The sequence below is a fragment of the Candidatus Kapaibacterium thiocyanatum genome (genome assembly GCA_001899175.1).
In the GTDB taxonomy this organism is placed as follows: domain Bacteria; phylum Bacteroidota; class Ignavibacteria; order Kapaibacteriales; family Kapaibacteriaceae; genus Kapaibacterium; species Kapaibacterium thiocyanatum.
The window spans coordinates 230685-288355 of the sequence record MKVH01000013.1 but is presented as its reverse complement, the minus strand read 5'-3'; the positions used below and the strand labels follow the sequence as shown (position 1 = coordinate 288355).

General features: G+C 59.7%; 50 protein-coding genes (2 of these 50 cut by a window edge). 30 read left to right on the top strand and 20 right to left on the bottom strand.

The window, feature by feature from the left end:
- Both BGO89_03100 and BGO89_03095 read left to right on the top strand, forming a co-directional pair.
- Nucleotides 1-527 carry the 3' portion of a hypothetical protein gene (locus tag BGO89_03100; protein ID OJX59417.1) on the top strand. It extends 109 nt beyond the left edge of the window, so only the last 527 of its 636 coding nucleotides appear in the window; the start codon falls outside the window, past its left edge; the stop codon is at nucleotides 525-527.
- Between the two features lie 194 nt (nucleotides 528-721).
- A complete protein-coding gene (locus tag BGO89_03095) occupies nucleotides 722-2134 on the top strand; it encodes a hypothetical protein (protein OJX59416.1) in 1413 nt (470 codons plus the stop codon).
- Here BGO89_03095 and BGO89_03090 read toward each other — a convergent pair.
- Nucleotides 2121-2540 carry a hypothetical protein gene (locus tag BGO89_03090; protein OJX59415.1) on the bottom strand — a complete coding sequence of 140 codons (420 nt, stop codon included), beginning with the start codon at nucleotides 2538-2540 and terminating at the stop codon, nucleotides 2121-2123. The genes BGO89_03095 and BGO89_03090 overlap by 14 nt on opposite strands.
- A gap of 106 nt (nucleotides 2541-2646) precedes the next feature.
- On the opposite strand from BGO89_03090, the gene BGO89_03085 reads away from it, so the two are divergent.
- Genes BGO89_03085 through BGO89_03065 form a run of 5 tightly spaced genes read left to right on the top strand, consistent with a single transcriptional unit; the run spans nucleotide 2647 to nucleotide 11440 of the window.
- The gene (locus BGO89_03085; GenBank protein ID OJX59414.1) at nucleotides 2647-4032 is read left to right on the top strand and encodes a tRNA (N(6)-L-threonylcarbamoyladenosine(37)-C(2))-methylthiotransferase MtaB; all 1386 of its coding nucleotides are present in this window, start codon (nucleotides 2647-2649) and stop codon (nucleotides 4030-4032) included.
- Entirely contained in the window at nucleotides 4029-4889 is an 861-nt protein-coding gene (locus BGO89_03080) for a hypothetical protein (protein OJX59413.1), read from the top strand. The genes BGO89_03085 and BGO89_03080 overlap by 4 nt, the downstream gene beginning before the upstream one ends.
- 26 nt (nucleotides 4890-4915) lie before the next feature.
- Nucleotides 4916-9103, top strand: a complete 4188-nt coding sequence (locus tag BGO89_03075; protein OJX59412.1) for a hypothetical protein — start codon at nucleotides 4916-4918, stop codon at nucleotides 9101-9103.
- A gap of 53 nt (nucleotides 9104-9156) precedes the next feature.
- Nucleotides 9157-11028, top strand: a complete 1872-nt coding sequence (locus tag BGO89_03070) for a hypothetical protein (GenBank protein ID OJX59411.1) — start codon at nucleotides 9157-9159, stop codon at nucleotides 11026-11028.
- A gap of 4 nt (nucleotides 11029-11032) precedes the next feature.
- On the top strand, nucleotides 11033-11440 hold the full coding sequence (locus tag BGO89_03065; GenBank protein ID OJX59410.1) for a hypothetical protein: 408 nt from the start codon (nucleotides 11033-11035) through the stop codon (nucleotides 11438-11440).
- 330 nt (nucleotides 11441-11770) lie between these two features.
- On the opposite strand, the gene BGO89_03060 is transcribed toward BGO89_03065, so the two are convergent.
- Entirely contained in the window at nucleotides 11771-12586 is an 816-nt protein-coding gene (locus BGO89_03060; protein OJX59409.1) for a hypothetical protein, read from the bottom strand.
- A 12-nt stretch (nucleotides 12587-12598) separates the two neighbouring features.
- Nucleotides 12599-13372 (bottom strand): tRNA pseudouridine(38-40) synthase TruA, encoded by a 774-nt coding sequence (locus BGO89_03055; GenBank protein ID OJX59434.1) that lies wholly within the window; start codon nucleotides 13370-13372, stop codon nucleotides 12599-12601.
- A gap of 259 nt (nucleotides 13373-13631) precedes the next feature.
- On the opposite strand from BGO89_03055, the gene BGO89_03050 reads away from it, so the two are divergent.
- A complete protein-coding gene (locus BGO89_03050) occupies nucleotides 13632-15056 on the top strand; it encodes a hypothetical protein (GenBank protein OJX59408.1) in 1425 nt (474 codons plus the stop codon).
- A gap of 25 nt (nucleotides 15057-15081) precedes the next feature.
- Here the strand turns inward: BGO89_03050 and BGO89_03045 are convergent, their stop codons facing one another.
- The 7 genes from BGO89_03045 to BGO89_03015 all read right to left on the bottom strand — a co-directional run bounded on the left by BGO89_03045 (nucleotide 15082) and on the right by BGO89_03015 (nucleotide 21736).
- Nucleotides 15082-15660 (bottom strand): hypothetical protein, encoded by a 579-nt coding sequence (locus BGO89_03045; GenBank protein OJX59407.1) that lies wholly within the window; start codon nucleotides 15658-15660, stop codon nucleotides 15082-15084.
- Nucleotides 15661-15825: 165 nt separating this feature from the next.
- Nucleotides 15826-17283 carry a hypothetical protein gene (locus BGO89_03040; GenBank protein OJX59406.1) on the bottom strand — a complete coding sequence of 486 codons (1458 nt, stop codon included), beginning with the start codon at nucleotides 17281-17283 and terminating at the stop codon, nucleotides 15826-15828.
- A 14-nt stretch (nucleotides 17284-17297) separates the two neighbouring features.
- Nucleotides 17298-18245: a hypothetical protein gene (locus tag BGO89_03035; GenBank protein OJX59405.1), complete on the bottom strand. Its 948-nt coding sequence runs from the start codon at nucleotides 18243-18245 to the stop codon at nucleotides 17298-17300.
- A 58-nt stretch (nucleotides 18246-18303) separates the two neighbouring features.
- A complete protein-coding gene (locus BGO89_03030) occupies nucleotides 18304-19773 on the bottom strand; it encodes an aldehyde dehydrogenase (protein ID OJX59404.1) in 1470 nt (489 codons plus the stop codon).
- Between the two features lie 121 nt (nucleotides 19774-19894).
- Nucleotides 19895-20422: a hypothetical protein gene (locus tag BGO89_03025; protein ID OJX59403.1), complete on the bottom strand. Its 528-nt coding sequence runs from the start codon at nucleotides 20420-20422 to the stop codon at nucleotides 19895-19897.
- 78 nt (nucleotides 20423-20500) lie between these two features.
- A complete protein-coding gene (locus BGO89_03020; GenBank protein ID OJX59402.1) occupies nucleotides 20501-21049 on the bottom strand; it encodes a peptide deformylase in 549 nt (182 codons plus the stop codon).
- Nucleotides 21050-21052: 3 nt separating this feature from the next.
- Nucleotides 21053-21736, bottom strand: coding sequence for a hypothetical protein (locus tag BGO89_03015; protein ID OJX59401.1), 684 nt, complete (start codon nucleotides 21734-21736; stop codon nucleotides 21053-21055).
- 78 nt (nucleotides 21737-21814) lie between these two features.
- On the opposite strand from BGO89_03015, the gene BGO89_03010 reads away from it, so the two are divergent.
- The 6 genes from BGO89_03010 to BGO89_02985 are packed head-to-tail and all read left to right on the top strand — an operon-like array spanning nucleotide 21815 to nucleotide 29379.
- Nucleotides 21815-22276, top strand: a complete 462-nt coding sequence (locus BGO89_03010) for a glutamyl-tRNA amidotransferase (GenBank protein ID OJX59400.1) — start codon at nucleotides 21815-21817, stop codon at nucleotides 22274-22276.
- A complete protein-coding gene (locus BGO89_03005; protein OJX59399.1) occupies nucleotides 22273-24636 on the top strand; it encodes a hypothetical protein in 2364 nt (787 codons plus the stop codon). Before BGO89_03010 ends, BGO89_03005 begins: the two co-directional genes overlap by 4 nt.
- Nucleotides 24637-24693: 57 nt before the next feature.
- Nucleotides 24694-26142 (top strand): biotin carboxylase, encoded by a 1449-nt coding sequence (locus BGO89_03000; protein OJX59398.1) that lies wholly within the window; start codon nucleotides 24694-24696, stop codon nucleotides 26140-26142.
- 9 nt (nucleotides 26143-26151) lie between these two features.
- A complete protein-coding gene (locus BGO89_02995; protein OJX59397.1) occupies nucleotides 26152-28389 on the top strand; it encodes a phosphoribosylformylglycinamidine synthase II in 2238 nt (745 codons plus the stop codon).
- Nucleotides 28386-28925: a hypothetical protein gene (locus BGO89_02990; protein ID OJX59396.1), complete on the top strand. Its 540-nt coding sequence runs from the start codon at nucleotides 28386-28388 to the stop codon at nucleotides 28923-28925. Before BGO89_02995 ends, BGO89_02990 begins: the two co-directional genes overlap by 4 nt.
- Before the next feature lie 16 nt (nucleotides 28926-28941).
- A complete protein-coding gene (locus BGO89_02985; GenBank protein OJX59433.1) occupies nucleotides 28942-29379 on the top strand; it encodes a hypothetical protein in 438 nt (145 codons plus the stop codon).
- On the opposite strand, the gene BGO89_02980 is transcribed toward BGO89_02985, so the two are convergent.
- From BGO89_02980 to BGO89_02970, 3 genes are read right to left on the bottom strand one after another with little or no spacing between them, the layout of a single operon-like run.
- Nucleotides 29342-30544: a hypothetical protein gene (locus BGO89_02980; protein ID OJX59395.1), complete on the bottom strand. Its 1203-nt coding sequence runs from the start codon at nucleotides 30542-30544 to the stop codon at nucleotides 29342-29344. The genes BGO89_02985 and BGO89_02980 overlap by 38 nt on opposite strands.
- A complete protein-coding gene (locus BGO89_02975) occupies nucleotides 30544-31389 on the bottom strand; it encodes a 3-hydroxybutyryl-CoA dehydrogenase (GenBank protein ID OJX59394.1) in 846 nt (281 codons plus the stop codon). The genes BGO89_02980 and BGO89_02975 overlap by 1 nt, the downstream gene beginning before the upstream one ends.
- Nucleotides 31386-32585 carry a glycine C-acetyltransferase gene (locus tag BGO89_02970; protein ID OJX59393.1) on the bottom strand — a complete coding sequence of 400 codons (1200 nt, stop codon included), beginning with the start codon at nucleotides 32583-32585 and terminating at the stop codon, nucleotides 31386-31388. Before BGO89_02970 ends, BGO89_02975 begins: the two co-directional genes overlap by 4 nt.
- Before the next feature lie 82 nt (nucleotides 32586-32667).
- Here BGO89_02970 and BGO89_02965 point away from each other — a divergent pair, with 82 nt between their 5' ends.
- Together BGO89_02965 and BGO89_02960 are read left to right on the top strand one after the other, a co-directional pair.
- The gene (locus BGO89_02965; GenBank protein ID OJX59392.1) at nucleotides 32668-33612 is read left to right on the top strand and encodes a hypothetical protein; all 945 of its coding nucleotides are present in this window, start codon (nucleotides 32668-32670) and stop codon (nucleotides 33610-33612) included.
- Between the two features lie 65 nt (nucleotides 33613-33677).
- Complete coding sequence (locus BGO89_02960; protein ID OJX59391.1) at nucleotides 33678-36671, top strand: hypothetical protein; 2994 nt, start codon at nucleotides 33678-33680, stop codon at nucleotides 36669-36671.
- Here the strand turns inward: BGO89_02960 and BGO89_02955 are convergent, their stop codons facing one another.
- Nucleotides 36672-37778 carry a tRNA 2-thiouridine(34) synthase MnmA gene (locus BGO89_02955; protein OJX59390.1) on the bottom strand — a complete coding sequence of 369 codons (1107 nt, stop codon included), beginning with the start codon at nucleotides 37776-37778 and terminating at the stop codon, nucleotides 36672-36674.
- A gap of 180 nt (nucleotides 37779-37958) precedes the next feature.
- On the opposite strand from BGO89_02955, the gene BGO89_02950 reads away from it, so the two are divergent.
- Both BGO89_02950 and BGO89_02945 read left to right on the top strand, forming a co-directional pair.
- Nucleotides 37959-38279: a thiol reductase thioredoxin gene (locus BGO89_02950; GenBank protein ID OJX59389.1), complete on the top strand. Its 321-nt coding sequence runs from the start codon at nucleotides 37959-37961 to the stop codon at nucleotides 38277-38279.
- Nucleotides 38276-38521 (top strand): hypothetical protein, encoded by a 246-nt coding sequence (locus tag BGO89_02945; protein OJX59388.1) that lies wholly within the window; start codon nucleotides 38276-38278, stop codon nucleotides 38519-38521. The genes BGO89_02950 and BGO89_02945 overlap by 4 nt, the downstream gene beginning before the upstream one ends.
- 95 nt (nucleotides 38522-38616) lie before the next feature.
- Here BGO89_02945 and BGO89_02940 read toward each other — a convergent pair whose 3' ends face one another.
- Complete coding sequence (locus tag BGO89_02940) at nucleotides 38617-39279, bottom strand: alkyl hydroperoxide reductase (protein OJX59387.1); 663 nt, start codon at nucleotides 39277-39279, stop codon at nucleotides 38617-38619.
- 110 nt (nucleotides 39280-39389) lie between these two features.
- On the opposite strand from BGO89_02940, the gene BGO89_02935 reads away from it, so the two are divergent.
- The 12 genes from BGO89_02935 (at nucleotide 39390) to BGO89_02880 (ending at nucleotide 51542) form a co-directional block, all read left to right on the top strand.
- Nucleotides 39390-40532 (top strand): tRNA guanosine(34) transglycosylase Tgt, encoded by a 1143-nt coding sequence (locus BGO89_02935; GenBank protein ID OJX59386.1) that lies wholly within the window; start codon nucleotides 39390-39392, stop codon nucleotides 40530-40532.
- Nucleotides 40533-40558: 26 nt separating this feature from the next.
- Entirely contained in the window at nucleotides 40559-40882 is a 324-nt protein-coding gene (locus BGO89_02930; GenBank protein ID OJX59385.1) for a preprotein translocase subunit YajC, read from the top strand.
- Between the two features lie 27 nt (nucleotides 40883-40909).
- Complete coding sequence (locus tag BGO89_02925; protein OJX59384.1) at nucleotides 40910-42106, top strand: bifunctional 3,4-dihydroxy-2-butanone 4-phosphate synthase/GTP cyclohydrolase II; 1197 nt, start codon at nucleotides 40910-40912, stop codon at nucleotides 42104-42106.
- A 109-nt stretch (nucleotides 42107-42215) separates the two neighbouring features.
- Nucleotides 42216-42689, top strand: coding sequence for a transcription elongation factor GreA (locus tag BGO89_02920; GenBank protein ID OJX59383.1), 474 nt, complete (start codon nucleotides 42216-42218; stop codon nucleotides 42687-42689).
- Nucleotides 42690-42710: 21 nt separating this feature from the next.
- Nucleotides 42711-45050, top strand: coding sequence for a hypothetical protein (locus BGO89_02915; protein ID OJX59382.1), 2340 nt, complete (start codon nucleotides 42711-42713; stop codon nucleotides 45048-45050).
- 21 nt (nucleotides 45051-45071) lie between these two features.
- Nucleotides 45072-45923: an acetyl-CoA carboxylase subunit beta gene (locus BGO89_02910; protein ID OJX59381.1), complete on the top strand. Its 852-nt coding sequence runs from the start codon at nucleotides 45072-45074 to the stop codon at nucleotides 45921-45923.
- Nucleotides 45916-46833, top strand: a complete 918-nt coding sequence (locus tag BGO89_02905; GenBank protein ID OJX59380.1) for an arginase — start codon at nucleotides 45916-45918, stop codon at nucleotides 46831-46833. The genes BGO89_02910 and BGO89_02905 overlap by 8 nt, the downstream gene beginning before the upstream one ends.
- The gene (locus BGO89_02900; protein OJX59379.1) at nucleotides 46796-47611 is read left to right on the top strand and encodes a hypothetical protein; all 816 of its coding nucleotides are present in this window, start codon (nucleotides 46796-46798) and stop codon (nucleotides 47609-47611) included. The genes BGO89_02905 and BGO89_02900 overlap by 38 nt, the downstream gene beginning before the upstream one ends.
- Before the next feature lie 79 nt (nucleotides 47612-47690).
- Entirely contained in the window at nucleotides 47691-47993 is a 303-nt protein-coding gene (locus BGO89_02895; protein ID OJX59378.1) for a ribosomal subunit interface protein, read from the top strand.
- Nucleotides 47994-48020: 27 nt separating this feature from the next.
- A complete protein-coding gene (locus tag BGO89_02890) occupies nucleotides 48021-49037 on the top strand; it encodes an HPr(Ser) kinase/phosphatase (protein OJX59377.1) in 1017 nt (338 codons plus the stop codon).
- Nucleotides 49038-49086: 49 nt separating this feature from the next.
- The gene (locus BGO89_02885) at nucleotides 49087-50898 is read left to right on the top strand and encodes a hypothetical protein (protein ID OJX59376.1); all 1812 of its coding nucleotides are present in this window, start codon (nucleotides 49087-49089) and stop codon (nucleotides 50896-50898) included.
- Nucleotides 50895-51542 carry a hypothetical protein gene (locus BGO89_02880; GenBank protein OJX59432.1) on the top strand — a complete coding sequence of 216 codons (648 nt, stop codon included), beginning with the start codon at nucleotides 50895-50897 and terminating at the stop codon, nucleotides 51540-51542. The genes BGO89_02885 and BGO89_02880 overlap by 4 nt, the downstream gene beginning before the upstream one ends.
- Nucleotides 51543-51553: 11 nt before the next feature.
- On the opposite strand, the gene BGO89_02875 is transcribed toward BGO89_02880, so the two are convergent.
- The 5 genes from BGO89_02875 to BGO89_02855 form a co-directional block, all read right to left on the bottom strand.
- Entirely contained in the window at nucleotides 51554-53344 is a 1791-nt protein-coding gene (locus BGO89_02875) for a hypothetical protein (GenBank protein OJX59375.1), read from the bottom strand.
- 165 nt (nucleotides 53345-53509) lie between these two features.
- Nucleotides 53510-55303 (bottom strand): hypothetical protein, encoded by a 1794-nt coding sequence (locus BGO89_02870; protein ID OJX59374.1) that lies wholly within the window; start codon nucleotides 55301-55303, stop codon nucleotides 53510-53512.
- A gap of 42 nt (nucleotides 55304-55345) precedes the next feature.
- Nucleotides 55346-56056: a hypothetical protein gene (locus BGO89_02865; GenBank protein OJX59373.1), complete on the bottom strand. Its 711-nt coding sequence runs from the start codon at nucleotides 56054-56056 to the stop codon at nucleotides 55346-55348.
- Nucleotides 56053-56922, bottom strand: a complete 870-nt coding sequence (locus BGO89_02860; protein OJX59372.1) for a hypothetical protein — start codon at nucleotides 56920-56922, stop codon at nucleotides 56053-56055. The genes BGO89_02865 and BGO89_02860 overlap by 4 nt, the downstream gene beginning before the upstream one ends.
- A protein-coding gene (locus tag BGO89_02855; protein ID OJX59371.1) for a CTP synthase crosses the window boundary here: on the bottom strand, nucleotides 56919-57671 show its end. It continues 861 nt past the right edge of the window; only the last 753 of its 1614 coding nucleotides appear in the window; the start codon falls outside the window, past its right edge; its stop codon occupies nucleotides 56919-56921. The genes BGO89_02860 and BGO89_02855 overlap by 4 nt, the downstream gene beginning before the upstream one ends.

Genomic DNA, 57671 nt, shown 5'->3' with positions numbered 1-57671 from the left:
GATACTTCTACGAAGCCTGTTTCTGCGTCTGCACTCCGCAGTCGAAGGCCGCGTCGGCCAACGTCGTCGTTATGCGCCTCGAAGAGGCGCGGTTCCTGGAGCGCGGCGGCGACCCTTCACCACTGCTCCGGTCCGCAGAACACTATATACGTTTCCATACGACGAAGTCCGGACGCCTGCTGCGGCTGAGAGAAGAATGGGGGAGCCTGCTGGACCTGATCCGTTCCACACCGGACAGCAGTGTGCTCAGGGACACGCTCGTCGAACGCATCGACGGTTACGGTCTGAAGGAAGCCTCGCACTTTCTCCGCAACATCGGCCGACGCGACCTCGCCATCATCGATCGTCATCTGCTCAGGAACCTTGTCGACTGTGGTCTGTATATGGAGATTCCCAACGTCTCGACCAGGAAGCGATATCTCGGGGTGGAAGGGGAATTCCGCCGCTTTTCCGACCGCATCGGTATCCCGATGGACGAGCTCGACCTCCTGTTCTGGTCGGCTATCACGGGTGAAATCCTGAAATAGATTTTTTTTTCGCGAATGTGACATTTCCTCAAGTCATTGTGAATGAATGACTTATGCTGTATTTCCGGTCTATGTGAAGGACTCTTTACGTACATATACGTAAGTAGTTCTTGACTAAGCGAAATTACGTACGTATGTTTGCGGGTGTTAGACGTACGTATTTCCGCTTACAACTTGGTATACAGGAGTCCGATATGGGCCCGCGCAAGACCTTCTCGATGCTGACGACCTGCCTCATGCTCTGTGGTGCCGCACTTAGCGCCCACGCTGCAGGTTCCGGTTCCGGTTCGATGCATGCACTGTTCTCTGGTGGCCAGGCTCTCGAGCCCGTTCGCGCTATGCTGAACAACGGTCAGGCGAAGTTCCAGATCGTCGACAAGCGTATCCTTCCCGAAAAGACGGAAGTCGAAGTGGTTCTCACGGACGCACAAGGCCGTACGATCGGTGGATATGCACCGCCCTACATCTCGTCGGGCATCGATGCACGCCTCCTGTGGAAGGACTTCGTCGCCAGCGGTCTCGCACTGCCGTCGTCGCCCGACCAGCTGACGATCCGCGAAGAGCGCAAGGCGATGAACGAATCGTTCGCCGTCGCCTTCGTCCTCGATCATAGCCCCTCCATGACGGTTCCCCGCGCACTGCGCATGCAGCGTGCCATCCAGCAGGCGCTGACGACGTTCAACGAGAACGACTACGCGTCGGTCGTGAAGTTCACGGGACGCGTCACGACGGAAGTACCCGTCACGAAGAGCCGTGAGGAGTATCTCGGCAAGTTCAAGACGAACGGTCTGAACCTTCGCAGCGACGGCACGGCGATCTACGATGCAACGCGTGAAGGTATCGCCCAGATCTCGAGCATCCCCAACAGCAAGCGTGTCGTCATCGTCTTCACGGACGGCGAAGACAATTCGTCGAGTGCCGGTCTGGATGACGTGGTGAAGGACGCACTGGCTGCCAACGCACAGGTATTCAGCGTCACGTATGGCGTGAACAACGACGAACCCCTCGTCAAGCTCGCCAACGCCACGGGTGGCCGCGTACATCGTCTCCATGATGTCGGTGACTTCGATCGCGTCTTCCTCGGTATCTACAACTCGCTCCGCCACACGTACGTCGTTTCCGTCGATACGAAGGCAGAACGCCGCCAGGAAGAAATCCAGACAGCCGTCACGTCGTTCGCAAGCGCCGGTATGAGCACCGTCCGTGCAAGCGAAGTCATGGCCCTCATGCCCAAGGAACATGTGCAGATCGCACCCCAGAGTGCCGCCGATCAGGCTCTCGTCGTGAATGTGGACCTCAATTTCGCTGATGCTAACAACGTTAGCCCTGCAGACGTACCGCTGCTCGACTCCGTGGCCACGGTGCTGATCCAACGTAACGACCTGTCGCTGGAAATTCTCGGTTCGGCAGATGCAGTCAACAGCACAGAGGATAATGCCACTGCACACCGTCGTGCCCAGGCCATCCGCGATGTACTTGTACGCCGCGGCGTACACCCCAGCCGTGTACAGGGCTTCGGCAACACGAAGACGCAACCTGCCAATACGGCACCTGCGCAAGTCGGCAGCGGTCAGCGCAAGACGACCTTCGTCTTCACGAAGATGTAAGACGCCGATACGCTTCATCGACCTTCTTCCGAAGCGCTTCCGATCTCATGACGATTTGAACCTGAGTACCCTCCGCAAGGAGGGTATTCTCGTTTATGGCGGTGATCGCGCATACGATGCGATTGCCTTCCACGTTCACGACGCGTGCTTCGACGTCGACGACGGCACCGACGGGAGCCATGGCCCGATGTTCGAGTGCAAGGGCGCCTCCAACGGCATTCTCTCCTTCGTCGAAGTACGGTTCTATTGCACGGCGTGCAGCGACTTCTGCATGATAGGCGAGCCAGAACGTCGAGTATACAGGATGGATCTCCCTGCCATCGAGACGTGCCGTCATTTCTTCCGTCACCGTCACGATCACATGCGCGGTCGACGAGCGTACATCGTCTTTCATGATGACTTCCATAACCTTGTTGAGCGAACTGCATGACGATCTGCGTGCGACCGTATATTTTCATCGACGGACAGAAGATACACGGTTTTCGAAGTGATCCTATCCGTAGTTTTGCAGTATGTCGATCTCAGCACAACAGCATCAACTACGGGCAAGCATCCACACTCTTGGATGCAAGCTGAACTATGCTGAATCGGCCGATCTGAAGGAACGTTTCGAACGTCTGGGCTATGCCATCGTCCCGTTCGGAGAAGCCACGGACGTCATCGTCGTCAATACGTGCACGGTAACGGAACAGGCCGATACGGAGTGCAGGAAGATCATCAGAAGGGGATTGCGCACGTCACCCGATGCCGTGGTCGCCGTCACCGGATGCTATGCGCAGTTGCAGCCCGAAGAGATCGCATCGATCGACGGCGTGAAGGGAATCTTCGGTGCGGCGGAAAAGACGTCGATACCCGACCGGATCGACGAACTGCGCACTACCGTTTCTCCGCGTATCTACGTTTCGGAACTGACGGATGACCTCGCCTTCGTTCCTGCACGATCGAGCGACAGCGATTCGCGTACGCGTGCCTTCGTCAAACTCCAGGACGGCTGCGACTATTCGTGTACCTTCTGTACGATCCCTCTCGCTCGTGGCCATAGCCGCAGCATGGACTACGACAAGGTCATGCACGAGATGGCCGATCTCGAACGGACCGGATATTCCGAAGTGGTCCTTACCGGCATCAACCTCGGTGAGTACCGCTCGGTGACGGGGGAGCGGTTGATCGACGTGATGAAGGCCGTCGATGCACGATCTCCATCCTTCCGCATACGCATCTCGTCCATCGAACCGAATACCGTCCGCCAGGAACACATCGATCTCGTCGCATCGTCGTCGGTCTTCTGCCATCACTTCCACCTTCCTCTCCAGCATGGTTCGGCCGACCTGCTGCGCGCCATGCGCCGGCGGTACAATCCGGACATGTATCGCGATGTGGTGAACAGGATCGTCGCGTCGATGCCGCACGCCGCCATCGGCGTCGACGTCATCGTGGGATTCCCCGGTGAGACGGATGCCCTGTTCGAGGAATCCTGCGACTTCATCGCAAGCCTGCCGTTCACGTATCTCCACGTCTTCACCTACAGTGAGCGCGAACATACGCCTGCGGCATCGCTGCCCGACCCCGTACCGATGCGTCTGCGTCGTGCACGGACGGCGAGATTGCGGGCGCTCTCGGATCGACGTCGCGACGAATTCCAGCGACGGTTCGAGCATACGGTACAGTACGTCGTCCCCGAAGCGTTCGATCATACGACGTCGACATGGAGCGGGTGGACGTCCAACTACGTCCGTGTGCGGTTCGAGGGACCGTCGACCCTGCTCAAGCGTCGGTATCGCGTCCTGCTCGGCATCGCATCGGAGGGCGTCGTCGATGCCTCCCTGCTCGAAGCGGTCGAGCTGCGTACGATGCCCGTCATGATCGACATTCCCGTTCATCAGGAAGCAGTGCAATGAAGGTCTTCATCGTCGTCGACATGGAGGGAGCAACGGGCGTTGTCCATCCGGATCAACTGATGCCGGAAGGACGTGGCTACGCTGCGGCGCAACGCTGGCTCACTGGTGACGTCAATGCGGTGATCCGTGGAATCCTCCGTGCCGAGCCGTCGTCGGATATCATCGTCGGTGATGGTCACGGCATCATGCGGAACGTCCTGCTGGACGAACTGCATCATTCGGCACAACTGGTGATGGGACCGGCGAGGTCGGCGAACAAGCCTCTCTGTCAGTGTGAGGGCATTGACGGAACCTTCGATCTCGGCATGATGGTAGGCTTCCATACCAGGGCGGGTACGGAGGGCGGGCTGCTGGCCCACACCTTCGTAGGCAGTACGATATGCAACATGTTTCTGAACGGACGTGTCGTCGGCGAAGCCGAAGTGGATGCGGCCATTCTCGGTTCCTTCGGCGTCGGCGTCGGCCTCATCGTCGGCAACAGCGATCTGGAGAAGGAGATCGGTGAGTGGCACGCTCGGTGTCCGTTCGTTTCCACCAAGCGGACGCTTGGTCCCACGGCGGCGATCTGTCGTCCGCCATCCTATACAGCTCCACTGATCGAGGATGCCGCTGCCAGGGCAGTGCTGCAGCATCGTCGTGAACCTTTTCTGCCGTACACAGTCAACGGACCAGTAGTGCTTGCCGTAGAGTTGTATCGTCGGGAAATGGCCGACAAGGCGGCTTCCTCCATCGCGGGCATAGCGAGGGAGGGAGAGCGGACGATATCCGCTACGGGCGATACCGCAGCAAAGGCGTTCGGCACGATCTGGCAGGCTATTACGAGGGCACAGGACGAAGCACCGGTCTGGTTGTCTTGACCGTGCCCGCTCATGGACAATGAGCTATGTTGAAACAGATTCTGCTTGATTCCTCCGACGTCGGGATGACCTTACTCGACGGCCGGAACAGGATCAAGGTCTGGAACGCAGCCGCATTGAACCAGCTCCTGCTCATGAACAGGACGATGCTGGTCGAGGATGCTCCATTCGAACACCATATTCCCGTTGAACATCGGCCGATCGTCGTCGATGCCATCCAGCGTGCCCATGAGGGCACCTCGACCGACGTGGTGCTGATGCACGACGATGGCCATGGTAACACCGCATATCATCGCGTCGAATGTCGATCCGTCACGGATCCGGGTTCATCGGAACGCTATGTCGTCGTCACGTCCAGGGATACGACGGATGCCTTTATCCATACCGAGCACCTGCGCGCGAGTCAGCGGCAGTATTGCAGGCTGATCGAACAGAGCTCGGATGGTATGATGGTGATCGACGGCATGGGCGTCGTCGCGAGCGTCAGCCCGTCCAGCGAACGCCATCTGGGCTTCCGGGAAGCGGACCTCGTCGGTCCCTTCCGCTACGACCGCATCCATGCCGACGACCGCGAACGGATGATGTCGGCCTTCGACAGCGTCATGAAGGAAGAGTCGGGAGTGGAGCATCTGACACTCCGGTTCGTTCATCGCAACGGACGAATCGTATGGCTCGATGCCGTACTCCACAACATGCTGGACGTGCCCGACGTCCAGGCAGTCATCCTGACCTATCGTGATGCCACGCAGCGCAAGGAATACGAAGAACATCTGGCGACGAACGAACGTCGCCTGCGCTCGCTCGTGCAGACCGGCGACGATCTCATCAGCATCCTGGACGACGTCGGTGGTTATCTCTACGTCGGCCCCACGCACGCACACGTCCTTGGACTGGACCCGGGTGCGTTGACGGGGAAGAATCTCTTCGCCTTCATCCATCCCGACGACCATGGTCGCGTCATGCATGGACTCCGTAGCGTGACGCCGGATCGACGCGTCGAACTGACACCGTACCGGTACATGGCTGCCGACGGCGAATGGCACTGGGTGGAGACGATCCTGACGGACCAGAGAAGCGAACCGACGATCCGCGGTATCGTCGCCAATTCCCGCGACGTATCCGTCAAGCTCGCACAGCAGCGGATGCTCGAGTCGGCATTGGCCGAACGGCGGAAGATCATGGAACTGTCGCAGGACATCATCTGCACCTTCGATGCCGCATGGCGATGCACGACGATGAATGCGGCCTGTCGTCGGATACTGGGAAAGGAACCGGACGAAGCGATCGGTATGGACTATCTCGCCATCGTCCATCCCGACGATATCGGGAACACCGTCGCGGCATTGTCTTCCATCATGGCCGGCGAGGTCATGATGACGTTCGACAACAGATGCATCCATGCGAACGGATCCACGGTGCCGCTTTCGTGGAACGTCTACTGGTCGGGCGAGGACAATACGCTGTTCTGCGTCGCACGGGACATGACGGAGAAACTCGGCATCGAAACCGAAGACGAAATCCAGAAACTGATCACGTTGTCGATATCGTCGTCGACGTCCCTCGAACATGGTATCGTACGCATCCTCGAACGTCTCATCGCCTTCAGCAACTGGGATACGGCCGAGCTGTTCATCGACGACTATGCCAGGAAGAATCTTCAGTACCATGCCTGCTATCATCCCGACGATCCTGCGCTGGCACGGTTCTGTCGTCTCGGAATGGAAGGACGCATCCCGAAGGGCGTCGGTATTCCCGGACGTACGTACGCCGATGGCCGGACGCAATGGATCGCCGACGTACCGTCGGCCGTGCATGAAACGCGGCGTCCGGCCGCCCTCGAATCGGATCTGAAGACGGGCGTCAGTATTCCCATCTATCATCACGGAACGGTCGTTGCGGTACTCGTGCTGTTCTCGCGCTACGTCATCGAACGCAACGATCGCATGGTGGCACTGCTGACGCGGTTGTGCAGTCATCTCGGTTCCGAGCTCGAACGCAAGAGGTCGTCGGAACTGCTCGACAAGTTCTTCGACCTGAGTCCCGATACGTTCGGCATCCTGAGCGAGGATGGAACGATTCTCCGTACGAACCGCCCCGAGCTGTTCACGGGACCTGCCTATGGGAAGATCGGTGACCTGCCGTTCTTCGACGTCCTCCATGCCGAGGATCGCCCTGCAGAGGGTACGGCATTCTGGACGATGGTGATGAAAACGGGGACGTGCTCCTTCGAAGCACGGTTGTCGTTCCAGGTCGGCGGAAGGGAACGCTGGCATTCATGGACGCTCCGCTACGACGAGGACGAACGGGTATTCTTCGCCGTAGCCAAGGACGTCACGGAATGGCGCCATGCCGCCCGCACCATCCGCGAGTCCGCGCAGCAGCTCCTGAACATCCTCGAGAGCATCGGTGACGGCTTCATCGCCGTCGATAGGTCGTGGAAGATCACGTACTGGAATCACGAAGCGGAACGACTGCTGCTCCGCAGGCGCGAGGACATGGTCGGCTGCAGCATTCTGGAACGGTTGTCGGGCCCGGATATGCGCATGTTCCAGCGTCAGCTCTCAAAGGCCCTGGAGACGGGGCGGACCGTGCGTTTCGAAGAGTATCATCATGAGCTCGATCGATGGTTCGAGATCGCCATCTATCCGTCGGAGAACGAACTGTCGGTCTACTTCCGCGACATCACGGACAGGCATCGCAAGGAAGACGAATTGCGGGCGTCGAACAGACGCTTCCAGGTCGTGACCATGGCCACGAACGATGCCATATGGGACTGGGATCTCGTGGGGGATTCCGTCCTCATGGGATTCGGATTCGAATCGCTCTTCGGCTACGATTCGGAACAGAAGGTATCGAGCGTTACGAAATGGTCGGATCGTATCCACGAAGAGGATCGCGATCGTGTGCTCGACGGCCTGCGCTTCGTACTTGATTCCGGGCGCGACGTGAAGTGGGAAGACGAATACAGGTACCGTCGAAAGGACGGAACCTTCGCCGTCGTCTCGGACTGCGGCTATGTGCTGCGTGACGGCGCCGGTCATGCCTTCCGTATGATCGGTGCGATGCAGGACATCACGGACAGGAAGCGCATCGAAAAGGAACTGCGCACGAGCAACGAGCGCTACGAACTGGTGTCGGCCGCGACGAACGATGCCATATGGGACTGGGATTTCGCGACCGACCTTCTCTACTGGAGCAAGGGATTCACGACGATCTTCGGATACGATACCCTGAACGACGTTCCGACGATCGACCAGTGGTATGCCCGGATCCATCCCGATGACGTCGGCAGGGTCCATCATGCCATCGAACGCATCATCGGCGACGTACACGCAACGACCTGGGAAGACGAGTACCGTTATCGTGCCGCCGACGGCAGATACCTCGACGTCTACGACCGTGGCTACGTCATTCGGGGTGCCGACGGCATACCCGTACGCATGATCGGTGCGATGCAGGACGTATCGGAACGCAAGGACTACGAACGTCGCCTCCTCGAACTCAACCAGTCGCTGGCCATACGCGCCCAGGAACTCGCGGATTCCAATGCCGAGCTCGAGCACTTCGCCTACCTGGCCTCGCACGATCTGATCGAGCCGCTGCGGATGGTCCGCAGCTTCATCCATCTCCTGGATACGACCTACGGACAGGATTTCGACGAGACGGCCAGGCAGTACGTGGGCTTCGCCATCGACGGGGCCGACCGCATGCAGCAACTGATCAAGGACCTGCTCGAGTTCTCGCGGATCGGTACGCATACCGAGCCTCTGTCGGATGTCGACGTCGGCGAACTCCTCGCCGATCTCCGGACACTCTACGGTCTCACCATCGGCGAGCTGCAGGCCACCGTTTCCATCGGCGCGATGCCCGTCATCCAGGGATATCCTATGCAGATACGGCAGGTATGGCAGAACCTCCTCGGGAATGCGCTCAAGTATCATGGTCCCGACCCGCTCATGGTGACGATCGAAGCGATGGAGACGCCGACGGCATGGGAGTTTTCCATCGCCGACAACGGCATCGGCATCGAACCGCGATTCTTCGAGCGGATCTTCGTGATCTTCCAGCGTCTGCACAGCAGGGACGACTATTCGGGAACGGGTATAGGCCTGGCCATCTGCAAGAAGATCGTCGAACGACACGGAGGTCGCATATGGGTCGATTCGCGACCGGGAGTCGGCAGTACGTTCTTCTTCACGATCGCGAAACAGTGACGGAGGACGGGGTGACGAGAGCGATTACAATCGGTGAGAACAGATAGGAAATCATGGCCGACCAGTTACACATACTGATCGTCGAAGACAATCCCGGTGACGACCTCTACACGCGGGAACTGATCGGAAGGAGTCGTCTTCGCGAATCGATGGTACGTAGCGTACGCACCCTGGGCGATGCATTCACCGTGTTGCGGAGCATGCCATGGGACGTCGTCCTGCTCGACCTCACACTGCCCGATGCCCATGGCACTGCGGCCGTGGTTTCGCTGACGGCGACCTTCCCGTCCATTCCCTGCGTCGTACTGAGCGGACAGCAGGATGACGCCCTGGCTCTCGAAGCCGTTCGGCTCGGAGCCCAGGACTATCTCTACAAGGGCGAGTTCGACGGAACGCATCTCGAGAAGTCCGTACAGTACAGCATCGAGCGTGGCAGACAACGCCTGCTGGTAGAGGACTCCGAACAACGCTACCGTGCACTGTTCGAGAGCAATCCGCTTCCGATGTGGGCCTACGACGTACATACGGGCCACTTCCTCATGGTCAATGCCGCGGCAATCGACGGCTACGGATATTCGCTGGACTGGTTCCTCTCCTCCGCCATCTTCGACCTCCATCTTCCTGAGGATGTCGCCGAAGTGCGGATGTACCACGTCCGCAACGCCGGCACGGGAGGCCGGCACAGAAGCAGCGAATGGCGTCATCGTACGAGGGACAGGGGAATCATCGACGTCAAGATCATCTCGCACGACATCAGACTGTTCGGCAAGGACGCGAGGCTCGTCGTGGCGATAGATATCACGGAAAGCAGGGATATCGAACGCCATTCACGATTACTGGAATCCGTCGTGACGAATTCCAAGGACGCCATCATGATCACCGAGGCCGAGCCCGTCGACGAGCCGGGTCCGAGGATCATCTATGTCAACAAGGCTTTTACGGAAGTCACGGGATACGATCGCAACGAGGTCGTCGGGCGTTCGCCGAGACTGTTGCAGGGACCGAAGACGGACAGAGCGGAACTCGACCGTATCCGTCACTCCATCGAGCGGCACGAAGCCGTCGATGCGGAAATCGTCAACTACCGGAAAGACGGGAGCGAGTTCTGGGTCAACCTCGTCATCTTCCCGATCATGGACGTCAAGGGCCAGAACACCCACCTGATATCGATACAGCGGGACACGACCGTCCGGCGCAGAAGCGAGTCGGAGCTGCGCTCGCTCGTCGACGAACTGATGACGGCCAATACCGATCTCCGGCAGTTCTCCTTCATCGCTTCCCACAACATGAGGGGGCCGGTGGCCAACCTGCTCGGCCTCATCGATCTCTTCGACGTGGAAGGGAAGGATCCGCGTACGAACAGCGAAATCCTCGCCCGCGTCTCCGAGTCGGCGACCGGACTCGACAGGACGATCCAGGAGCTGGTGCGCATGCTCATGGTCAAGAACACCCGCGACATGAACGTCGAAGTGTTCGATTTCAACCTTGCCCTGACCGACGTCACGTCGGCCATCGAGAACCTCATTCTGGAGAGGAAGGTGATGGTCGTCAGCCGTAATGTTGATTTACAACCCGGACTGCGTTATGTTCGGAGTCATGTGGTCAGTATCCTGCAGCATCTGATCACGAATTCGATCCAGTATGCGCATCCGGACCGGAATCCGATCGTCACAATCAGCGCGAACCGTATGCAGGGCAATGTGTTCATAGATGTTGCCGACAATGGACTGGGTATAGACCTGGAGCGTCACGGTGACCGACTGTTCGGGATGTATCAACGGTTCCACAGTGGATCGGAAGGACGCGGCCTGGGTCTGTATATCGTCAAGTCTCAGATAGAGGCGATGGGGGGATCGATTTCCGTTACGAGTGTCGTCGGCAGGGGGACGACGTTCCATATTCGACTGAAAGAACATCAGGAGTAGTGCGATGAATTATCAATCGGTACTTATCGTCGATGACGATTCCACAACGGTCTTCCTGCTGAAGCTGCTGATGGAGCGTACCAACTTTTCGGGGACGGTGCTGGCAGCACCGGACGGCAAGCAGGCTCTCGATCTGGTGTCACAGATCACGTGTACGGGCCGGACGATGCCGGATCTCATCTTCCTCGATCTGAACATGCCGGTGATGAACGGCTGGGAATTCCTCGAAGCGTTCGATCCGTTGAGCAGTGAACTGGCGGCCGCTCCGAAGGTCGTCATCCTGTCTTCGACCATCGATCCTATCGACATATCACGCGCAGGGAATTATCCCTTCGTGCTTCGCTTCATTTCGAAGCCCCTTACACGTACCCACCTGGCGGAACTCGCAGCGGATGCATGCGGTCGGGCATAGCGTTACAGGTGTCGTCGCCGGATTCATATCGGCGTTATCGATAGTGGTCGTCGAAGACGATACGGCCGGATTCCTGGTCGAAGTATGGGACAGGTAGATTGGGCAAGGGCGATACGCTCACCATCGCTATGAATGGAGAAGAAGCCGTCGACGTTCTCCACCGGAGAATCGCCGGAGAGGAGCGTGCCTTGCCGGACAGCTCGGGGAGATATGTGCACTGGCGTCTGAAGGAAGACGACGATGTCGCGTCCCGTATTCGGTCCATGAACGGCGAACCCCTTCACGACGATTGCCATGAAGGGGTTGCGGGAAGTGTCGCGATGCGTGCCGTTACAGCTTGCGCTTGAAGTCCGTATAGCCGCGGGTATTCAGTTGGGCCTCCGTCGGCGGAGGGACGTTGTTCTTCCTGATGCGCTCGTTCGTGGCATCGATACGATCCTGCGGCAGCGGGTGCGTGGAGAGCAGTCGCTCCAGTCCCGAGCCACCACGTCCCTTGACCTTGTCGAAGAAGTAGTTGATGGCTCCGGGGTACCACTGCGTGCTGCGCATGTAGCGGAAGGAATAGTCATCGGCTTCCATCTCGTCGTCGCGGCTGTTCTTGAGCAGACCGAGGCCGGCGAACATGTTGGCGGCGAGCGCGACGTTCTGGTTCGTGTTCTTTCCGAGGACGATGTTCATCACCGTCTGCAGACCGAGTTGCGTCGTCATCCGGTTCGTCGAATGGCGTCGTTCCGCATGCGCGATCTCGTGGCCGATGACGCCTGCGAGGGATGCTTCGTTATCGAGCATCTTGATGAGCCCGGTGTAGACGTAGATATATCCACCCGGCGTACAGAAGGCGTTGATGGTCTTGTCGTCGTTGATGATCTCCGCACGATAGGCGAAGGCGCCCCGATACTTGATGTCAGGTGCCTGGATCAGACGGTTCACGAGCCCCTGAACGTAGTCGCGTGCCGAGGGATTGTTGAGGATGGGATATTCCTGCGGACTGGCGCGGATCTCCTGATCGAACTGGGCTCCAAGTTTCTGGTCCTCGGATACGGGGAAGACGTTGACGGCCCCGCAGTACGTCAGGGTGATTGCAGCAACGATGGTGCCGATGACGTTGCGTCCGCGGCGTATCGTTTGTCGTAGCGATAGCATCATCTCTCCGATGGTTTAGTAGCTGATATGGTGATCGAACAGGCCGTCGGCATACTTCAGACGGTTCAGCACGAGTCCCCTGGGCGGTGCCAGCGGGCAGCTCCGCGATCGGTCCATGTTCCGCAAGGCATCTGCGACGTCGTCCATCGTCCGTTTTCCCCGTGCCACGTCGAACATGGCGCCGACGATGCTGCGAACCATTCCGTAGACGAACCTGTCGGCACGAAGTCGTACGACGAGCCGATCGGCATGTGGTTCCACACGGCAGAGTGAGACGTCGCAAAGATACGAGACGGTATCGGGGTTGTGCTTCGAGAAGGTCGTGAAATCATGACGACCTTCGAACGCGGTGGCGGCGGCGGTGAACATCCTGCGGTCGTACGGCAGTTCGGGATACCAGGCGAACCGACGCATGAAGACGCTTTCCTCGAGTGCGACGGTATAGACGTATTCACGCCATAACGGCTGGTATCGGGCATGGAAGTCGGCCGGTACCTCCGTCACGTCCCTGATGCGGATGTCCTTCGGCAGGCGGGTATTGAGCGCAGGGCGGATCTTCTCCGTCGGGATGGCATGCCCACCGATGACGAAGGTATGGGCCACCTGGCCGCGGGCATGGACGCCCGCATCGGTCCTGCCGGATCCGATCAAGGCGCACCGTGTACCGAAGGCCTGTTCGAGGGCATGTTCGATGGTTTCCTGGACCGTCACGGCATTGGGCTGCGTCTGCCAGCCGGCATAGTCCGTACCGTCGTATTCGATCAACAGTCCGAGGGGACGTTCGGTCATGTCCGTTGTCCGGTCATATCGGGATGCGGCGGGAGATTCCGCGGATGATGGCTTCACGGCGCAAAAATAGGTCTGCCCGGTGTCTTGACGACGATGCCGTATCATGTTCGTATGGCCTGCCACCGGATCGATGTCCCCCGTCGCGCGGTTCCGATACGGGGGTGATCGGGCCCTGTTCCGCATGACGGTAACTACTCTGGAATCGTATATTACACGCCTCCAGTATCTATCGTCATTTCTTTTCACGCGAGAGGGTATCATGGGATCCATACGTCGTATCGTGATGTGTATCGGCTTGGCCATATATATAGCCATGCCCGGTACCGCACAGGAATGGATAATCACGGGGGCATTGAAGACGGGGCGGCACTGGCACCGGACGGAAGTATTGCCGGACGGACGTTTCCTCATCATCGGCGGTATTTCCGGCTCGTCGAAATATGTGGATGGCGCCGGCCTCGACGGAATGTCCATCGCATCGTGCGAGATCTTCGATCCGGTCGCGAACACGACGATCGATGCCGCGACGATGCTGTTCCCGCGTTCGGAGTTCCCATCCGTCGTCACACCCGACGGTAAGATTCTCGTCTTCGGTGGTCTCATCGGTGAGTCGGAACGTGGACCGTGCACGAATACCATCGAGGAATACGACCCCGTCACGGACAGATGGACCATCGTAGGTGCGATGACGACGGAACGCCGTCGCCATGCCGCCATCATGATCGACGACCGCAGAGTGCTCATCGTCGGTGGTGCGCGCGAGTCCCGCGTCACGTATCCGACGACGGAGATCTACGACATCGTGGACCATACGACGATACAGGTGGCCGATCTTCCCCAGCCGCTCAAGGAAGGTAATCTGGCGATGGTCGGCGGCATGCCCGTATACGTAGGTGGCCGCGAAGGCGGTCCCAACAGTCCGCGTCAGCGCTTCCTGTATTCGTTCGACGTCACGACGAACATGTGGGTATCGGGTGACGAACGCCTGTCGATGCCGGCCATCACGTCGGCCGTATCGACGACGCCGGACGACATGGTCGTCTGTGGTGGCAACGTACAGGAACTACCAGCCGTCTTCTCGGACGGCGTCTACGCGATCAGGAACGGAGTCTCGAAGAAGATCGTCACTATGGGTGTCGGTCGCACGTTGCATGCGATGATCGCGATGGGAGAAGCCACGGTGATGGTATCGGGCGGTGTAGACAGCGCCCTCAGGGCCTTGTCGTCGACGCTGCTGATCGACGTTCCGGGTGAACGCGTCGTCGTGAATCCGCAGCACAGGATCGCGCGGGCATATCATTCGCTTCTGCGTGCCGAACATCCGCAGTACGGTACCACGTTCTATGCGATCTCCGGTATGCAGGGAGACCAGTCCCTCACGAATACCATCGAGCGTCTGTCCATTCGATCGGAAGCGGCGCTCCTCGCCACATCCGTCCATCTGCATGGCGACGCGAGCGCTACGATTGCCGTTTCGCCCAATCCCGTCGTCGACGTCGCGATGGTGTCTGCCGTTCCGGGTGCACGTCTCGACATCATCGACATGACAGGACGCACGGTGTTCTCGACGACGGCTTCGTCGGGTCGTGAAGCCATCGACATGCACGCGTGTCCTCCAGGTGTCTATGCCGTACGGATGACGTCGGGCGGTGTCGGCAAGACGGTCACTGTCGCGAAACGCTGACGTTCCGTGAACGATCGTCGAACGATCATTCGTCGGGAATACCGTACTGCTCCCATCCCCTGAAGTCGAAGTGCCACCATTCGGTCGGCAGCACGTCGAATCCGGCTTCGCTCATCACGCGTTGCAGGTAGCGACGTCGTGCGAGGATGTCGTCGGGAAGGTCGCTGCAGGTCGCGTGGGCCCGTTCGGTGAAGTCGTCGTAGGGCGTGCCGAAATCGAGTTCGTTCCCGGCGGCGTCGCAGAGTGTGACGTCGACGGCACAGCCTCTGTTATGACGTGAGCCCTTGGCCGGATCGGCCACATAACGTTCGTCGGGCACGATGGCCCATAGCGCACGCTGTACGGAGACAGGACGATAGGCATCGAAGATCTTGATGCGGTATCCGTCGCGGGCGACGCGTCGCTGCGCATCGGCCAGGGCCAGTGCGACGTCCCTGCGCAGACGCAGGGAATCGTTCGGATAGAGGACGCGCTTCGTGAAGTTATTGGCCGTCGCATAGCGGACATCGTGAATGATATCGGGCGCGTAGGCACGAACGGATACGAAGGACGTATCCTGCCAGGTTGCGAACGTCAGCATGGAGATGAGGAAGAGGGAAGTCATTGGTGGAATCCGGTCGACGCCGAAGGGCGGAATGCAAGATAGCGAAGGCCGTGGTTCATGGGACTCGACATCGTCCGATAACGAAGAACGCCGATCCGGATGGATCGGCGTTCCCGTATCGGCATCGTCGTACGTCGTGTGGAATCTCTCCGCAATGCTTCGGGCTTACTGGACGCGCATCTCGACGCGACGGTTCTTCGCGCGTGCGTCGTCCGTGCTGCCCGGTACGAGCGGCTTGCGCTTGCCGAAGCCCTTGGCCGCCACGCGACCCTTGTCCACACCGCCCGTGATGACGTAGTCACGAACGGATTCGGCGCGGCGCTGGGAGAGCTTGTCGTTGTAGTCATCGGCGCCCTGATCGTCGGTATGACCTTCGAAGACGACCTTGATCTCCGGGTGATCGCGCAGCAGCTCGATGACGCGCTCGAGTTCGGGAATGGACTCGCTCTTGAGTTCCGTCTTGTCGTAGTCGAAGAAGACGAGGAGCTGATCACCACCACCTGCGAGAGGCGAGAGTGCGATATCCTTCTGGATGGTCTGCTCGCCGCTTCCCGGCGGCACCTCGAATCGTTCGCTGTGGAAGAGATATCCCTTCTTGCGCGCCGTGATCGAATAGACCTTGCCCGGGGTCAGCGTCACGAAGTACTGTCCGGTACGATCGTCCGACCTCATCGACGAAATGGCCTTACCCGTGGAAAGGTCCGTGATCGTGATGTCGGCACCGAGCGGGTCCTTCGTGGTGGCGTCGCTGACGATACCTTCGACCAGCGTAACCGGCTCGGAGGGGAAGGGGTTGGGGACGGCCATGAAGTTGTCGTAGTCGCCGTTCGACGTCGTGCGGCTGAAGAATGCCTGGTTTGAATTCGGCAGCGCCGTATAGAACATCTCGTCGGCCGCCGTATTGATGGGGCTCTGCATGACCTTGATCGACGATACGTTGTCGCCGCTCACGGTTCCGACGTAGACGTCGAAGCCACCCTGGCCGCCGCTGCGGTTCGACGAGAAGTACATCGTCTTTCCGTCGGGGCCGATGACGGGCGACATTTCATCGTTCGCCGTGTTGATTCCCTTGACCGGACGCGCAGCACTCCACGTGGTACCATCGAAGGTCGACATGTAGATGTCCGTGCCTCCCTGACCACCCGTACGGTCGCTGACGAAGTAGAGCGTACGGCCGTCGGCCGAGAGCGTGGGCTGCGAATCGTAGAAGGCCGAATTCACGTTCGGACCGAGATTGGTGATCTGCTCCCACGAGCCGTCCACCTTCTTCGCGCTGTAGAGGTCAGTACGACCCAACCCGGGTACGTCGTGTTTGAAGGCACTGAAGATCGTGAACTGACCATCCGGCGTGATGGTGGATACGCCCACCTGCTCACCATCGTTGATGGTGCCGCGGAGTTTCGACGTGCCTTCCCATCCGTTGGACGAACGCTCCATCGAATAGAGTTGCTGGCTGCCACCGTTGTCGTGCGTGAGAACGATCATGCGGCCATGATTGGTATAGGCCGGTGCGAAATCATCCTCGGACGTATTGTTGTCGAGCGGAGTGATCTGTACCTGCTGTGCCGTAGCGGATACGGCGAGGATGCAGACGAGAGCGAGGCGAAGCATCATGGTATTCATCGCTTTGTCTCCTCTCAAAGGTCGAACAGCAGGCCGACACCAAGCTGCACCGCAGCCATGTTGCCTCCGCCGAACGTGATGGTGGAAAATCGTTGCGTCGGAATTCGCGAGGCGTCCTCGGCCGTGAACTTGTCGGACATCTTCGTGAAGTAGTACTGGAAGCGCAGATGCGGCGAGAGGAAGATGCCCTTCGCGATCTCCGTCTCGTAGCCAACCCCGAGCTCGAAGCCGACCTGCGTGGTATTCCAGGGTTTGGCGGCGGCGTTGACGACATTGGGATCCGGCGAGAACAGATCGGCATTCGGCAGGAAGTTGGTGTTCCTCGTGACCGTACGCGATACGCTCGAATACTGACCGGGTTGAAGCGCATAGTCACGCGAGATGTACGTCCCTTCCGGTCCGTTCCAGCTCCACGTGTCCTCACGCTCGATGTCGCCCATCGTGAAGAGCGCCACAGGGCCTGCGGCGATGTAGATCTTCGGAGCGACGTCGATGCGGAAGAGGATTCCGGCGTCGATGTTGTTCGTGACCATCTTGTACGACGACGTCGTATTCATATCGATGACCGTGCTGCCGTCCTCGGCGACGGCATCGATGATGCCGGCTTTCTCGTGAGACAGACGACGTTGGTCCCAGCCGAAGCGGAAGCGGATGCCCATACTGTTCGTGAGCGGAAGGTCGGCAAGGATGTTGACGAACGGAGACAGTCCCGAGCCCGAGGCCAGGACGTCTTCCGGTGAATCCGCCAGGGCCGCCGTACGGTCCATGGACTGATTCATGAATCCGAACGTGCCGCCGACTTCGAGACCGAGTCTGAACTTGTCGTCCATCGAGGAGCGCGAGACGGTATTCCGCCGCGATCCTTCCGGTCGGCCCTTCGGACGAAGCACGTCCTCGTCCTGTGCATGCAGCAGGCCCGCGCCAGTGGCGAGCAGGCATGCGGTCACAAGTGTGCGAATCATGGTAACCCCTGAAATGATAGATGGTGATTGCCCTCCAATCACCGGTTCGAAATCCTGATTAGGTATCGATCTGTGCACGCTGGAGCTTGCCGCTGAAGTCCACGTAGACGCTCTTCCACTCCGTGAAGATGTCGAAGACCGTCCATCCGCCTTCGCGATGGCCATTGCCCGTACCCTTGATGCCACCGAAGGGCATGTGGGCTTCGGCGCCGATCGTGGGAGCGTTGACGTAGCTGATACCGGCTTCGAGGTCGCGGATGGCCGTGAAGGCCGCGTTGACGTCGCGCGTATAGATGGAGGAAGAAAGGCCGTAGGCACAGTCGTTGGCGAGATCGATGGCGTGTTCGAAGGAATCGGCGCGCGATACGCTGAGCACGGGGCCGAAGATCTCTTCCCTGAAGATGCGTGCGGTGCGGTCTACGTTGGTGAAGACCGTTGGTTTCATGAAGTTGCCGTGGGCGAGGTCGCCTTCCGTCGCGCGTTCGCCGCCGAGGGCGAGCGTCGCTTCGGATTTCCCGATCTCGATGTAGGAGAGAATCTTGTCGAGCTGCTTCGTGTTGATCACCGGACCCACCTGGGCCTTGTCATCAGTGAGGCCGTTGCCGAGCACGAGTTCCGACGCGGCGGAGCACAGACGGGCCACGAAGTCGTCGTGGATGTCCTTGTGCAGGATGAGGCGCGACGTCGCCGTGCAACGTTGACCGGTCGTTCCGAACGCTCCCCACAACACACCATGAAGGGCGAGATCCATGTCGGCATCTGGCATGACGATCTGCGGGTTCTTGCCGCCCATCTCGAGCGAGCACTTCTTGTTGAGGGCGCCGCAACGTTCGGCGATGGCCTTGCCGGTCGCCGTAGAACCCGTGAAGCCGACGAGCTTGATGTCGGGATGTTCGACGATGGCCGAACCGCATTCGGCGCTGCCGTGGACGACGTTGAACACGCCCGGCGGCAGGCCTGCCTCTTCGAGGATCTCGGCGAAGATGTTGCCGCTGTGGGGGGAATCCTCCGATGGCTTGAAGACGACGGTGTTACCGCAGATCAGGGCCGGAAGGATCTTCCACGACGGTACGGCGATGGGGAAGTTCCATGCCGTGATGATACCGCATACGCCGATGGGATTGCGGAACGAGAGGTTCATCTTGTTGGCGAGTTCACTGGGCGTGTTGTAGCCGAACAGACGGCGGCTTTCCGTCGCCGAATAGTAGGCCGTGTCGATGGCCTCCTGGATATCGCCGCGCGTTTCCGTCAGCGTCTTGCCCATTTCCCGCGTCATGATGCGGGACAGTTCGTCCATACGACGCGTGAAGACGTCACCCGCACGACGGATGATATCGCCTCGCTTCGGTGCAGGCATCCTGCTCCACGTCTTGAAGGCGGTCGCCGCTGCCCGTGCAGCCGCAGCGACGTCGGCAGCGCCGGATTGGGGAAATGCTCCGATCACGTCGCGCGAGTCCGCAGGATTGACGTTGTCGAACGTCCGTCCGGTTGATGACGGAACCCATTGACCGTTGATGTAATTCTTCATGAAGGTCGTCGATGATGAGATGATGCACGTCGGCCGCAAAATTCAGGACTTTCCGCGAGATAGTGGCATCTGGATGCGATAACGATCCCCCCGTACCGCAGGTCTTCGCTTCTTTCTGCCGCTATACGACCCCGCGTCCGGCCACGATGCAGATCATCGGCACGTATGGTGGCTCGAGTCTGACGATCTTCCTGACCGCCAGGTCGGCCACGGCGAGATTCCGCACCGTATCGGTCTCGATCCGGTGGAGCTTGCCTGCGGACGGAGGTTGGGTAACGAGGAAGAGGGAACCTTCGGGGGTGAGTGCCCTGCCTATGACGGCGAGCTCGGCCCTCGGTTCCATCCAGAAGACATTGACGTTGATGGCGACGATGACGTCGAAGCGTCGTCGCTGCGGATCGAATGCGTCGATCGGCACAATGTGGAAGGATGCCCTGCCGCTCGCGATGTGCGGCCTGTTGTTCGCTTCCGCCCTCGCGATCATCGTGGCGGACCGGTCGATACCGACGAGATGGCCGGTCGTCAACCGCTCGCAGATGAGCGAGGCCATGGTGCCGTTACCGCATCCGAGCTCGAGGACGCGATCGGATGGAGCGATGTCCATGATGTCGAAGGTCCATCGATATCTGTCGGCGATGTGCTGGGACATGGAGTACCTTCGTTCACGTGACTTGACGAACGGGACGATGCATGGGCTCGTCGATTCCCCGTCGTGTCACGACGATCGTCAGGAATTCTTGAACGTCTCGTAGGCGGCGGAATACTCGCCCTTGGCGATACGCTTGAGCTTGCTCTGCGACAGCGTGCGGCGGATGGGGGACAGCCGTTCGAAGAAGTAGACGCCGTTGAGATGATCCGTTTCGTGCTGGATGACCCGTGCCAGCAGGCCGTCGACTTCACGGACGACTTCCTTCATGTTCTCGTCGAAGTAACGGACCTGGATCGCTTCTGGGCGGACGACGACGTCCCGGAAGTCGGGGAGTGACAGACAGCCTTCCTCGAATTCTTCTTCCTCGTCCGAGAACGCTTCGATGACGGGATTGATCAGGACGATCGGTCCGGCTTCGTTGTCGTCTTCGTCGTCATCGGTGAAGTCGATGACCGTGATGGCGATATCCTTGCCGACCTGATTTGCGGCGAGGCCGATGCCGTTGGCATTGTACATCGTCTCGAACATGTTCGCGATCAGCGTACGGATCTCGTCGGACATGTCCGTCACCGACGTCGTTTTCTGGCGCAGGACAGGATGGTTGTATGTATAGACCGGCAGAATCACGTGTCAGGCTCCTGTTACGATGTCGAGCAGCATCTTGATGTCGGTGAGGATGTAGTCCGCGGCCGTGGTGTTCTGGTTACCGAACGAATCTCCATAGGCCGCGAAGGCCGTCTTCATACCGATGTTCCGCGCGCCGACCATGTCGCGCTCGGCCCAGTCTCCGACCATGATGGCTTCGTTCGGTTCGACGCCGAGGCGTTCGAGCGCGGTGCGGAACGGCTTCGGACTCGGCTTGCGTTCACCCGTATCGTCGAACGTCACCACGACGTTGAAGAAGTGGTGGTAGTTGATGAAGCACAGGCGTAGCCATGCTTCGCGTGCAGGTGCGTCGCTCACGATGGCGAGCTTGATCTGCGCCCTGTTGAGCCGCATCAGCGTCGCCGTCACGTGAGGGTAGGGCTTGAGTGCCGCTTCGCGCGCACGACGGTAGGCGATGATACCTGCCGACAGGATGCGATAGTCGACCTTGCCGAGCAGTTCCTTCAGGAGCTGGTCGAAGACCTGCTGGTACTCGATGCCCTGTTCCTTGTAGATGGCATCGATGTGCGTCTTCATCTGATCGAACGTCAGGTTCAGTCCCGCATCCATCATGGCGCCGATCGCCGCGTCCACGGCCTGGCGCTTCATCGCCATGAAGTCCACCAGCGTATTGTCCAGATCGAAAACGACGGCCTTGATGGGATTCATTGATCACCGTTGGGAATGAATTACGCGCAATTTACGTCTATTTTTGCCGCTACTTATGTACTACTACAGAACATCGCCATGTCACTGTCGACATCGATCAACGATCAGATCAAGGAAGCCATGAAGGCCGGGGACAAGGTGCGTCTGGAGACGCTGCGTTCCCTGCGCGCGGGTATCCTGGAATTCGAGAAGAGCGGCATCGGCCGCGACATGACTCCTGACGACGAATTCAAGATCATCAACTCGGCCGCGAAGAAGCGCAAGGACGCCATCGAACAGTACGAGCAGGTGGGCCGTGCCGAAGCAGCCGACAAGGAACGTCAGGAACTCGCCGTCATCATGGAATTCCTGCCGGCCCAGATGACGGAGGCCGAGGTGAGCGACGCCATCCGTGCCATCATCGCCGAAACGGGCGCGTCGGGTCCGTCGGACTTCGGCAAGGTCATGGGTGCTGCCGTGAAGGCCATGAAGGGCAAGGCAGACGGCGGCCTGATACAGCAACTCACGAAGCAGCTTCTTGGAACGGGCGGCCAGTCATGAATGTCGTGAACGTTTCCGATTCGGCATTGCTCGACGTCGCCCTGGACGAGCTCGAATTTCCCAAGGTACTGGCACACGTGGCACGGAACTGCACGACGGAGATGGGCGCGATGCGCACGTTTTCCCTGCGTCCGGCGACGAATGCGGAGACGCTCCGTACCGATCTCCGGCGCGTCCAGGAAATGGTCGATGCCATCGCCTCCGGCGAAACGGTACCTTACGACCGGCTGACGGATATCCGCCCGCTGATGCAGAAGGCCCGCATCGAAGGTAACTTCCTCACGGCGCCGGATCTGCTCCACGTCGCCGAAGCCATGCAGACGTCGAGGAACCTGAAACGCTACTTCGGTGAACGGCAGGACCGTTCGCCGGCATTGCACGAGTTCGTCGAGACCCTCATCGACAACCGCGTGCTGGAGAAGCACATCACGGATGCGATCGACGAGACGGGGGCGGTGCGGGACAATGCCAGCCGCGAACTCCTGAGCATCCGCCGGGAGATCCAGGAACTGTCGGCCCGCCTGCGCACACGGTTGCAGAAGATCCTCAGGAAGTTCGGCGAGGAGGAGCTCCTCCAGGACGAGTTCGTCACGCAACGTGACGGACGCTTCGTACTGCCGCTGCGTGTGGAGAACAAGCGCGCCGTGCCGGGCATCATCCACGGTGTATCGCAGACGGGATCCACCGTCTTCCTCGAGCCGGCCGAGACCTTCGAGATGAACAACGATCTCTCCCTGCTCCACAACCAGGAGCTGCGCGAGATCGCACGTATCCTCATGACGCTCACGGCGGAAGTCGGGGCCGTTGCCCATGAACTGGATGCCGCCGCCGACGTCCTTACCGATCTCGACGTGATCCTGGCCCGTGCCCGCTATGCACTGGATATGGGCGGTATCCGGCCCGAAATCGGCGACGACGACGTCATCGAACTGCATCAGGTCCATCATCCCGTACTCCGGCAGCAGGCCATTCTCGGCAAGCAGCCCGTCATTCCACTGTCCGTGTCGTTCGATACGGCGACGCGCGGCTACCTCATATCCGGCCCGAACGCCGGAGGCAAAACCGTCGCCATGAAGACCATCGGCCTGAGTGTGGCCATGGCTCTGGCGGGCATCTTCCCGCTCGGCATGTGCCGGACAAACATCCGGCGGATCTTCACGGCCATCGGCGATCATCAGTCCATCGATTCGAACCTGTCGACGTTCTCCTCGCAGATCATCCGAATACGGGACATCCTCTCCTTCACCGGACCGGATGCCCTCATCCTCATCGACGAGATATGCGCCGGTACCGATCCTGCCGAAGGCGGGGCGCTGGCAGCCGGTGTTCTGGACAGTCTCGTCGAACGGCAAGCATGCTTCGTCGTCACCACCCACCAGTCGTCGCTCAAGCAGTATGCCTTGACGCGTCCGGCCATCCGTAATGCGTCCCTGGCCTTCGACGAGAAGCAGTTGCAGCCCACATTCCACTTCCTGAGCAACGTACCGGGGAACAGCTATGCCTTCGTGCTCGCCCAGAACGTCGGGCTGCCGGACGTCGTGCTCACGCGGGCGCGTGGCTATCTCGGAGATCGTCACGACGAACTGGAGCAGAGCATCGCCGCGATGCAGCGCTTCAGGGCCGAGGCCGAGGAACAGAAGATGAAGGCTGCCGAGGAGGCGATGAAGGCGGAGCGGCTTCGCCGCGATCTGGACGAACGACTCCAGCAGGTCAAGAAGAAGCGGTCCGAACTCGTCGACGAAGCCCGTGAGGAAGCGCGCGACATCCTGCGCAAGGCGCAGTCGCTGGTGGAGAACACCATCCGTGAAGTACGCGAACAGCAGCGGTCGGTCAGCGAGACGAAGAAGGACTTCGAACGTCAGCGCGAGGAGATCGTCCGGCCGCGCGAGGAGCCGGCCGAAACGCAGGCACATGCCCAGGGCGACGTCAAGATCGGTTCCGCCGTCATGGTGGACGGCACGAGCTCCGCCGGAACCGTGATCGAGATCGATGCGAAGGCGTCGACGGCACTGGTCGAAGTCAACGGCATCAAATTCAGGTTCCCGCTCGCGCAGCTGCGCCCGACGAATCAGAAGGCCGTCGTACAGCGCGACTCCGGTGTGTTCATGAAGTTCGACAGCCGGACGAGCTGCGACATGCGCGGCATGAGGGCCGACGAAGGGCTGAAGGTTCTGGAACAGTTCATCAGCGATGCCATCATGGGCAACATCTCCTCGGCCACGATCATTCACGGCAAGGGTACCGGTGCCCTGCGCAAGGTCGTCCAGGAATATCTTCACGAACATCCGCAGATCAAGTCCTATCGTCTCGGAAACCTCAACGAAGGTGGTGACGGCGTGACCATCGTCGAGTTCCAATAGCTCCGGAAGCCGTAAATTGCGGTTCCATCGTCTCCGTTCATCCCATTCCGACCGTCCATGCCGTTTTCCAAAGTGCTGATTGCGAATCGCGGTGAAATAGCGCTCCGCGTGATCAAAACCTGCAAACGGCTTGGAATAGCCACCGTCGCCATCCACTCCGATGCCGACGCGCGCTCGCTGCATGTGAGCGAGGCCGACGAGGCTATCGCCATCGGCGGCTATACGCCCCGGGAATCGTATCTGGTCATGGACAAGGTTCTCCAGGCCGCCAGGGCCTGCGGTGCCGACGCAGTCCATCCGGGCTACGGCTTCCTGAGCGAGAACGCCGAGTTCGCCCGTGCCGTGGCGGACGCGGGTATGGTTTTCATCGGTCCTACGCCGGAAGCCATCGCCATGCTCGGGGACAAGACGGCGGCGCGTGAGATCGCCCTCAGGGCCGAAGTCCCGATTTCGCCCGGTTCCGACGGTGCCGTCGTCGACTTCGCCGAGGCACGTCGCGTGGTGGATCGTATCGGCTATCCCGTCATCATCAAGGCCGCGGCGGGTGGTGGAGGGAAGGGGATGCGCATCGTCGAATCCGATGCCGAGATCGAGTCCGCCTTCAGCATGGCCCGGAACGAAGCCCTGGCATCGTTCAACGACGGCCGTGTCTTCATCGAACGCTACATCGTCAATCCGCGTCACATCGAAATCCAGGTACTGGCGGACCATCACGGTACGGTGCTGTATTTCCCGGAACGCGAATGCTCCATCCAGCGCCGCCATCAGAAGGTCGTCGAGGAATCGCCGTCGTCGGCCGTCACTCCTGCCATCCGCAAGGCGATGGGCGAAGCCGCGGCACGTCTCGTCCAGGCAGCCAGCTATACCAATGCCGGAACGCTGGAATTCCTGCTGGATGCACGCGGTGAATTCTACTTCATGGAAGTGAATACGCGCCTGCAGGTCGAACATCCCGTCACCGAAATGGTGACCGGCGTCGACTTCGTCGAACAGCAGTTGCTCATCGCAGCGGGCAAGGCGCTGACGATGAAGCAGGTCGACATCGAACCGAAGGGTCATGCCATCGAATGCCGCGTCTGCGCGGAGGACGTCTTCAACGACTTCCTGCCGGATACCGGCACGGTGAGCTTCATGCAGCTTCCGGAGGGGGAAGGCGTACGGAACGACAGTGCCCTCTACGAAGGCTACGAGGTCACCGTGCATTACGATCCCATGGTCGCCAAGCTCATCGTATGGGCCGAAGACCGTCATGCGTGCATCGAGCGTACGCTCGTGGCACTGGACGGTTATCATCTGGCCGGTTTCAAGACGACGCTGCCGTTCTGCCGTCTCGTCATCGACTCGGAGCCTTTCCGGAGCGGTGACTATTCGACATTCTTCGTCCAGAACCATTGGCCACTGCCCTTGCCGGCATGGTGGACACGCACGATCTCCGCACTGGCCGGTGCCGGCTTCGCCGCCGACGAAGCACGCCGTGCGCCCCGACAACCCGATATTTCGCAGTAAGGACCGTTCATGAACCTGTATTCGGAAATCGACGTCACCGTCGAAACGGCGAAGGAGCTTGGTCTCACGCCCGATGAATTCACTCGCATCTGCGAAACGCTCGGACGCACTCCCACCTATACGGAGCTGGGCGTCTACAGCGTGATGTGGAGCGAACACTGTTCCTACAAGAATTCGATCCTGCAGCTCAAGACCCTTCCCCGGAAGGGAGCCCGTATGCTCGTCGAGGCAGGCGAGGAGAATGCCGGCGTGATCGACATCGGCGCGGGCTACGGCGTGGCCTTCAAGATCGAAAGCCATAACCATCCGTCGGCCGTGGAACCCTTCCAGGGCGCGGCTACCGGCGTGGGAGGCATCCTTCGCGACATCTTCACGATGGGAGCACGTCCCATCGCCGCCCTGAACTCCCTGCGATTCGGCGAACCCGATACGGAGCGTACGCGCTATCTCGTCAAGGGCGTCGTTCACGGTATCGGACATTACGGCAACTGCTTCGGCGTACCGACCGTGGCGGGCGAGGTGTACTTCGACCGCTGCTATACGGACAATCCTCTCGTCAATGCCATGGCGGTCGGCGTCGTACGTTCTGGCCATATGGCATCGGCAATGGCATCCGGCGTCGGCAATCCCGTCTTCATCATGGGAAGCAGCACGGGGCGCGACGGTATCCACGGCGCTTCGCTCCTTGCATCGCGCGAGTTCGACGAGCAGACGGAGAACATGCGTCCGACGGTCCAGGTGGGCGATCCGTTCGCCGAGAAGCTTCTGCTCGAAGCATCGCTCGAACTGATCGATGCCGGCGTCGTCGTCGGTATGCAGGACATGGGTGCGGCGGGTATCTCCTGTTCGACGTCCGAAATGAGTGCCAAGGGCAACGTCGGTATGCGCATCGACCTCGACAAGGTGCCGCTGCGCGAACAGGGAATGTCGGCCTACGAGATCATGCTCTCGGAATCGCAGGAGCGCATGCTCGTCGTGGTCAAGAAGGGTATGGAGGACAAGGCCATCGCCGTATGCGAGAAGTGGGACGTTCCGTTCGTGAAGATCGGTGAGATCACCGACGACGAACGCATCACGGTATCGAGGAGCGGTCGGACGGTCGCCCATCTGCCGGCGCAGTCGCTGGTTCTTGGTGGTGACGCCCCCGTCTACGTACGGGAACAGCGCGAGCCCGAATACCTGCAACTGACGCGGAAGCCCGTCGATCGCGGTGGTCTGATGCGTGAGCAGGAATGCACGGACGCCCTGAAGAAGCTGCTCGCGTCTCCCACGATCGCCAGCAAGCGATGGGTCTACGAACAGTACGATTCGCAGGTAGGAGCCAATACGGTCCTGCGCGCTGGCGGCGATGCCGCCGTCCTGCGCATCAGGGAAATTCCCGGCAAGGCAGTGGCCGTCACGACGGACTGCAACAGCCGCTACACGTATCTCAATCCGCACCGCGGCGGCATGATCGCCGTCGCGGAAGCCGCGCGCAACTGCGTCTGCGTCGGTGCCGAGCCCGTAGCCATCACGAACTGTCTGAACTTCGGCAATCCGTACGATCCGGAAGTATACTGGCAGTTCGCCGAAGCGATCCGCGGTATGGGAGATGCCTGCAGGGCACTGAACACGCCGGTGACGGGTGGCAACGTGAGCTTCCACAACCAGTCGCAGCAGCATGCCGTTTATCCCACGCCTACCATCGGAATGCTCGGACTCATCGATGACGTCGATACCGTCGTCGGTTCGTCCTTCGTCGCCGAAGGTCAGGCCGTCTGCCTCGTGGGCTGGCAGCGCGAGGAACTCGGCGGATCGGAATATATCAAGACCATGAAGGGACGCGTCATCGGTGACGCACCCTATATCGACATGAAGGAAGAAGCGGCGCTGCAGGGCGTGATCCTCTCGGCCATCCGGTCGGGTATCGTCACGGCTGCCCATGACTGTGCCGAAGGCGGACTGATGGTAGCGTTGGCCGAGATGACGTTCGGCTCGGAAATCGGCATCGAGGCGTCGATTCCGTTCGACCACTACGCATCGCACCTGTTCGGCGAGGCGCAGAGCCGTGTACTGGTGTCCGTCGCCGATGGCAAGGTCACCGACCTCGAAGCACGTTGTGCCGCGGCAGGTGTGCCGTGTACGGTCTTGGGAACGACGGGAGGCACGACGTTCAGGATCACCGATCTCGTCGACGTACCCGTGTCGGACCTCTTCGTCGTCTACGACACGACGCTCTCGACCATCATGGCCGGTGACGCAGCATGAGGTCCGTTGCGCTGGCCTGCATCGTCCTTCTCGGCGTCGTCTTCGCCATGAACGTCCGTGTCGTGGCATCGGAAGACGGCGTGCACTGGATCAGCTTCGAAGAGGCCGTCCAGCGTTCGAAGGCGGAGCCGCGGAAGATCCTCATCGACGTCTACACGGACTGGTGCGGATGGTGCAAGAAGATGGACAAGGCCACCTACGAGGATCCGTCGGTGGCCGCCTACATCAACGCCACGTATTGGCCTGTAAAGCTCGACGCGGAGCGTAAGGACACGGTCGTCTTCAACGACAAGGCCTTCGTCTACGTCAAGGAGCGCAAGGCCCACGCACTCGCATTGTCCCTGTTGAGCGAGAAGATGAGCTACCCTACGACCGTCTTCCTCAACGAGGACTTTTCGATGATCCAGGCCGTGCCTGGATATCTGGACGCCAAGACCATGTCGCCGATCCTTGCCTTCTTCGGCGAGCCGTCGACGACCGACTGGGAGACCTTCAGGAAGAACTTCACCGGACTGCCAACGAAGAACGGGAACTAGGATGAATCCGACGCTCATGAAGTATCGCAGTCTCTTCCTCCAGCCGTGGGCCGTATCGACGGGTATGACCGTCCTGCGCATATGGCTCGGAGCGATGATGATCTTTCACGGCAGCGGCAAGGTCTTCGACGGCATGGTGAAGATCACGGCCAGTCTCACCGAGCGCGGTTGGCCCATGCCCTGGCTGCAGGCCTTCATGGCCAGCTACGTCGAATTCGCAGGCGGCATCCTGCTCGTCGTCGGCTTGTTCACCAGGCCCGTCGCCGCTATCGCGGCGGGAATGTTCGCCGTCATCGGCTTCGTCTTCCATGGCGCCGATCCGTTCGGAAAGAAGGAACTGGCGCTCTGCTATCTCGTCATGGCGGCGATCGTCTTCCTTGCCGGTCCCGGACGTCTGAGCGTGGATCAGCAGATCTTCAACGCTGCGCAAAACGCAGAGCACGAACGGGACTGATGCGTCCGGCCAGCCACATCGGAATCAGCGAAGCCAGTACGCAGAGCAGGAGCGACACGACGACGACGACGATGTACGGAAACGGGCTGAGCGATACGGGCAGGGCGTTCACGTAGTAGATGGCGCCGTCCAGACGGATGACGGACCACGTGGCCTGTACCCAGCAGAAGGCGAAGGCCAGCAGGCAGCCCAGCACGCATCCAGCGATACCGATGCGGAGTCCGTGCAGAAGAACGACCCATGCGACCTTGCGTCCCGCCAGCCCGAGACACCGCAGCACGGCGATCGTGCCCGTCTTCTCGACGACGGCGATCACCAGCGACGATACCACCGTGAAGACGGCGACGATGCTGATGAGGCCGAGCACGATGGGAATGGGTTCGCGCTGGAGGTCGATCCATGAATACATGGCACCGAAGCGTTCACGATAGGTCTGTACGAAGGCCCGGGGCCCGAGCCTGTCGGCGATGGCCCGTGATAGCTCCTTCACTCGCGCGATGTCCGATACATCTACGGCGATGGACGATGCCACACCCGCTTCCATGCGAAGGCGTTCCCTGAGGACGTTCGTCGGGAGGAGGACGATGGACTCGTCCTGCTGCTGCATCCCGGAGCGGATGATGCCGCCGATGCGTCCGCGCAGGATCGTGGGCGCCGTTGCCGTGCCTGCGTCCGCGGTATAGATCGTGATCGTGTCGCCTACGTGCAGGGCGAGTTTTCTGGCGAGGTCGGCGCCGATGATGCAGTCGTCGTGCCTGCCGGTCATCGAGCCCTCGACCAGCAGGGGAGCGATCTCGTTTCGTGCACGAGCGGACGACATGCCTACCAGGACGACTCCGTCGACGCCGGCACGCGTACGGCCGAGCGCTTCCTTCGTGATCAGCAGCTCCGTTCCGGTCACGCCTTCCATACCACGAATGGCCTGGGCCGCTTCCGCGGCATCGGAGATGAGGGGAGCCGTCAGCGATCGTATTTCGATCGGGGCGGCGAAGCGCAGTGCCGTTCGTTCGATGGTTTCCTCATAGCCGCGCAGGACGCTCATGGCGACGATGAGGGCGATACAGCCCAAGGCGACGCTCAGGACCGAAACGATGGTCGTGAACCGCGCGAAGCCGTTTCCACGCAGCGAGCGTGCCAGCCGCGTCGCGATGAGGTAGACCGCCACTATTCTCCGTAGTCGTAAAAGCCGCGCCCCGTCTTGCGTCCATGCAGTCCTGCATCCACCGTCTGCTGCTGGAGAAGGGAAGGATTGAAGCGCGGTTCGTTGAAGTACTGGGCATACATCGACTTCGTGACGTCGAGATTGACGTCGACGCCGATGAGGTCCATGAGCTCGAACGGTCCCATCCTGAACCCCAGTCCCTTCAGCAGTCTGTCGATCTGCTCCGGGGACGCACACCGTTCCATGGCGACACGCTGGGCCTCGTTGTAGAAGTTGCGTGCGACCCTGTTGACGATGAAGCCAGGGACGTCGTTGGCGATGACCGTCGTCTTGCCCATACCCTTGGCCACATCGACGGCCATGCGTACCGTTTCGTCGCTCGTCAGCGTACCCTTGATCACTTCCACCAGCTTCATGATGTGAGCCGGATTGAAGAAGTGCAGGCCGACGAAACGCTCGGGACGTTCGAGGCAACGGGCGAGCGACGTGATGGAGATCGACGACGTATTGCTCGCGAGGATGGCATCCGGACGGCACAGCGATTCGAGCGTCCTGAACAACGCGTGCTTGATGTCGAGATTCTCGGCGATGGCTTCGATGACGAGATCGCATGCCGACAGTGCCGACAGATCCGTTGCGGTGCCGAATGCCGCCGTTGCAGCCGACAGTCGATCGCTCGTCATCTTGCCCTTCTCGACGGCTTTGGCGAGCTGGTCCAGGACGTACGTCGCGGCCTTGGCACAGGCGGCTTCGGCGATGTCGAACAGGACGACGTGGTGTCCGGCCTGGAGTGAGGAAATGGCGATGCCACGTCCCATCGTGCCGGCGCCGCAGATACCGATGATCATTTCAGGACTCCGAGTTCACGGCCGGCCTTGCCGAAGGCGGCGATGGCGCGGTCGAGGTGTTCACGTGTATGTGCGGCCGAGACCTGGACGCGGATACGGGCCTTGCCCTTCGGGACGACCGGATAGAAGAAGCCGATGACGTAGATGCCTTCGTCGAGAAGCTTCTCGGCGAGTTGCTGTGCGAGCGGGGCGTCGTAGAGCATGATGGGCGTGATGGGGTGCGTACCGGGGACGATGTCGTAGCCCAGTGCGGACATGCCTTCACGGAAGTACTTCGTATTGCGTTCCAGCGTGTCCCGCAGTTCGGTCGTCGCGCTGAGAAGATCCATCACGGCGATGCCCGCTCCGACGATGGCCGGGGGAAGGGAATTGCTGAAGAGATACGGGCGCGACCGTTGACGCAGCATGTCGATGATTTCCTGGCGACCGGTCGTGAACCCGCCGATACCGCCGCCCAGTGCCTTGCCGAGCGTTCCGGTGATGATGTCGACGCGTCCCGTCACACCGCAGTGTTCCACGACGCCACGGCCATGCGCACCCATGAAGCCCATGGAATGACATTCGTCCACCATGACGAGGGCGTCGAAAGCATCGGCCAGGTCGCAGATCTTGTCGAGAGGGGCGATCGTTCCATCCATGGAGAAGACGGCATCGGTCGCGATGAGGATCGTCCGCGCACCGTCGGCCTTCGCCTGGCGCAGTTGCGCTTCCAGGTCGGCCATGTCGCAGGATTCGTAGCGATAGCGCTTCGCCTTGCACAGCCGTACGCCGTCGATGATGGAGGCATGGTTCAGGGAGTCGGACACGATGGCATCGAGTTCCGACAGCAGGGGCTCGAACACACCGCCGTTGGCATCGAAGCACGCGGCATAGAGGATCGTGTCGTCGGTCTGGCAGAAGGCGGCGATCTTTTCCTCCAGGATCTTGTGGATGTCCTGCGTGCCGCAGATGAAGCGGACGCTCGACATGCCGAAGCCGTGCGTGTCCAGTGCGTCCTTGGCTGCCTGGATGACGGCCGGATGGGAGGAGAGGCCCAGATAGTTGTTGGCGCAGAAATTCAGTACGGGCGTCGACCGGCCCTCGACCATGATCTCCGGACCCTGGGGCGACGTGATGATGCGTTCGTTCTTGAACAGACCGCTCTCCTTGATGGAGGACAGTTCCGATTGCAGGTGTTGTTGGAATTCGCCGTACATGGGACGCAGGTAGAGTGAATTGATGCTGTTGGCGGCGCAAATATGCCGATTTTTGCGGGATGCATCTGGACAGGGACCTCACATGCCGCGGATAAGCGTGTTGATCGCGACGTGCAATCGACGCGACGTGCTGCGTGATTGTCTCCTCCGCTATGCCGAACAGACGCACGGCGATATCGAACTCGTCGTCGTCGATAACGGATCCACGGACGGTACTCCGGCCATGATGGCCGAACGGTTCCCGGACGTCGTCTATCGCTGGATGCCGGACAACATCGGACCTCTGGCCCTCAACCTTGCCGCCAGTCTCGCATCGGGCGAGTTCTTCTGGCGTACGGACGACGATGCCTATCCGGCGACACCGGATACGTTCGAGCGTGCCCTCGCCTTCTTCGCCCGTCATCCCGACGTCGATGTCCTTGCCGGTGAAGTGGTGCAGCTCCAGGGGGGCTACGTGGAGAACTGGTATCCCTTCGACTACGATACGGTGCCTGACGAGGGCCTGCCCGTGCATTTCTTCCATGGCTGCGCCGTGATGTTCCGCCGGAACGTCTTCATCGAGGCCGGGGGATTCCACGATCGCTTCTACAACGAAGAGGCGGACCTGGCGGCGCGTATCCTAGCCCTGGGCAATACGATCCGGTACGTACCCTCGATCCGTGCCCACCATCTCGGTGCATTCGACCGTCGCTACATGTCCGTCCGCTGGCTTCTGATGTCCAGACAGGTCGTACGCTTCCAGTTCAAGTACTTCCCGTTCTGGCGAGCCGCAGGGAGAAGCAGCGTCATCGCCGTGGTGCAGATCATGCTCGGTCTTTTCCATCGGTTCCACCCCCTGGTCCTGCTGGAAGGGATCAGCGGAATGATGACGAGCGGTCTCTCCGCACGCCGTACGGAATTCCGTGTCCTCACGAAGGAACAACTGGACCGTATCACGATGGGAGAAAGCCAGTTGCGTGTGTCGTGGCGCTATCTGAAGAGTGCGGTACGGCGGCGTACGAAGACAGGTCAGAAACAAAATCCGTGAAACCATGTCATGCCGGTAGGGACACCGGGACATTGACATTGCAGTTCGTAATTATCGGGACATTCATGAAGAGCTTGAAGAAGGCGGCCTGGCTATGCGTCGTATCGATGGCCGCGATGATGACGGGAACCGCCGGGGACGGACGGTTCGACGTCGCAAGGGAACAACTGAGGACGGTGTGCGAACGCCCTATGCCGGATGGAACGCGGCGTATGAGCAAGCAGTTCCGTCGGTGGGAATGGTTCTGGGAATCGCGTCTCATGGAAGACGGCTCGTTCCCGTCTCCGGGCATGTACAGGCAGGAGCTCGCACGGGTGGACAGGATCAAGGGTACGGATCGCATCCAGGCCGGCCAGGTCTGGAAGGAGCTCGGTCCCGAAGGCCCGGCCAACATCAACCAGAACTCATGGTTCGGTATCGGCCGTACGAACTGCATCGCCTTCTCGCGCACGGAACCGAATACCATGTGGCTGGGAACGGCGCATGGCGGTCTGTGGAAGACGACGACGGCAGGCACGACCTGGTCCGAAGTGAAGATCGACGGCTGGCCGATCTTCGGTCTGAGCGATATCGCCATCGCCCCGTCGAACGGCAACGTCATGTATCTCGCCACGGGCGATGCCGATGCGGCTTCGAGTGGCGACATGTCGGGCTATCCCGGATTCTCCTACGGCATCCTGAAGTCGATCGACGGCGGCAGAACGTGGAGTCAGACGGCGATGGCCTTCGAGCTTTCGTCGAACTATCTCGTGGCGCGTCTGTGGGTCGATCCCCGCAATCCCGACGTCGTCGTTGCGGCCACCAACCTCGGTCTTCAGCGAACGACGGACGGCGGCGCCACATGGAAGCTCGTATCGTCCACGATGTACTTCAAGGACATCCTCGGCAATCCGGCCGATCCGGACGTCGTCTATGCCACGACGTTCTCCTTCGCGGGTGGAGCACAGATCTATCGCTCGGCCGATGCAGGGCAGACGTGGACGGCGGTGCATTCCGTCGCGCGCGGCAACCGTATCCGTCTTGCCGTTTCGAAAGCTTCGGCTGAAACCGTCATGGCCCTCGTGTCCGATGCCTATACGCAGGGTCTCGAAGGTGTCTACAAGTCGCTCGACTACGGCATGTCGTTCGAGAAACTGCCCGTCAACAAGCACTTGCTCGGATGGGATCCGAACGGCCAGGACTGGAACCGTGGGGGACAGGGCTTCTACGATCTCGCGATGGAAATGTCGCCGACCGATGCGGACGTCATCTACGTCGGTGGTATCAACATCTGGAAGTCCGAGGATGGCGGGTTCTCGTGGACCCTTTCCACGGAGCAGAACGGCTACGGTGCGCCGTGGGTCCACGCAGACCACCACTTCCTCGCCTACCATCCCACGCAGCCGTGGCTCTACAGTTGTCACGACGGGGGGATCGCCAGGACGACGGACAAGGGCGCCACGTGGCGCGACATGAGCGCCGGCCTGAGGATCCAGCAATACTATTCGCTCGCGACATCGGATGTCAGCCCCAACGTCATGCTCGCCGGTGCGCAGGACAATGCGACCACCGTCTTCAACGGTACAGCCGGCCGTCATGTCATCGGCGGCGACGGCATGGAATGTGCCATCGATCCAAAGAATCCCCAGACGATGTACGCCAGCATCTACTACGGTACCTTCTACAGATCGACGAACGGCGGCGGCAACTGGGCGATCATCTCGCGTCAGGACAGCCGCCAGGATACGGGAGCCTGGGTCGCCCCCTTCGTCGTCGATCCGAACACCCCCACGACGATCTATGCCGGATACAAGAACGTATGGCGCAGTACCGATCGCGGTCAGAACTGGACGAAGATCTCGCTGTTCAACGTCAACCAGACGCTGCGCACACTGGCCGTCGCTCCCAGCGACAGCCGTTATATCTATGCGGCCTTCAGCTCGAGGCTCTACTACTCGACCGATGGCGGTTCCACGTGGAAGTCGCAGTCGGGGATCGGTGGATACATCACGGATATCGAAGTCGATCCGGACGATCCCGCGCACGTCATCATCTCGCAGGGTGGCTTCGTGGGAAGCAGCAAGGTACTGGAAATCAGGAACGGTACCGTCTCCAACATCACCGGTAACGGGCTACCCAACGTACCGGCGAACGCCGTCATCTATCAGCCCGGCAATCCCGACCGCGTCTTCGCGGGCACGGATCTCGGCGTCTTCTACCGCGAAGAGGGATCGAATTCATGGGTTCCCTATGGTACCGGTGGCCCCACGACGATCGTGACCGACATGGAACTGATTCCGTCGATGAGCAAGATGCGCGTCGCCACCTACGGCCGCGGCATCTGGGAAGTGGATGTGACGCAATGTGCCGCATCGACCCCCTCGGTTCAGGCGCTGACGGCGACGACGGCCTGTGCCGGCGATACCGTCATCCTCCAGGCGAACGAAGGGTACAAGTCCTACCGCTGGTCGAATGGCGACACGACGCGGACGATCCGCCTTGCGACCGTCGCCCAGTCGGGTGACTATCTCGTCAGTGTGGAGGATGGGCAAGGCTGCCGCGCCCTGTCCCAGACGATTACCGTCACGATCCGACGCGTTCCCGTACGTCCTATCGTCAGCGCGAAGAACAGGGATACCCTGCGGTCCTCGTCCATCGGCGTAGCGAAGTATCAGTGGTTCGTCGATGGCGAGATCATCGAAGGAGCGACGCAACGCGAATACATACCTACGAAGAACGGTTCCTATACGGTTCGTGTGGAAAACACGGATGGATGCACGACGTTTTCCGAACCCTATGCCTATTCTACCACGGGTGTCGCCGAAGGGGCAGGTTCCGCAGGTGGTGCCGTCTCCATCTATCCCAATCCGGTACACGATGCCTTGACGCTCGCATTGCCGGGCAGCGGCGATGTCGTGCGGAATATCGATATCGTCGATGTCGCGGGCAGAACCGTAGCCTCGTCGATGACGACGGTGGCGGCCGAGCGGATGGACGTCTCGGCGCTATCGCCGGGAACGTACTACGTGCGGATCCGCTGTGGCAGGGGAGTCTGGATGACGACCTTCGTCAAATATTGATCACCGCATCCGGTCGCGGATGATTCCACCGCCCACGACGTCGTCGCCTTCATACAGCACGACGCTTTGACCGGGGGTGATGGCCTTGCGCGGTTCCGAAAAACGAACATGAAGCACGCCCTCGTCGTCCGTATGACAGACGGCGGGGGCTCCTTCGTCCTTGTAGCGGATCTTCACCACCAGCTCGCGTGGGTCGCGCAGATCGGAATACTTCAGAAGGTTGACGTCGCCGGCCGTAAGGGCGATGTGATCGAGCTCGTCTTCGAGGCCGACTTCGACGACGTTGGTGTCGGGCAGGACGTTCAGCACGTAGAGAGGTTCGGAATGGGCGACGCCCAGTCCCTTCCTCTGGCCGATGGTATAGAATGGATACCCCTCATGCTTGCCGATGACCTTTCCGTCTAGGACGATGTCGCCCTGTCCTACCGTTTCCTGCATGTCCTTGACGTTGTCGCGCAGGAAGCGTCGGTAGTCGTTGTCAGGAATGAAGCAGATCTCGTAGGATTCTGGCTTGCTTTCGATGCCGAGTGCGAGTCGCTCGCCGTGGGCCCGCGATTCGGGCTTCGTGAAGCCTGCGAGGGGGAAGATCGTACGCGCCAGATGTTCCTGGCGTACGCTCCATAGCATATAGGACTGATCCTTCTTCGGATCGGGACTCCTGCGGATCCATCGTCTGCCCGTCGATTCGTCGTGCATGATGATGGCATAGTGCCCCGTGGCGATGTATTCGGCACCCAGGGCGTCGGCCTTGCGGAGCATTTCGCCCCATTTGATGGTGCGGTTGCAGCGGACGCAGGGATTGGGCGTATTACCCGCCATGTAGTCGTCGATGAAGTAGTCGATGACGTTCCTGCGGAAGACCTCGCTGAAGTCGACGGTGTAGTGAGGGATGTCGAGTCTGAGACAGACACGCCGTGCATCGTTGATGCCGTCCAGCGAGCAGCAGGATGAGTCGTTGCCCACGTTGCCGCCGACATCTTCGTACCGGTACGTCTTGATGGTGATCCCGATGACGTCCATTCCCCGTTCGACGAGCAGTCCTGCCGCGACCGAACTGTCGACGCCTCCGGACATTCCGACGATGACCCTGTTTCTGTCTCTGTTCATGGTGCTATGTTTATTGGAACATGCAAAATACGCTCCGCGGGAACGATATTTGCGCATACCGGGCAACGACGAACGACGGCCCCGATAATTAGAACCTGGACGCGAATCGACCCCGTCATCCGTCGATACCGGTTCTTCTTCCATGCTTGGGAATGTACTCTAACGAAAGGTGTTAATGATATGGCAGTGCAAGTGGTTACGGATCAGGAACTCGACAAGGAATTGCACGACAACAGCAAGGTCATCATCAAATACTTCGCGGACTGGTGCGGGTCCTGCAAACTTTTCTCGCCGAAGTATCGCCGTCTGAGCGAGGACGAGCGTTTCCAGGACATCACCTTCCTCGACGTCAACGCCGAAACGAACCCTGAGGCACGTCGGATCGCCGGTGTGGATAATCTTCCGTTCTTCGCGACGTTCAAGGACGGGCAGCTTGTCGAAGGTGGGGCTACGGCCAAGGAAGAAAGTGTCGTCGCAATGCTGGAAAGGCTCCAGCAATGAACATCGCCGCTATCCGGTCACTCGTGGAAGGCTTTGACAATCATCAACTTCAGCAAGCCGAGGCCGATCTTCTCGAGGGTAAAGCCCTCGCCATCCCCGTCGATGGTTCGGACGAAGGCGAACAGCTCACACACGTACTTGCGGCCCTGTGGGTCGTTCAGCACATGAAGGAATCCGGCAATGACGTGATGACGAGTATCCGTGAGTATACGAAAAGAGTCAGGTCGAGTATCTCACCCTGATTCCAGTGTCATCGATAGGACGGCCCGACCACCGGAATATAGAACAGGCCCTTCCTCCTGACGGAGAAAGGGCCTGGTTCGTTAGATTCAATGAATCAGGCAACTGGTTGCAGATTATTGGCCTTGGTGTGCTTTGCAAGGTAGTCGGCCACGCCATCGTGCGTGTCCTTCAGACCTGCTTCGCCGGCCTTCCAGTTGGCGGGGCAAACCTCACCCTTGGCTTCGAAGAACTGGAGGGCATCCACCATGCGGAGTGCCTCGTCCACACTACGGCCGAGGGGGAAGTGGTTGACGACCTGATGCTGGACCACGCCATTCAGATCGATGAGGAACAGTCCGCGATAGGCGATGAGTTCACCCGATGCCGAGAGTTCGTTGTTGTCGTCGTATTCGTACTGACCGGCCAGAACGTCGTAGTTATGGGCGATGGTCTTGTTGGTATCGGCGACGATGGGGTACGTCACACCCTGGATACCACCCTTGTCCTTGCTGACCTGGAGCCAGCCCCAGTGCGACTGCTCCGTATCCGTGGAGCAGGCGATGACGGCCACGTTCCGCTTTTCGAAATCGGCCAGTCGATCCTGGAATGCATGGAGCTCGGTAGGGCAGACGAAGGTGAAGTCCTTCGGATAGAAGAACAGGACGACGTACTTCTTGCCGATGTACTGGTCGAGCGAGAAGTTATCGACGATTTCCTCGCCGTTGACGACTGCCTGGGCCGTGAAGTTGGGTGCGTGTTTTCCGACGAGTACTGCCATGAGCGTTCTCCTGTTCAGATGATGTATTGATATCGAATGCCGATGTGAGCTTCGAAAGTACGGGGCCGTCGACGAATTCACGGGGTCTTCATTGCCCGTATCTTTGCAGGATGCACGAACGTCCATTCTTTACTCTCGATCATGTCGACGCCGATGGCCGGGCCCGCGCGGGTACGATCGAAACCGACCATGGGAGCATTCCCACACCGATCTTCATGCCCGTGGGTACGCAGGGAGCCGTGAAGGCCATCGATCATCGCTCGCTCGTCGAACTCGACTCGAAGATCATTCTCGGCAACACCTACCACCTCTACCTGCGTCCGGGAACGGAAACGCTGCGGACGATGGGCGGGTTGCACAGGTTCGCCAACTGGGAGCGTCCCATCCTGACGGACAGTGGCGGATTCCAGGTCTTTTCCCTGCGCGAACTCCGGAAGATGAGCGAGAAGGGCGTCGAGTTCCGTTCCCACCTGGACGGATCGAAGCACCTGTTCACGCCGGAATCCGTCGTCGACGCACAGCGGGCGATCGGCAGTGACATCTTCATGGTACTGGACGAATGCACTCCGCACCCGGCGACGTATACGGAGGCCAGGACGTCGATGGAACTGACGATGCGCTGGGCCGAACGGTCGATGACCCATCATCGCGCAAATCCCTTCCTCTACGGCCACAGGCAGTTCCAGTTCGCCATCGGACAGGGAAGTACGTATCCGGATCTCCGTATGGCCTGTATGGAACATCTCGTCGGAATGGACTTCGACGGTTATGCGATCGGCGGTCTTGCCGTGGGTGAACCGGCCGACAGCATGTATTCGATGATCGAAACATCGACGGCCGTCATGCCCGCATCGAAGCCGCGGTACCTCATGGGCGTCGGTACGCCCGAGAACATCCTCCGTGCCATCGATCTCGGTGTGGATATGTTCGACTGCGTGATGCCGACGCGGAATGCCCGGAACGGGACGATCTATACGACGAAGGGTAAGCTCAACATCAAGAACGCACGGTACAAGGTGGCGGACGAAGCGCTCGACGACGGTCTGGACACGTATGTCGGTCACAACGTCTCTCTGGCGTATCTTCGTCATCTGTTCCAGGCCGGTGAAATCCTCGGCCTGATGATCGCCACGATGCAGAACCTGGCCCTCTACCTGTGGTTGACGAAGATGGCCCGCCGGAAAATTCTGGAAGGCACATTTCGTCCCTGGGCTCTGGCTACCATTGAACAGTTGAATCAGTCTCGGCAGTAACAATCTCTATTTTCAAGGACTTGTATATGTTGTCTCTCTTCTTGTTCGCTCCTGCTCCTGCCGCTGGCCAGGGTGCTCCCGATCCCACGACGCAGCTCATGACCACGCTCCTGATGTTCGGTGGTGTGATCGTTGTCTTCTACTTCTTCATGATCCGTCCGCAGCAGAAGCGTCAGAAGGAAATGCGCAAGATGCTCGATGCCGTGAAGAAGGGCGACAAGGTCGTCACGAGTTCGGGTATCCACGGCACGGTAACGGATGTCGAGGACGCCATCATCGTCGTGCAGATCGCCGACAACACGCGCGTCCGCTTCGACAAGGCGGCCATCGCAGCGGTCGAATCCAAGTAACGAGAAACGGTAGCGAGAACGAAACCGATGAATACGATCGATGAGGCACTTGCCGACATCCGGGCCGGTAAATGCGTGATCGTGGTCGACGATGAAGACCGCGAAAATGAAGGAGATCTTATCTGTGCGGCAGAATTGTGCACGGAAGAGATCATCAATTTCATGGCTACGGAAGGCCGTGGTTTGATCTGCGTGTCGATCACGGAAGAGCGGGCACAGCAGCTCGAGCTGCCCCTGATGGTGAACGACAACACGGCCCTGCACGGCACGCGTTTTACGGTCTCGGTGGATTACGTGCATGGAACGGCATCGGGCATTTCGACCTATGACCGGAACGCAACGGTCCAGGCCATGGTGGCGGACGATACGAAGCCTGCCGATCTCGGGCGTCCGGGACATACGTTCCCGCTCATCGCGATGGAAGGCGGTGTCCTTCGACGTGCCGGTCACACGGAAGCCGTCGTCGATCTTGCGAAACTCGCCGGGCTGAAGCCCTGCGGAGTTCTGTGCGAAGTCCTGAAAGCGGACGGTACCATGGCGCGCATGCCCGATCTCGTCGTGTTCGCACAGCAACATGGACTGAAGATCATCAGCGTGCAGGACCTGATCGCATATCGCCGCCGCAAGGAGCAGATCGTACGCCTCGTGGCCGAAGCCAAGTTGCCGAGCGAATACGGTGACTTCACGCTCCGCGTCTACGAGAACACGATCGACGGCGAAGAGCACGTCGCGATCGTCAAGGGAGCGATCGACTCCGAAAGTCCTGTCCTCGTCCGTGTCCACAGCGAATGCCTTACGGGAGACCTGCTCGGCTCGAGACGCTGCGACTGCGGACCTCAACTCCATGCTGCACTGCGCAAGATCGAGGAGGAGGGCTCAGGTGTCGTTCTTTATATGCGTCAGGAAGGACGTGGCATCGGCCTCGTGAACAAGATCAAGGCCTATGCCCTGCAGGAACAGGGGCTCGATACCGTCGAGGCCAATCTCCAGCTCGGCTTCCAGCCCGATCCGCGCGACTACGGCATCGGGGCCCAGATACTCTTCGATCTGGGCGTACGGAAGATGCGTCTGATGACGAACAACCCGAAGAAAAGGGTCGGCCTGCAATCCTACGGACTTGAAGTGGTCGAGCTTATCCCGTTGGAAATACCGGCTACGACGGAAAATCAGCAATATCTTCAGACGAAGCGCGACAAGATGGGACACATCCTTCGCCATCTCTGATGGGGAAAGCGAAAGGTTGACTTTCGCTGCAGGCCCGTGTAAATTGCACACAGCACTGAACAAAGCCGTCGCCTTGGGCGGCTTTGTTTTTTTTTCAAGGAGATACGTCATGGCTGAAGCCGTCTACATAACGCGTGAGCGCCTGGAAGCGATGCAGCAGGAAGTTCATGAACTCAAGACGAAGGGACGTCGCGAAATCGCACAGAAGATCGCAGACGCACGCTCGCATGGTGATTTGTCCGAGAATGCCGACTACGACGCAGCGAAGCACGAACAGGAGCTCCTCGAGATCCGTATCTCGAAGATCGAAACGTCATTGTCGCGTGCACAGGTGATCGATCCGAAGGACTTTCCGGATGACAAGATCTATATCCTGTCCCGCGTGAAACTGCTGAACAAGAAGACGAACAGGGAAATAGAATACCTGCTCGTCAGCAACGAGGAAGCCGACTTCGAGCAGAACAAGCTGTCCGTCACCAGCCCGCTCGGCAAGGCCCTTCTGGGCCGCGTCATTGGAGACATCGTGGAGACGAAGGTCCCTGCGGGTGTGATCCAGTACGAAGTCCTCAACATCTCGAAGTGATCATCATCGGGGAGATTCCCCATGGTCCGTTCCGCCGCCATACTGTTGTCGATGCTCTGTGCGCTCGTGAGCGTGCAGGGACAGGTCTCGTCCTTCGAGCCCGTCCTGTGGCTGCGTGCCGACACCCTCGTCACTGTCTCCGACTCCGGCCTCGTTTCCCGATGGGATAATCTCGGTACGGCCGGACTCGACGCACGAGCTGAGGGAAACAGACGACCGTCATATGATGCTGCCGGCCTGAATGGCCGTGCTGCATTGATGTTCGACGGTACGACGACGTTCCTGACCGCACCAGCCGTCTATCCCGTGGATGCGGACTATACGCTCTATGCGGTGATACGCGTCGTGGACGGTTCGGGCGCCAACAACATCGTCAGCGGCAACACACACGCACTGTGGCTCGGTGGCACGGCATATCCACGTCTCCTTCACGGCGACTTCTATCGTCAGGCCGTCAGCGAGGTCTCGCTCGCGAACGGAGTCGGCATCGTGCGCGTGAGATACGAGGCGAAGGGAAGCAGGGCGACCATCGACGTGAACAACGAGCGAGGCACACGGGATACCGTGCCAGTCAACACGGACCCGACGATCTATATCGGTGCCTTCGCTGCGGCCGACAACTACTGCTTCGATGGCGCCATCGGCGAAGTCGTTCTCTTCGATCGCATCCTGTCCGATAACGAGATCGACGCGGTCGATACGTACCTCCATACAAAGTACGGTATTCCAAGAACGCCGTCACCCGAGCCGCCGATCATCGTCTTCGACGACGCCCCCTCGATGTATCGATGCTATCCGGCGTCCGACGACGGCAATGCGTCGTGCAGGGTAGGAGGTACGGTCGTGCGCGATGGCTACGACCGGCTCACGATCGAATGGAGGGCGAACGATTCCATCGTCGTGGGGCGATTCGACACCGTCCTTTCGGGCACTGCGGGTGACACGTTCGATCGGGCGGTACGTATCGAGGCAGGACTCGATCTCTATTCCGTCGACGTCACGGTATCGGGACCCGCCGGAACGCGCCCAGTCTTGCACGCCGACAGCATGGTCTGCGGCGACGTCATCGCCATCGATGGTCAATCGAATTCCATCTGGGGATTCTCGCCTCTCGCCCCTCATGCCACGGCCCGCACCTTCGGATCGAATTTCCAGACGACGCGCGGCGATACGACGTGGAAGATCTCGAACGGCTTCACGAGCGGAGGGGGAGCCAGCGTCGGCGCCTGGGGATTGTATCTCCAGAACCGCATCGCTCGCGTGAACTCCATGGCCACATGCGTCGTCAACGGCGGAGTTGGGGGAACCACGATCGAACAGCATCTGCCTTACGAGGCCGACAGGTACAACGTCAATACCATCTACGGTTCCTGGCTGTATCGCCTCGAGAAGAGCGGCATGCGTCCGCACGTGAAGCACCTCTTCTGGTATCAGGGCGAATCGAACTCCGGACCGGGATACGATACGCTCTTTGCCCGGCTCTATGCGGCATGGAAGCGCGATCTGCCTGCACTCCGTCGTATATGGGTCGTGCAGATCCACACGGGGTGCGGCGGTACGGAACATTCGCTGTTGCGCGATATGCAGCGCCGGTTCGCCCGGACCTATCCCGACGTATCCGTCGTTGCCGCGGGTGGATTGCCGGGCCATGACGGATGTCACTACGCCCAGGCTGGCTATCTGGAACTTGGGGAGCAACTCTACAGACAGTACGCTGCCCTGCGATTCGGTGCCGAGGATACGGTGGATATCGCGTCGCCCGTCGTGCGCAACGTCCGGTGGACCGACGGAAGCCGCCGGACGATACGTCTGGCCTTCGACAGCAGGGGGGCATTGACCTTCGAACCGCTGACGGATGGTGCGGGGACGTATCGCGGTCTGGAACAGGCCTTCCTGATCGACGGGCGTACCGCTGCCGTCGACAACGTGTACACGGAAGGCAGTAACGTCTTCGTGAGACTGAAGGAAGGTGTGCAGGCAACGTCCATCACCTACGTACCCGACACATACTACACGGACGGGACGACGATCTACGAAGGGCCGTGGATCCTCAACGCGCGTGGCATGGGCGCGCTCACGTTCAGGAACCTTCCCATCGATGAACCGTCCGTTTCCGTCCCTGCGCGGGACATCATGGAAGGGCGTCACGTGCGTACGATGATCGTGCGCAGGGGAGACGCTCTGAAGGACGACGACGGCCCGTGCGTCATCCACTGGTATGGCCTCGGCGGACATATCGTTACGACCACCACGGCCGATGAAAAGGGTGAATCGATAGTGCCGGACGTGCCCGCAGGTGGTTATCTTCGTAGAACAACTCGACCGAGCGATCGCGGAACGATGATACTCGTGATCGAATGACGTCGCATGGAAGGATGAATCATGGCCTGGTTTTTACGCAAGAACAAAAACATATCCGAGACGACACAGCGGGAGATGCCTGACGGACTGTGGACGAAATGTCCGAGCTGTTCGACCATCATCTATCGCAAGGAACTCGAAGAGAACGCCTTTACGTGTCCTACCTGCAATCACCATTTCCGTATCGGCAGCAACAAGTACATCGACGTACTGATCGACAAGGATTCATGGAAGGAAACGGACCGGAACATCAGATCGGCCGATCCCCTGGACTTCGTCGATACCAGGCCTTACAAGGCCCGCCTCAAGGAAGCCTATAGCCGCACCGATCTTCCCGACGCCGTCACGACGGGTACGGGAACGCTGCATGGCCGCCCCATCGCCTTCGGCTGCATGAACTTCGGCTTCATCGGCGGTTCGATGGGAAGCGTCGTCGGCGAGAAGTTCGTACGTGCCGGCAGACGGGCCCTCGAGAACAGGATGCCCTTCATCTTCATCAGCGCTTCGGGCGGCGCCCGCATGCAGGAGGCCGCACTTTCGCTGATGCAAATGGCCAAGACCAGTGCCTTTCTCGGCGAGCTGGCCGAAGCGCGTCTGCCCTACATCTCCATTCTCAGCGATCCCACGACCGGTGGCGTAAGTGCTTCCTATGCGATGCTCGGCGACGTCATCATCGCCGAACCCAAGGCCCTCATCGGCTTCGCAGGACCACGCGTCATCGAACAGACCATCCGCAAGAAACTTCCCGAAGGATTCCAGCGCTCCGAATTCCTGCTCGAACACGGCTTCGTCGATCTCGTCGTGGAACGCAAGGAACTCAAGGGTACGCTATCCACCGTGCTGAACCACCTCATGGGAGGGGTACATGCATAAGCCCACACGTGTCCGTATCATCGGCTTTCCCATCGACCTCGGTGCCGACAGGCGCGGCGTCGATATGGGGCCGTCGGCCCTGCGTATCGCCGACGTGGACAGGAAGCTCGAGTCGCTCGGCTATACGGTGATCGATGAAGGCGATATTCCGATCCGTAACATCGAAGTGCAGGAGATGGCGGACTCACGCCTGAAGTACCTGCCGGAAATCGCCGAGATGAGTCACGTCCTCGCCGCACGTGTGAAGACGGTGCTCGACGAAGGGGACTTCCCCCTGATTCTCGGTGGTGACCATTCCATGAGTGTCGGCTCGCTCGCCGGTATCGGCGCTCACTGCAAGCAGCACGGCAAGACGCTCGGTGTGATATGGATCGATGCCCATGCCGACATGAACACGGCAGCGACCACGCCCAGCGGCAATATCCACGGAATGCCCCTGGCTATCGCCATGGGACACGGACATCCGACCCTGACGTCGATCGCGGGCGACTTCCCGAAGCTCGATCCGAGAAACCTCGCGATCGTCGGCCTGCGCTCCATCGATCCCGGTGAACGCGAGCTGATCAAGGAGCTCGGCGTCGCCGCCTATACCATGTTCGATGTGGACAAGCTCGGAATGTATGAAATCGCTTCGCGCGTACTCGAGGACATGGCACGCAGTGTGGATCACCTCCACATTTCCTTCGATGTCGATGGTGTGGATCCGAGTTTCGCACCCGGTGTGGGTACGCCCGTTCCCGGTGGGCTGACGTATCGCGAAACCCATCTCTTCATGGAGATGATCAGCCAGGTCGACGCCTATGCCTCGCTCGAGGTCGCGGAAGTGAATCCTATTCTCGATCAACGCAACAACACGGCCGAGTTCGCATCCGATGTCGTTACCTCCTCGATGGGCAAGCGGATTCTGTAAGCGGGTCCTCTTCGTCCTCGTCATCCTCATCGCCGGTGCGTCGTGTCATGCGATGACGCCCGATACCGTGGCCAAGCGCAAGGGGCGCCCGGTACGCATCTACGGCGACGTCGTATGGATGATGGGGCTGCATTCGACGGACTTCTTCAAGGACTATCAGTCGTTGCTGGGCGGCGGGGCATCGACTTTCGACGTACCTATCGGCCTCACCTTCGGTATCTCCAGCTTCCAGCTTGGCGATCTGGCCATCGGCGTCACGGGGTCCTACTATCGCGCCACGGTGCGCGAAACCTATACCTACGACCCCCGGTTCCGCGATTCGGCCGTAGGCCCCGCACAGACGCTCACGCAGGCCGTCGTGATGAACGTCATTCCCATATTCCTCACCGCCGATTATTTTCCGATCCAGCGCCAGTTCACCGGCTACGTCGGTGCCGGTGTCGGAATGGGTGCCGTGGGCATGACGTGGGAAGAAAGCGTGGCGAATACACCGCAGGGCGGTAGTCGTCCCTCCGGTGTCCGTTACGATGAGACACACTACACGCCCGCCTTCCTCGTCCGAGCAGGTGTATCGCTCGGCTGGGACAAACGCTCTACAACCAGGATTGGTGCTGCCTTGTATTTCGAAGTGTCATACTCGGTTCTTCCTTTTTCAGCCGACATGTTTCAGCAGTTTTCCCAATACGTTCCCGCACTGTCGCAGGCTGCCGCACGATCGTACCGGTTCCAGGCCGGAGGCATCGGCATCCACGGGGGAGTGAGCATCTTCCTGCGATAGCGCGCTTGACTTTGAACGGCAAAAAGGTGTACCTTCGGGTAAGCCTTGCAATGTTCCACAACATCGGGAAGGTTTCGCCATGGATATCCACGTAACGGCACGGCACTGCAAGCTTACGGATGACGAGCACAAGGCTGCCGTCGATGCCGCCCTTCACTTCGAGAAGTTCCATGACAACATCATCAGGATCGATGCGATCCTCGATGAGAACACGCACAAGTCATGCGAATACACGGTACGGGTGGATGGCCATACCATCGTGGCACGGGAAACGACGGGCGAGTTCACCAAGGCTATCCACGATGCCGCAGAAAAGGTCGTACGCCAGCTCCGCAAGCTGAAGACGCGCATGGAAGCGCCGCGGGAAACCATTCGCGAATGACCCTCCCAATATCACTGGTACATCCGCATGCCCTTTGCGAAGACCGTGGTTCCGTACGTCAAGGAAGCCATTACCGTACGTGAACTGCTGAATTGTCCGGTCAAGCTTACCGTTCTGACCGGTGAGATCGGTCTCGACAACCTGATTACCGACAAGAGCCTCCACCGGCCGCAGCTCGCGCTCGCCGGCTACACGGAGTTCTTCACGCACTATCGTGTCCAGTTGTTCGGGAACACGGAGTTCTACTATCTGAAGAGTCTGTCGGACGAGGAACGGGCAGCGGCCTTCCAGAACATCTGCGCATTCAACGTTCCCTGTATCGTACTGGCGAACGGACACATTCTCGACCCCGATCTCGTCGCGCTCGCGCGCGAGAACGGGGTCGCGTTGCTTTCCACCACGCATGACACGACGAAGTCGAGCTATCTGCTGAGCGAGTATCTGGACGACCAGTTCTCGGCCCAGATCAGCATGCACGGATCCTTCGTCGACGTCTACGGCGTGGGCATGCTCTTCACGGGACGCAGCGGCATCGGCAAGTCGGAGATCGCTCTCGACCTCGTCGAACGCGGCCACAGGCTGGTGTCGGACGACATCGTCGTGCTGACGAAGAAGCGCGAGAGCATCCTGATGGGGACGGGTACGACGCTCGTCAAGCATTTCATGGAGATCAGGGGACTGGGCGTCATCGACGTACGGAAGATGTTCGGCGTCCGCGCCATACGGTTCCAGAAGCGTCTCGAAATCATCGTCGAGCTCGAGGAATACGAGCCGACGCGCGAATACAATCGAACGGGACTGGACGAGGCGACGGTCGATCTCCTCGGTGTGGAGATAGGGACAGTGAAACTGCCGATCTTTCCGGGCAAGAACGTGACCGTCATTTCGGAAACCATCGCCCTCAACTATCTGCTCCGCACCTACGGATACAATGCGAGCAAGGTATTCTCGGAGAGACTTCAGCAGGAGATCAAGCGCAGACAGGCCAATCCGGGCTCGTTCGAGCAACGTCACGTCGCCTACTTCCAGAGCGACGACGAATGACGTTCGCGATAGAGGATACGAATACAGACAACCAACCATAAAGGATGACATGATGTCGTTGTTCCAGCAGATACGTACGTTTCTCGACCCATCGCGGCGGCATGGCAGCGGTGTGCTGCTCTCGGCCATCGCCTGTTCCGTCATGCTGGCCTCGTGCGGCGACCCCGAAGGGGGAGCTGCCGCAGGTGACGCCGGTACGCCCGTCAAGGGCGAATGGCTCATCATCCACGAACTGTCCGATGCGGAAGGCATCAATCCCATCGTCATCAACGATGCATCGGGACGCGCGATCGCCGACAGGGTCTACGAGAAACTGCTCGATCAGGACTTCACCACGCTGGAACTCACACCTACGCTCGTCGAAGCACGTCCGACGATCTCCGACGATCACCTGACCTATACATTCAAGCTGCGCGAAGGCATCACCTTCAGCGATGGCAAGCCGCTGACGGGCAAGGACGTCATCTTCTCCTTCAAGGCGATGAAGAATCCCTTCGTCATCGACGCCGCGCCGAACCGCAACTATTACGAAGACGTGAAGGACGTGACGTCGCCCGACGATCGGACGATCATCGTCACGATGTCGCGCCCGTACTTCCTCGCCGAATTCCATCTTGGTGCCATGTACATCCTGGCCAAGCACAAGATGGATCCGCAGAACCTGACGGACAAGTACACCTTCGCCGAGACCAACGATCTTGCCCTGGCGGAAAAGAACACCGCCATGAAGGACTTCGGACACTGGTTCGGCAAGCCGGAGATCAAGCTCGATCCCGCGATGAACGTCGGTTCGGGTCCGTACGTCTTCGAAGAATGGAAGACGCACGAGAACATCACGCTGCGCCGCAACGACAAGTACTGGAACAAGGATTCGAAAGTCAACCCGGCCTATGCCGAGAAGCTCATCTATCGCGTCGTGCCGGACCGTTCCGCTGCTGTGACGGCGCTGAAGAACGGTGAGCTCGACTTCATGGAGTACGTTCCGCCAATCAAGTTCGAAGAGGAAGTTGATACGAATCGCACGCCGCATCTCGCAAAGCGCACCTACGAAAGCCAGGCCTACACCTACATCGGATGGAATACGGCACGCCCGACGCTCAGCGACAAGCGTGTACGCCGGGCCCTGTCGCATCTCGTCGATCGCGATGCCCTCATGAAGCAGATCCTGCGTGGTATCGCCAAACCGATCAACTCGCCGATCTATCCCCAGAGCAAGGAATACGACAATTCCATCCAGGCCGTCGACTACAATCCGGCCAAGGCCAAGGCTCTTCTCGCGGAAGCGGGATGGGGAGACAGCGACAACGACGGGTACCTGGACAAGATGATCGACGGACGCCGCACGGATCTGGCCTTCTCCTTCCTGCTCAACTCCGGTAACGAAGCGCGCGAACAGATCGCCCTCATCGTCACCGACGAATGCAAGAAGGTCGGTATCAAGGTCTCCATCCAGAAGCTCGAATGGGCGGTCTTCCTCGAGAATCTCCGTACGCGGAAGTTCGATGCCTACATCGGTTCGTGGGTGAACGATCCCATTCCGAGCGACCCGTATCAACTGTGGCATTCGTCGCAGGCCGACAACAAGGGATCCAACTACGTTGGCTTCCGCAACAAGCGTGCGGACGAACTGATGGAACTCAATCGTATAGAGTTCGACGAAACGAAGCGCAAGGAATACATGCACGAGTTCCAGCGCATCGTCGTCGACGAACAACCCTATACGTTCCTCTGGATGCCCCTCTTTCCTGCCGTCTACAATCGCAGACTGCAGAACGTGCAGTTCACCTTCATCCGCCCTGGCTACAATCCCACGCAATGGTGGGTGCCGAAGTCCAGTTGGAAATACGCGCCCGTACAATGAGACGGCATGAGCTGCGCGAGATCATTGCCGGAGGTGAGTCGTCGACCGTTGAATTCAAACGGAAGTTCACCACCTCCGAGAAGATCGCCCGGGAGATCATAGCCCTCGCCAATACTGCCGGGGGCTATCTGATCGTCGGCGTCGATGACGACGGCTCCATCATCGGCGTGGTGAGCGAGAAGGAGGAAGCCGACCAGGTCCTCACCGCCAGCCACGCCATCGTGCCGCCGCTCGAACTGGACATCGAAGTGGTGGAGATCGAGTACAAGGACGTCATCGTCGTCCACATTCCGAATTCGGAACATAAGCCACACCGGTTGATCAGTGACGATCCCGCGGAGCGGCCGCACGAGCGCAAGGCCTATATCCGGCAGGGTGAAAATTCCGTCACTGCGAGCAAGGAAATGGCTCGTATCCTGGCCGGACAGAGCCCGTACGCAGCACCGATGACGATCACCATCGGCGATCGCGAACGACGTCTGTTCACGTTCCTCGAACGCTACGGCAAGGCTTCGGTCATGGATTTCGCACGGCTCGTCAACATCTCCAAACGCCGTGCATCGCAAACCCTCGTAAAACTTGTCCGTGCCGGTGTGTTGCATATACACACCGACAACGGACATGACTATTTCACGCTGGTATAGATCGCGTCGTCCTATCGCACGATGGCGACGTTCACGCGCTGGACGTACGTATCGCACGACAGCACGATACCATAGATACCCTGGGCTACGTTCGCATCGACGAGCATCGACAGCGGTACCGCCGTACGGCCCGCATCGACTGCTATGCGCCGGGTAGCGACGACACTTCCACCGGCGTCGACCAGACGCAGTATCGCCATTCCACCGGCAGGGACGTTCATGACGAGCGTCGATGTGGCGGTGACGGGATTCGGGAAGATAACGAGGCCCGGTCCCGATACCGTTTCTTCATCCACCGACGTGACCGTCGGCGTCACGGATTTGATCGTCCATTGTCCCCAGCCACAGGGCTCTCCATGCGCCCTGACGCCCCAGTAGAACGGCTTGTCGGCGATCGTCGCTGCTGCGACGTCGAACGTGGTTGCCTGGATCGTCGAATCGTCGACGAGGGGACTCGTCAAATCTGCATTGCGCGAGATACGGATGTGGTAGGTACCCGAAGCGGGTACGAGATTCCACGAGAAGTGGACGTCGGCGTCATGATCGACCGTTACCGCACCGACAGGTGAGACGAGGACGGGAAGTCCTGGAGCGCTGCCGCCCGTCGTGAGGGCGAAGACCGTGGACCAGGGACCATTGCCTGCGCTGTTGGCGGCACGGACGCGCCAGAAGAAACGCTTCTGGCATCCAGGCAGGGAGTAGCTGAAGGTCGTATCGCTCGTCGTCTGCGACGTGATCACGGTAGCGGCGGCGAAGTTCTGCGCCGTGGCGATCTCGATCGTATACGTGCTGCCCGATCCCGTCGAACCCCATGTGAAGGGCGTCGAGGAAGGCGTCACGTTCGTCGCATTGTTGGCGGGAAGACGGAGAGCGACGGCGGTCGGAAGCTGCGTCGACGCGACGAAGTCGAGCTTGACGTTCTCCTGACCGGGCAACGATGCCGTCATCGTCATCGTACCTGCCAGCGCTCCTCCGCTTGCCGTGAAGGTCATGGATCCCGAACCGGTGTAGGGGATGGCATAGCCGCCGGACGTCGAGCTGACGGCATAGTAGGTGCCGCTGCTCGGCATGATCTTCACACCGGCGAGGCCTTCGCCGATATCGTAGAAGCCGTTGTTGTTATCGTCCTTGTAGACGACGCCCGTGACATAGATCGTCGACCTCATGCCGAAGTCCTGCGTGATCACGATCGGTCCCACGGTGCCTGACTGCAAGCCACCGTTCGTATGCGTGATGCCGATGCCGATTTCCGTGAAGACGTAGTTGGAGAAGTTCATGAGGTTGACGCGATGGCCAAGTTCTTGCTGATTAGCCTCGCCCCAGTCCACGTTCAGTCCGCAATGCCCATACCACACGCTTTCGGAATAGGCAGAAACGTTCTCGCCATACATACCCTGGGATTGATAGCCGACGTTCTGATAGCGCTTCGTGAGATCGTCGCCGTTCGAACTGTTGTGTCCCTGGAAATTGTGGGCGATCATGTCCGCCGTATGACCACGCGCGGCATCGATCAGGGCCGGATGGAAGGCCAGGGGAGGACGCTCGGGGTATGTCGTGAAGGCCTGCTTCGTCTGTGCCTTGTCGATATGGAAGTACTGATAGGCCATCTGGACGGCCGCATCGTCCGTATCCATAAGACGAGCACCCTCGGCCACGGGGTCCCTGCGTGCACGATTGATCAGTTCCAGCATGTACTGTTCTTCGGCCGTCGGATCGCCATGGCTATAAGCCTGTCCGGGTTGTGCCTGCATCGTTGCGGGCACGACCAACGCCGTCAGAACGAACAGTTGCAGTGTATTCATCCTCCACTCTCCAAAATCCGGAAAACAATGTGAATCGGTACCGACCGTGTCCTGGAGCTCCCCGCTCCGGGACACGGTACGAAGCCTCCAATATGCGTAGGGGGAGCGGAACAGCACCCATGGAAGGCCGACCGGCGGGACGACCGGTATGGGTGTGGCTGACAATCAGCGGATGATGGCCACGTTCACATACCGGACGTACGCTTCGCACGACAGTACGATACCATAGATGCCCTGCGCGACATCCGTATCGACAAGCGACGATAGCGGCAGGGTCGTACGGCCCCCATCGAGCGATAGTCGACGTGTGGCGATGGTGCTGCCGTTGGCATCGACCAGATGTAACGTCGCCATGCCTCCGGCCGGGACGTTCATGACGAGCATCGACATGGGTGTCACGGGATTGGGAACTACTGCGAGGCCGTTCGGTCCGGACGTGATATCGTTGTCGATCGACGTTACCGTCGGAGTCATAGCCCGTGTGGCCCATTCACCCCAGCCACAGGTATCGTCGTATGCACGTACGCCCCAGAAGAAGGGCTGATCCGAAAGAGGCATCGCGGGAGCATCGAAGGTCGTACCGTGCATCGCGGAATCGTCGACGACGGGATTCGTCAGACCCGCATTACGGGAGATGCGGAAATGATGGGCGCTGGCCCCGGGTACCATATCCCATTCGAAATGGAGATAGGCATCGTGATCGACCACCACGTCGCTCGCAGGTGAGCGCAATGTCGGGGCAGACGGGACGGTGCCTCCCGTCGTGAGTGCATAGACCGTGGACCAGGGGCTCGTACCGACTCCGTTCCTCGCCTTGACGCGCCAGAAATAGGATCGTTGACAGGAGGGAAGGGCGAGCATCATCGTGGTGTCGGTCGTCGTTTCGGACCATATCGCACTGCCGAGATGGAAGTCCTCCGCCGTCGCCACCTGAATCGTATAGGTGCTGGCCGGTCCTGCGGAATTCCATACGAAGGATGTACCATGCTGTTCCACGTTCATGGAACGATGCAACGGAAGCTGCAGCGTGACTTGTGGTGGTGGTTCGGACGGGAAGACGAAGTCGACCTTCACGTTCTCGGTGCCAGGGAGCTCCACCGTCGTCGTTATCGTCCCTGAATACTGCGTGCTCGCTGTGATCACCATGCTTCCCGTGCCGGCGTAGGGAAGTGTGTAGCCACCCGAACTGGTGGTGATCACGAAGTAGTCGCCACGATCCGGCGTGATCCTTGCACCCCGCATGTCCTCTCCCATATCGTAGAACCCGTTGTGATTGAGGTCCTGATATGCTACACCGGTAAGGTATGTCGTCTCGCTGCTACCGAAGTTCTGTGTGAGCACGACGGGGCCGACGGTATCGGATATCTGGTCCTCCGGCTTGAGATGACGGATGCCGATCCCTATTTCGTTGTGGCTGCCACCGGAGAAATTCATGATGTTGAGACGACGACTCAGAGGCTGTTGATCGGTGGGACTCCAGTCGACGTTCAACCGGCAGTGCCCATACCAGGCGCCTCCCGCATACGTGGCGACATTCTCGCCGTACGAACCCGATGGTTTGTACAGGACATGCCGGTAACGCTCCTCGAGATTCTCACCTCGCGAGTTGACGTGGCCGATGTAGCCGTTGTTGACCATATCGCTTGTCTGGGAGCGGGCGAGGACGGACAGCAAGGCGGTGAATGCCAGTGGAGGCCGTTTCGGATAGGTTGCGAACGCCTTCCTCGTCGCCTCCTTGTCGATGCCCAGGCGTCGGTATACGGCCTGCACGGTGGAGTCGTCCGTATCCATGAGACGTACGCCTTCTGCCGCCGGGTCCATGCGGGCCCGGTTGATCAGCTCGAGCATGTACACTTCTTCGGCCGATGGATCACTGTTGTCGAATTGTCGTGTCGGCTGGGCGTATGCGATGATCGTCGTCATCGATAGAACGATGACGAGCAGACGTAGTCTGTTCATTCCGAATCCGGATAGATGATGTGAAAGGGAACGGACTGCGCGTCAAAGATCCCCGCGTTGGGGGCGCAGTACGAGTTCTTCAATATGCGTACGGGGATTGGAAAAACCTCGTACGATGTCGTCGACCTGATGGGCGACGTCGAGGGCCGACATCATGCGGTCGGCGAATTCGTCACGGGCCTTCGCATCCCAGATGTCCGTGGAGGTCGCGCCGACGAGCAGGTCCACGACCTTGACGCCATAGTCGCGCACTTCCGTGCGCAGGCTGCGTGTGAGCGCCAGGGCGCCGGCCTTGCTGGCACCGTAGACGGTACATCCGGCATAATTCGTGACCGCGGCGATGGAATTCATCGTGATGATCATTCCCTGCCTGCGGTGCTTCATCGACGGCAGCACGACACGCAGACAGTTGAAGATGCCCTTGAGATTGATGTCGATCGTATCCTCGAATTCCTGATCGGACAGATCGAGAAGCGGCTTGAAGATGCCGATCCCTGCGTTGTTGACGAGAACGTCGACGGGACCGAAGCGTTCGACGGCTGCAGTATGCGCCTTCCTGACGCTGGTCATGTCCGCGACGTCGCAGACGACAGCAGCCGCGTGATCGCCAGGCAGAATCATCGCGACCTGATCGATGGACTCCGCATTGCGTCCACTCAATGTACAGCGATGAGTTTCACCGAGAACCTGGGCGATGGCCGCACCGATACCGCGGCTCGCCCCCGTGATCCAGACATGAAGGGAATCGTTCATAGGATACGGCCGTTCCGACGCTCGTGGGCGATCAGCCGCAGTCTCCGTTCCATGTCGGAAGACAGCGTCATGCCGCGTCGTTGCATGACCGTACGGGCGAGTTCTATGGCTTTGTTCTCGTCCATCGTCTCGTTCTCCTTCCACGTGAAGGACGGAACGAAGCGGGGAGGGAAGCCATCGGTCACGATGGAGCTGCATGCACCGATGACGGTACCGGTGGAAAGCATGGTGCCGATGGCGGTCTTCGTGTGATCGCCCATCAGCGTACCGAGGAACATCGTTCCCGTACGCACCGTGCCCGTGGGCAGCGTCGCGGAGACCTCGCCGTAGTTGACCTTCAGATTGCTGGTCGTCGTGTTCGCCCCCAGGTTGCACCACTCGCCGATGACGCTGTGTCCTACGAAGCCATCGTGCTGCTTGTTCGCATAGCCGAGGAAGATCGTATCGTGGACTTCGCCGCCGATCCTGCAGACCGGGCCGATGACGGTCGGACCGTAGATCCGCGCCATGCTGCGGATGACCGAGTTCCTGCCGATGGTGACCGGTCCCTTGATATAGACGAAGGGCTCGATAACGGCTCCGTCGTCGATGATGATCGGGCCGTTCGTATCGTCCAGTACGACGTTCGGCGCGATGCGTGCGTCGGGATGGATGAGGGGCAGGCCCGATGCCTTCATGAGTCCGGCATCGATGGAGATATGTTCGGCCAGCGAGGCCAGTGCCGTCCATAACGAATCGAGGCGGACCGATGGTCCACCTCGTTCGATGCGTTCACGTTGCGTGTAGAATCCCGTCCGGAGTTCACCAACGTCGTGCGTCAGCGAAAACGGATAGAGGTCGTCGATGATGATTTCGAGGGCCTTCATGCCTCGTCTTGCGCATGGTCGAGAGATGCCTTCACGAAGGAAATGAAGAGGGGATGACCGGTGACGGCACGGCTCTTGAGTTCCGGGTGGAACTGGACACCGACGAACCAGCGGTGATTCGGCAGTTCGACGATCTCGACCAGACGGCCGTCGGGCGAATGTCCGGTGATGGAAAGTCCCTTGGCTTCGAGATCCGAACGGAAGTCGTTGTTGAATTCGTAGCGATGACGATGGCGCTCGCTGATAAGATCCTGCTTGTATGCCGCGTACGCCTTGCTCTTCTTCTTGTCGAGGACGCATTCATACGCACCGAGGCGCATGGTGCCGCCCTTGTCGGTGACGTGGCGCTGGTCGGGCATGAGGTCGATGACGCTGTGCTTGCCCTTCTTGAACTCGGACGAATTGGCGTCCGCCATACCGCAGACGTTCCGTGCGAACTCGATGACGGCGCACTGCATGCCGAGGCAGATCCCGAAGAACGGGATGTCGTTCTCGCGCACGTAACGGATGGCGGCCATCTTGCCTTCGACGCCGCGCGAACCGAAGCCCGGAGCGACGAGGATTCCGTTGATGTCCTTCAGATACTCCGCGACGTTGTCCTCGGTGATCTCTTCGGAGTCGATCATGCGGACGTTGACCTTCGTGTTGTTGATGGCGCCGGCATGGATGAAGGCTTCGAGGATGCTCTTGTAGGAATCGGCGTAGCGGATGTACTTGCCCACGAGGGCGATGTTCACCTGATGTTTGGG

Bases quoted from the DNA above. Each gene is read 5' to 3' on its own strand.
- BGO89_03015 (OJX59401.1), bottom strand. From the start codon at position 21,736: ATGAATCCCATCAAGGCCGTCGTTTTCGATCTGGACAATACGCTGGTG.
- BGO89_02905 (OJX59380.1), top strand. From the start codon at position 45,916: ATGCATAAGCCCACACGTGTCCGTATCATCGGCTTTCCCATCGACCTC.
- BGO89_03065 (OJX59410.1), top strand. From the start codon at position 11,033: ATGAATTATCAATCGGTACTTATCGTCGATGACGATTCCACAACGGTC.
- BGO89_03080 (OJX59413.1), top strand. From the start codon at position 4,029: ATGAAGGTCTTCATCGTCGTCGACATGGAGGGAGCAACGGGCGTTGTC.
- BGO89_02880 (OJX59432.1), top strand. From the start codon at position 50,895: ATGAGACGGCATGAGCTGCGCGAGATCATTGCCGGAGGTGAGTCGTCG.
- BGO89_03070 (OJX59411.1), top strand. From the start codon at position 9,157: ATGGCCGACCAGTTACACATACTGATCGTCGAAGACAATCCCGGTGAC.
- BGO89_02885 (OJX59376.1), top strand. From the start codon at position 49,087: ATGATGTCGTTGTTCCAGCAGATACGTACGTTTCTCGACCCATCGCGG.
- BGO89_03090 (OJX59415.1), bottom strand. From the start codon at position 2,540: ATGGAAGTCATCATGAAAGACGATGTACGCTCGTCGACCGCGCATGTG.
- BGO89_02970 (OJX59393.1), bottom strand. From the start codon at position 32,585: ATGTACGGCGAATTCCAACAACACCTGCAATCGGAACTGTCCTCCATC.
- BGO89_03005 (OJX59399.1), top strand. From the start codon at position 22,273: ATGAATGTCGTGAACGTTTCCGATTCGGCATTGCTCGACGTCGCCCTG.
- BGO89_02915 (OJX59382.1), top strand. From the start codon at position 42,711: ATGGTCCGTTCCGCCGCCATACTGTTGTCGATGCTCTGTGCGCTCGTG.
- BGO89_02895 (OJX59378.1), top strand. From the start codon at position 47,691: ATGGATATCCACGTAACGGCACGGCACTGCAAGCTTACGGATGACGAG.
- BGO89_02965 (OJX59392.1), top strand. From the start codon at position 32,668: ATGCCGCGGATAAGCGTGTTGATCGCGACGTGCAATCGACGCGACGTG.
- BGO89_03000 (OJX59398.1), top strand. From the start codon at position 24,694: ATGCCGTTTTCCAAAGTGCTGATTGCGAATCGCGGTGAAATAGCGCTC.
- BGO89_03060 (OJX59409.1), bottom strand. From the start codon at position 12,586: ATGATGCTATCGCTACGACAAACGATACGCCGCGGACGCAACGTCATC.
- BGO89_03010 (OJX59400.1), top strand. From the start codon at position 21,815: ATGTCACTGTCGACATCGATCAACGATCAGATCAAGGAAGCCATGAAG.
- BGO89_03035 (OJX59405.1), bottom strand. From the start codon at position 18,245: ATGATTCGCACACTTGTGACCGCATGCCTGCTCGCCACTGGCGCGGGC.
- BGO89_02865 (OJX59373.1), bottom strand. From the start codon at position 56,056: ATGAACGATTCCCTTCATGTCTGGATCACGGGGGCGAGCCGCGGTATC.
- BGO89_02990 (OJX59396.1), top strand. From the start codon at position 28,386: ATGAGGTCCGTTGCGCTGGCCTGCATCGTCCTTCTCGGCGTCGTCTTC.
- BGO89_02945 (OJX59388.1), top strand. From the start codon at position 38,276: ATGAACATCGCCGCTATCCGGTCACTCGTGGAAGGCTTTGACAATCAT.
- BGO89_02920 (OJX59383.1), top strand. From the start codon at position 42,216: ATGGCTGAAGCCGTCTACATAACGCGTGAGCGCCTGGAAGCGATGCAG.
- BGO89_02940 (OJX59387.1), bottom strand. From the start codon at position 39,279: ATGGCAGTACTCGTCGGAAAACACGCACCCAACTTCACGGCCCAGGCA.
- BGO89_03045 (OJX59407.1), bottom strand. From the start codon at position 15,660: ATGACTTCCCTCTTCCTCATCTCCATGCTGACGTTCGCAACCTGGCAG.
- BGO89_02985 (OJX59433.1), top strand. From the start codon at position 28,942: ATGAAGTATCGCAGTCTCTTCCTCCAGCCGTGGGCCGTATCGACGGGT.
- BGO89_03025 (OJX59403.1), bottom strand. From the start codon at position 20,422: ATGTCCCAGCACATCGCCGACAGATATCGATGGACCTTCGACATCATG.
- BGO89_02890 (OJX59377.1), top strand. From the start codon at position 48,021: ATGCCCTTTGCGAAGACCGTGGTTCCGTACGTCAAGGAAGCCATTACC.
- BGO89_03055 (OJX59434.1), bottom strand. From the start codon at position 13,372: ATGACCGAACGTCCCCTCGGACTGTTGATCGAATACGACGGTACGGAC.
- BGO89_03040 (OJX59406.1), bottom strand. From the start codon at position 17,283: ATGAATACCATGATGCTTCGCCTCGCTCTCGTCTGCATCCTCGCCGTA.
- BGO89_03030 (OJX59404.1), bottom strand. From the start codon at position 19,773: ATGAAGAATTACATCAACGGTCAATGGGTTCCGTCATCAACCGGACGG.
- BGO89_02860 (OJX59372.1), bottom strand. From the start codon at position 56,922: ATGAAGGCCCTCGAAATCATCATCGACGACCTCTATCCGTTTTCGCTG.
- BGO89_02910 (OJX59381.1), top strand. From the start codon at position 45,072: ATGGCCTGGTTTTTACGCAAGAACAAAAACATATCCGAGACGACACAG.
- BGO89_02930 (OJX59385.1), top strand. From the start codon at position 40,559: ATGTTGTCTCTCTTCTTGTTCGCTCCTGCTCCTGCCGCTGGCCAGGGT.
- BGO89_02935 (OJX59386.1), top strand. From the start codon at position 39,390: ATGCACGAACGTCCATTCTTTACTCTCGATCATGTCGACGCCGATGGC.
- BGO89_03085 (OJX59414.1), top strand. From the start codon at position 2,647: ATGTCGATCTCAGCACAACAGCATCAACTACGGGCAAGCATCCACACT.
- BGO89_02925 (OJX59384.1), top strand. From the start codon at position 40,910: ATGAATACGATCGATGAGGCACTTGCCGACATCCGGGCCGGTAAATGC.
- BGO89_02995 (OJX59397.1), top strand. From the start codon at position 26,152: ATGAACCTGTATTCGGAAATCGACGTCACCGTCGAAACGGCGAAGGAG.
- BGO89_02870 (OJX59374.1), bottom strand. From the start codon at position 55,303: ATGAACAGACTACGTCTGCTCGTCATCGTTCTATCGATGACGACGATC.
- BGO89_02960 (OJX59391.1), top strand. From the start codon at position 33,678: ATGAAGAGCTTGAAGAAGGCGGCCTGGCTATGCGTCGTATCGATGGCC.
- BGO89_02955 (OJX59390.1), bottom strand. From the start codon at position 37,778: ATGAACAGAGACAGAAACAGGGTCATCGTCGGAATGTCCGGAGGCGTC.
- BGO89_02975 (OJX59394.1), bottom strand. From the start codon at position 31,389: ATGATCATCGGTATCTGCGGCGCCGGCACGATGGGACGTGGCATCGCC.
- BGO89_02900 (OJX59379.1), top strand. From the start codon at position 46,796: ATGTCGTTACCTCCTCGATGGGCAAGCGGATTCTGTAAGCGGGTCCTC.
- BGO89_03095 (OJX59416.1), top strand. From the start codon at position 722: ATGGGCCCGCGCAAGACCTTCTCGATGCTGACGACCTGCCTCATGCTC.
- BGO89_02950 (OJX59389.1), top strand. From the start codon at position 37,959: ATGGCAGTGCAAGTGGTTACGGATCAGGAACTCGACAAGGAATTGCAC.
- BGO89_02875 (OJX59375.1), bottom strand. From the start codon at position 53,344: ATGAATACACTGCAACTGTTCGTTCTGACGGCGTTGGTCGTGCCCGCA.
- BGO89_03050 (OJX59408.1), top strand. From the start codon at position 13,632: ATGGGATCCATACGTCGTATCGTGATGTGTATCGGCTTGGCCATATAT.
- BGO89_03075 (OJX59412.1), top strand. From the start codon at position 4,916: ATGTTGAAACAGATTCTGCTTGATTCCTCCGACGTCGGGATGACCTTA.